Genomic DNA, 56,687 nt, shown 5'->3' on the forward strand with positions numbered 1-56,687 from the left:
ATGGGTGCCGGCCGACGATGCGCGCTTGCCGACGATGCGCGCTTGCCGACGATGCGCGCTTGCTGACGATGCGCGCGTGTTGATCCGAGGCCCAATGAACAATGCGGGGCCAGGCCCCGCATTGTTGTTTCAGACCCGGTCTGAGTCGTCGCCCCGGGTCGTCAGTCCGCGATCCCCGGCGTCGGCGTGAAGCCGCCCGCGCCGGTCAGGCCACGGGACGCGTCGGCCGCCCCCGCACCGCCAGAGCGCTCACCCTGCGCCGCATGGAAGGTCTTCGCGCCCCGCACCAGGTAGGAGTAGATCACCGGCACCACCACCAGCGTCAGCAGCGTCGAGGTGATCACCCCGCCGATGATGGCGCGGCCCATGGGTGCCTGGATCTCACCCCCGTCGTTCAGGGCGATCGCCATCGGCAGCATGCCGAACACCATCGCCGCCGTCGTCATGATGATGGGCCGCATCCGCACCAGCCCGGCCTGCAGCAGCGCCTCCGGAATGGACAGGCCCTCCTTGCGAGCATGGTTGGCAAAGTCCACCAGCAGAATCGCGTTCTTCGTCACCAGGCCCATCAGCATCACCAGGCCAATCATCGAGAACACATTCAGCGTCGTGTTCCAGAACAGCAGCGCCAGCATCACCCCGATCAGCGACAGCGGCAGGGACGCCATGATCGCAATCGGCTGCAGGAAGCTGGCGAACTGGCTGGCCAGCACGATGTAGATGAACACCAGCGCCAGGCCCATCGCCATCACCAGGCCGAGCATGAAGTCCGCCTGCTGCTTGCCGTCGCCGTCCACCATGAAGCTGATGCCCGGGGGCAGCTCGGTCTCCTTGATCAGCTTCTGCACATCGGCATTCACATCGCCGGACGGACGACCCTGCACGCCGGCATACACCGCTTCACGGCGTTGCAGGTTCTGGCGGCGGATCACCTCGGGGTTGAACACCTCTTCCAGTGTGGCGACCTGCTCCAGCGACACCGGCGAGCCGTCCTTCGCAAAGGCGACCGGCAGGCGGCGCATCTGCTCCAGGTTCTGACGTTGGTCCTTGGGCAGGCGCAGCAGCACCTCCACCTGGTTGCCGTCCGGTGTGGTCCAGTAGGTGGCCACCTCGCCGTTGACGTACGCATGCAGGGACGAGGCCACCATTGGCGCATTCAGGCCCAGCTCACGCACGGCCGAGTCTTTCAGACGCACGGCATAGGTCGGCACGCCGGGCTTGACGGTGGTGTCCACATCCACCGCGCCCTTGATCTTCTTGACCTTCTCGGCGAAGTCCTTGGCTACCTGGGTCAGCACCTGCGGGTCGCTGCCCAGGATGGTGATCCACACCGGGCGGTTGAAACCGACGCTCACTTCCACGCCCGGAATGCGTGAGATTTCGGCGCGGATGGCGTTTTCCACCTCGTTCTGGCTGCGCTTGCGCTCCCGACGGTCCACCAGCGCGATGTTGAGCGACGCCTGGTTGCGCCCGGTGGACATGCCCTCCCCGCTGGCACCGACCACCGTCGACACCGTCTTGACCTCCGGCATGCGGGCCAGGATCTCTTCCACCTGACGCACCTTGTTGTCGCCACGGTCGAGGCTGGTGGCCACCGGCATGCGCAGGCTCAACTGGGTGAAGCCCTGGTCGGTTTGCGGCACGAATTCACCGCCGACCAGCGGCACCAGCATCAGCGCGCCGACAAAGCTGGCCACGCCGCCCAGGGTCACCAGGCCCCGCGGGGTGATGGTGGCCAGGCGCAGGCGCCGGGGCAATTGCCGCTGGCGTTCGCCATGGGCATCAAAAGGACGCGCCCACACCGGCACCGGCGGCACGAACAGCCGATACCGACGCCCCGAGAAGATCCAGCGGATGCTGACCTCATACCAGCGGTGCAGCACATCCATGCCGGCGTCGGTGGCGCGGATGAGATGGCCCACGCCCGGCACGCGCTTCAGGTGGGTCGAGGGCGGGTCATGCCACACCGAGGACATCATCGGATCGAGGGTGAAGCTGACGAACAGCGACACCAGCACCGCCACCGCGACGGTGATGCCGAAGGGATAAAAGAACTTGCCGATCACGCCGCCCATGAAGGCGACCGGCACGAACACCGCGCAGATGGCGAAGGTGGTGGCCATCACCGCCAGGCCGATCTCGTTGGTGCCGTCCTCGGCGGCGCGGCGGTGGTCCTTGCCCATGCCCACATGCCGCACGATGTTCTCCCGCACCACGATGGCGTCGTCGATCAGCAGGCCGATGCACAGGCTCAGCGCCATCATCGTCATGAAGTTCAGGGTGAAGCCGAAGGCATAGACCGCGATGAAGCTGGAGATCACCGAGATCGGCAGCGTCAGCCCGGTGATCACCGTGGAGCGCCAGCTGTGCAGGAACAGGAAGACGATGGCCACCGTCAGCAAGGCGCCCTCCACCAGCGTGTGGCGCAGGCCCTTGAGCGAGTTCTTCACGAAGTCGCTGTTGGCATAGATCAGGCGCAGCTCCATGTCCTTGGGCAGCGTCTTGCGAAGCTCGTCCAGGGCCGACTGGATGGCTTCGCCGGTGGCGACGATGTTGGCGTCCTGCTGCTTGAAGATGTTGAAGTTGACCGCCGGCTGGCCGTTGATGCGGGCGATGGAGTCTTTTTCGCGCTCGCGCTCGACCAGCGTGCCGAGGTCACCAAGGGTCAGGTTCAGATCGCCGCGGCGGGCCACCACCACATTGACGAATTCCTTGGGGTCCTTCACCTTGCCTTCCACCCGCAGCATGGTGTCGGTGGCGGCATTGGACAGCAGGCCGACCGGCGAGTCGGTATTGGCCTGATTCAGCGCGGTGGCGATCTGCGCCGGGGTGACGCTGTAGGCGCGTAGCCGCTGCGGGTCGAGGTCGATGCGCACTTCACGCAGCGCCAGACCGCCCACGTCCACCCGGGCCACGCCTTCGACGCGGGACAGACGCTTGGAGACGACCAGGTCCGCCGTCATCGACAGCTCGCGCGGCGTGCGGGTCTTGCTGAGCAGCGCGGCCACGACCACCGGCTGGGCGTTGTCGCCTTGGAAACGGGAGACGGTGGGCGGCTTGGCGTCCTTCGGGAAGTTCGCCTGGGCCAGGGCCACCTGATCCCGCACCTCCTGCATGGCGCGGTTCATGTCCACATTGAGACTGAACTCCACGCTGGCCTGCACCCGGCCTTCGAAGCTGCGAGACTGGATGCGGTCCACACCGGCGACGGTGTTCAGCGCTTCTTCCAGCGGCTTGGCAATCTCACGTTCGACGGCTTCCGGCGAGGCGCCGGGATAACGCACGTCGATCCAGGCGCCGGGCAGCGAGATGTCGGGCATCTGCTCGACGCCGAGCTTGGAGTAGGAGAACAGACCCAGCACACACAGGGCCACCATCACCATGGTGGCGAAGACCGGGTTCTGGATCGAGATACGGGTCATCCACATGGGGAATCCCTTCTTGTTTTGGTCGAGTCTTCAGGGATCACTGGGTGGTGGCGCTGGCCGATGCACTGGCCACGCTCGCCTTGGGCGCCACCACGGTGGCGGCCTGACCTTCCTTGAGGTTGTCGAAGCGGGCGCCAAGCACCTGCGAGTCCGGCGACAGGCCGGCGACGACTTCCACCCGGCCCTCCCGCGGGTCGCGGCGGCCGGTGGTGACGATGCGGCGCACGAGGTTGCCCTTGTCGATCACCCAGACATGCTCCTGGCCGGAGACGCTGCCCAGGGCCGTCAGCGGGACGGTCATGCGCTGCTTGTCGTCCGGCATTTCGACGCGGGCCACGGCGTACTGACCGGCGCGAAAACGCTCACCGGGGTTGTCCAGCGTCAGGGTGACGCCGATGGAGCGGGTCCCCGGCTCCGCCGCGGGCGCGATGCGGGCGATGCGGGCCTCGACGGGCTTGTCGAAGCCTTCCACCTGCATCTGGACGACCATGCCGGGCTTGAGGCGGCTCACCTCATGGGTGCCGACCAAGCCGGCGAGTTCCAGCCGGGAGAGGTCGACAATGGTCAGCACCTGCTGTTCTGCGGCCACCTTCTCGCCGGGCACCACATGGCGTTTGGACACAATGCCGTCGATGGGGGACAGCAAGGCGGCCTGGTTCAGCAGCACCCGGCTGGTGGCCAGCTGAGCCTGGGCGGACAGCATCTGGGCACGGGCGGTCTCCAGGGCGGAGCGGGAGTTGTCCAGGGCGGTGGGGGCGATAAAGTTCTGCGTGGCCAGGCCCTGGTTGGCTTTGTACTGGCGCTCGTACTGTTCATACTGGGCACGGGCGGATTCGACGCCTGCGTTGCGCTCGTCCACCTTGTGGCGCAGTTCCTCCAGGTCGAGTTGACCGAGGCTCTGGCCCGCCTTGACGCGGCTGCCCTCGCCCACCGACAGCGCCACCAGACTGCCCGACGCCTTGGCGCGGACGATGACGGTGTTCGGCGCCACCAGCGGGCCGGAGAACTCGATCACCCCCGGCATGCTGGCTGGTGTCGGGCGCACCACTTCGCTGGCCTGGAACTCCAGGGGCGGCTTGCCAGCGTCCTTCTTGGGCTCCGGGGCGGCCTGGCGGCTGGTGGCAAAAACGGCGGCACCGCCCGCCAGAACGACCACGGCCAATCCGCCGACCCATACCTTCTTGCGCATGTTCTCCCCCAATCTCATGAACCGCTTCGTCGGACCCTGGGATCTGGTGCGACCCCACAACGAAGCTCGAATGCGGCGGAGTGTAGGAACCGGTTCCCCTCGTAGGGGGTGAACTGCGACGAATTGCAGATTGCGGAGCATGAACTGCTGAGGCGCTCCACGAGACGGCTTCAGCGGGACGCTTCAAAAACGTGGGGGGCGTGGTGGACTGCGGAGGAAGGAGCACGCCCAGGCACCTTTTGCTCCATGTCCCTTCTGTCCGGCTGCGCCGGCCATTCATTCCTTGACTTCCGCAAAAGGCACCTGGGCGCACTCCTTCCCGATCGCGGTCTGCGGGAGAGGGCGGAGCACAGTGCGGAGCGCGCTGCTCCCTCCCCCGGGGATCGCCGTCCGTTCAGGCTGCAGGTGGCCGCTGGGCGGCAATCGCGGCCATCGGCAGCTCGACATCCCCGCACTGCGCGCGGTCCATCAGCACATGGTCCATGACCACCAGCGCCAGCATCGCCTCGGCGATCGGCGTGGCGCGAATGCCGACACAAGGGTCGTGACGGCCGAAGGTCTCCACCGAGGTCGGTTCACCGGCCCGGTTGATCGAGGCCTTGGGCGTGCGGATGGAACTGGTCGGCTTGATGGCGATCGACACCCGCAGGTCCTGGCCGCTGGAGATGCCGCCCAGCACCCCGCCCGCGTTGTTGCTGGCAAAACCTTCCGGCGTGAGCTCGTCGCCGTGCACGCTGCCGCGCTGGCGTACGCTCTCGAAGCCGGCGCCAATCTCCACACCCTTGACCGCATTGATGCCCATCATCGCGTAGGCAATGTCAGCGTCCAGCTTGTCGAACAACGGCTGGCCCAGGCCCGCCGGCATGCCGGTGGCTTCCACCATCAGCCGGGCGCCCACCGAATCACCGTCCTTGCGCAGCTGGTCCATGTAGGCCTCCAGCGCGTCGATCTGGCTCGTGTTGGCGGCAAAGAACGGGTTCTGGCCGACGTGCTGCCAGCCCTCGAAAGCGATGTCGATCTCCCCCAGCGCGGTCATGCAGCCGCGGAATGCCACCCCCAGCTCCTGCGCCAGCCACTTGCGGGCCACCGCACCGGCCGCCACCATCGGGGCGGTCAGGCGGGCCGACGACCGGCCGCCCCCCCGGGGGTCGCGCAGGCCGTACTTGCGCCAGTAGGTGTAGTCCGCATGCCCCGGGCGGAAGGTGTCCAGGATGTTGCCGTAGTCCTTGCTGCGCTGGTCGACGTTGCGGATCAGCAGGCAGATCGGCGTACCGGTGGTCTGGCCCTCGTAGACGCCGGACAGGATCTCGACCTGGTCCGGCTCCTGCCGCTGCGTCACATGGCGGGAGGTGCCAGGGCGCCGACGGTCCAGCTCCGGCTGGATGTCTTCCACCGACAGCGACAGCCCCGGCGGGCAGCCATCAATGACGCAGCCGATCGCCGGGCCATGGCTCTCGCCGAAATTGGTGACGCGAAACAAGCTGCCGAAGGTACTGCCGGACATCGAGGAACCTGCCAGGGCTGAAAAGGGAAGCATCGATTCTACGAGCGCCACCCGGGCGCCAGGCGCCCCAGCCCACCGTGCGGACGTAAAAACGGCCCCTCAAAGGGGCCGATTCAGGCAGCGATTGGGAAACCCAGGCTTCGCCGCGCGCCGTCAGGACGCCTGCGCCTGGCCGCCCTCTTCCGCCGGCCAGTCCCGGATGTAGGCCTTGAGCATGCGGTTTTCGAAGTCCTGGGCATCGACGACCGTCTTGGCTACGTCATAGAACGAGATGACGCCCATCAGCTGGCGCCCGTTCAGCACCGGCATGTAGCGGGCATGACGGCCCAGCATCATGCGGCGGACTTCATCGATTTCAGTGGCGGGGGTGCAGGTCAGCGGTGCGTCGTCCATGACGCTGCGAACCAGCGAGGTGCCCACGCTGCCCCCATTGCGGGTGATGGCCTGGATGACTTCGCGGAAGGTCAGCATGCCCACCAGATCGTCGAACTCGATCACCACCAGCGAGCCGATGTCGCGCTCGGCCATGGTGGTCACGGCGTCGGCCAAAGGCTGGTCGGGAGAGACGGTGAAGAGCGTGTTGCCCTTGACGCGCAGGATGTCGGAGACTTTCATGCCCCTCAACATAGCACACAATGCCCGCTGCAAGCGCGCCGCGCGGCAGGGACTGATCAAGATCATCGCCCGATGCAGCGGATGCCCCACGAACAAGCGATGACGGCCGACCACGGCCGCAACGACAGGAGACATTTCATGGCAGGTCCCGCCGACCCAGGCTTTGACACCCTTGCGCTGCATGCCGGCGCCAGCCCCGACCCGACCACCGGCGCCCGCGCCGTCCCGCTGCACCTGACGACCTCCTTTGTCTTCGAGAGCACCGAGCAGGCGGCCGGCCTCTTCAACATGGAGCGCAGCGGGCACGTCTATTCGCGCCTGTCCAATCCGACAACGGCCGTGCTCGAAGAACGCATCGCGGCACTGGACGGCGGCGCCGGCGCGGTGGCCACGGCCAGCGGCCAGGCGGCGCTGCACCTGGCGGTGGCAACGCTGGCAGGCGCCGGCCATCACATCGTGGCTTCGTCTGCGCTGTACGGCGGCTCGCACAACCTGCTGCACTACACCCTGCGCCGCTTCGGCATCCACACCACCTTCGTCCCGCCCGGAGACCTGGACGCCTGGCGCAACGCCATTCGCCCCGAGACACGCCTGCTGTTGGGCGAAAGCCTCGGCAACCCAGGGCTGGATGTCCTGGACATCCCCGCCGTCGCCCAGATCGCCCACGACGCCGGCCTCCCGCTGCTGGTCGACGCCACCTTCGTGACGCCCTACCTCCAGCAGCCGCTCGCGCTGGGTGCGGACCTGGTCTATCACTCCGCCACGAAGTTCCTGTGCGGACACGGCACGGTGGTCGGCGGCCTGCTGGTCGATGGCGGCCGGTTCGACTGGGACGCTGCCCATGCAGCCAGCGGTGCCGAGCGCCGCTTTGCGGAGCTGTGCGAGCCGTATGACGGCTTCCACGGCATGGTGTTCAGCGAAGAGAGTTCCGTCGGCGCCTTCCTGCTGCGCGCCCGCCGCGAGGGCCTGCGCGACTTCGGCGCCTGCATGAGCCCGCACACCGCCTGGCTGATCCTGCAGGGCATCGAGACCCTGCCCCTGCGCATGCAGCGGCATGTGAGCAATGCCCAGAAGGTGGCGGAGTTCCTCTCCACCCACCCCCTGGTCGCGCGGGTGGCTTATCCGGGCCTGTCCGATCATCGGGACCACGCGCTGGCCCAGCGCCTGCTGCCGCGCGGCAGTGGCGCCGTCTTCAGCTTCGACCTGAAGGGCGGCCGGGACCACGGCCGCAAGTTCATCGAATCGCTGCGGCTGTTCTCCCATCTGGCGAATGTGGGCGACGCCCGCTCGCTGGTCATTCATCCGGCGTCGACCACCCACTTCCGCATGGACGATGCAGCCCTCGCGGCATCCGGCATCGGCCCGGGCACCTTGCGCCTGTCGATCGGCCTGGAAGATCCGGACGATCTCATCGCAGACCTGACCGCAGCATTGAAGGGGGCCGCCAAATGAAGATCAGCCTGGGCTCCCAGACCGCCTATGCCTACACCGGCGGAAAACCCTTCGACCCGGCGCTACCCTGCGTCGTGTTCACCCACGGTGCCTTGCACGATCACAGCGTGTGGACGCTGCTGGCGCGGTATCTGGCCCATCACGGCCATTCGGTCCTGGCGGTGGACCTGCCCGGCCATGGCCGCAGCGACGGCCCGCCCCTGCCCGATGTGGAGTCCCTGGGCGGCTGGGTGCTGGGGGTGATGTCCGCCGCCGGCGTCGAACGCGCCGCGCTGGTTGGCCATTCGATGGGCTCGCTGATTGCGCTGGAAGCGGCCGCGCAGGCGCCGGACCGTTGCTCGCGGCTGGTGATGGTGGGCACCGCCTGGCCGATGAAGGTGAGCGACGCGCTACTGAACACGGCACAGGAACAACCGGAACAGGCGATGGCGATGGTGAATGCGTTCTCGCATTCGACGCTGGCCGCCAAGCCGTCCTATCCGGGACCGGGGGTGTGGCTGCATGGCGCCAATCTGGCGCTGATGCAGCGGACGCAGGCGCGTGCTGCGGCGCACACCAACCTGTTTCTGCATGACTTCCAGGTGTGTGACCGCTACAGCGGCGCGCCGGCGGCTGCCGAACGGGTGAAGGCGCCGACACACCTGATCCTGGGCGCCAGGGATGTGATGACGCCGCCCAAGGCGGCGCGTCAGTTGTCCGAGATGCTGCGGGCGCAGGTACAGACGCTGCCGGCGGGTCATGCGCTGATGACCGAGGCGCCGGAAGCACTGCTGGCGGCGGTGCGGTCCGCGCTGGCATAAGGTCGCGCGCAGCGGGAAGCGCCGGGCGCAGCGGGATGGTCCCACGCGAGAGGCGTCGCGCGCAGCGGGATACGGCAACGCGGGAGGCGCCCGTGGCTCACGCCTGCGGATGAGGCCTGCGGATAACGTCCCTGGGGGGTGCCCGTCGTTGGCGACGGCCCGCCTCACGCGGGCCGACCGATCACCCTCGGTTCAGACCTGCTGTGCTGATTCCGCCTTCTGCGCGGCAGCCGCCATCTGGTCCTTCAGCGACTTCAGCATGTCATCGACCATCTTGTCGAGGTCGTACTGGAGCTTCCAGCCCCAGTCACGCTGGGCGACGGTGTCGTCGATGGCCTGCGGCCAGCTGGCGGCGATCTGCTGGCGGAAGTCCGGCACGTACTCAATGGTGAAGTCGGGGATGTGGCGGCGGATCGACGCTGCGATCTGCGCCGGGGTGAAGCTCACGCCCGCCAGGTTGTAGCTGCCCCATTCGGTGATGCGATCGGCCGGCGCTTCCATCAGCTCCAGCGTGGCCCGCAGTGCATCCGGCATGTACATCATCGGCAACGCCTGGTCTTCCCGCAGGAAGCAGGTGTAGCGGCCATGCTTGAGCGCCTCATGGAAGATCTCGACCGCATAGTCGGTGGTGCCACCGCCCGGCGGCGTCTTCCAGCTGATGAGGCCGGGATAACGCAGGCTGCGCACGTCCACGCCGTGGTTGGCGTGATACCAGCGGCACCAGCCCTCCCCGGCCAGCTTGGAGACGCCATAGACCGTCGTCGGATCCATCACCGTGGTCTGCGGCGTGCCCACCTTGGGCGTCTGCGGACCAAAAGCAGCGATCGAGCTGGGCCAGAACACGCGTTCGAACTTCACCGTGCGGGCCAGTTCCAGCACGTTGAGCAGGCCCTTCATGTTGAGGTCCCAGGCCCACATCGGATGCTTTTCACCGGTGGCCGACAGCGCCGCGGCCAGGTGATAGACCTGGGTGATGCCGTGGCGCTTGACCACGGCGGCAAGCGCCGCTGCGTCCGTCACGTCCAGCATCTCATGCGTCAGGAAGGGCACGCGGCCTTGCGGGGCCACGTCGCTGGTGATCACGCTTGCGTTGCCGTGACGCTGCGCCAGCGCCACCGCCAGTTCGGAACCGATCTGGCCGTTGGCCCCGATCAACAAAATCTTGGTCATTGCGTTGTCTTGTCTGTCGCTTACTTCACCAGCCCCAGTTCACGGCCGGCCTGGGCGAAGGCGGCCACAGCCTTCTCCAGATGCTCGCGTTCGTGAACGGCGGAAATCTGCACCCGCACCCGCGCCTGTTCCTTCGGCACCACCGGATAGAAGAAGCCGACCGCATACACGCCCAGTTCCAGCAGACGGGCGCTGAGCTGCTGCGCCTTGACCGCATCAAACACCATGATGGGCACGATCGGATGAGTGCCCGGCTTGATCTGGAAACCGGCCTGCTGGATGGCTTCGCGGAAATAGGTGGTGTTGGCTTCCAGCTTGTCGCGCAGCGCGGTGCTGGCTTCCAGCAGGTCCAGCACGGCCAGCGAGGCACCGACAATGCTCGGGGCGACGGTGTTGGAGAAGAGATAAGGACGCGAGCGCTGGCGCAGCAGCTCGATCACTTCCTTGCGGCCGGTGGTGAAGCCGCCGGACGCACCGCCCAGGGCCTTGCCCAGGGTGCCGGTGATGATGTCCACCTGACCATAGACACCGCGATGCTCATGCGTGCCGCGGCCGGTCTTGCCCATGAAGCCGCTGGCGTGGCATTCGTCGATGCCCAGCAGCGCGCCGTGGCGGTGGGTGATCTCGCGGATCTTGTCCAGCTGGGCGATGGTGCCGTCCATCGAGAACACGCCGTCGGTGAAGACCATCACATGGCGGGCGCCGGCCTGACGGGCTTCGACCAGCTGACGCTCCAGGTCGGCCATGTCGTTGTGCTTGTAGCGGTAGCGCTTGGCCTTGCACAGACGGATGCCGTCGATGATGGAGGCGTGGTTCAGCTCGTCGCTGATGATGGCGTCCTGCTCGCCGAGCAGCGGCTCGAAGAGGCCGCCGTTGGCGTCGAAGGCCGCGGCGTAAAGGATGGTGTCCTCGGTGCCCAGGAAACGGGCCAGGCGCTGTTCCAGTTTCTTGTGGATGTCCTGCGTGCCGCAGATGAAGCGCACCGACGACAGGCCGTAGCCGTGGGTGCGCAGCGCCTCATGAGCGGCTTCCAGCACTTGCGGATGCGCCGACAGGCCCAGGTAGTTGTTGGCGCACAGGTTGATGACCTCGCGACCGTCGCGGGTCGTCACCACCGCGCCCTGCGGGCTGGTGATGATGCGTTCGTTCTTGAAGAGGCCGGCCTCGCGGATGCCCTGCAGCTCGGTCTGCAGATGGCGGTAGAAGTCCTCGGTGGAGGGAGTCTGGGGGGCCTGGGTGGTCATGCGGGGAGCTCCTGCGGCACAATCCGTTAAATCGAACACGTTCGTTATATCGAACAGTCGTGCAGTATCAAGGAATCAAAGAAGCGGGTCAAGGCGGCGCGTCCAGCGGGCACGCTGGCGGGGCGCGCCTGATCTGAGTGAGCCATGTCCGCCAATCCGTCTGAAAAACTCGAACCTCCGCGCGTCGGCGCCACCTTGCAGGCGCTGCGCCAGGCGCAGGGCCTGTCGCTGGACGAACTGTCGCGGCGGGCGGGGGTGTCGAAGTCGATGCTCTCTCAAATCGAGCGGAATCAGGCCAATCCCACGGTGGCAGTGGTGTGGCGATTGGCCAATGCGCTGCGAGTGGAGCTGTCCGAGCTGCTGGGCGGGGAGCGGCCGGCGGCGCCGCCGATCGAGGTGGTGGCCGCGCATTCGACGCCGGGGCTGTCCAGCCCGGACGGGTTGTGTCGGCTGCGGATCCTGGGGCCGATCGACCTCGCGGGGCAGTTCGAGTGGTATGAACTGACGGTGCAGCCGGGCGGCGCGCTGGAATCCGAAGCGCATGAGCCGGGCTCGCGGGAGCACCTGAGTGTGCTGAGCGGCGAACTGGAAGTGACTGCCGGGGGCAGCCGCCAGATCGTCAAGGCCGGGGAGACCGCTCGCTACGCCGTTGATGGCGCCCATGCCATCCGCAATGTCGGCAAAAAAGCGGCGACGGCCATGCTGGCGGTGATTCACGCCTGAGCGTCAGGCCATCGACTTCCATGGGTTGATCAGTTCAACGCCCGCGCGGTCGAAGTCTTTGACATTGCGCGTGGCCACGGACATGCCGCGTGCGGCGGCGATGGCCGCAATGGCGGCGTCCGCAAAGTTCATTTTGCGCCCCGCCGCGGTCGTGCTCGCATGAATGCTTGCGAACGCGTTGGCGGCGTCCAGATCGAAATCAAGGACCTGCCCTTCAAACAGCGCGATCACGTCGTCCACGGCGCGCTGGAGTTCATTTCGACGCCGCCCCCGCGGCAGCAACTGCACACCGGCCAAGAGCTCCGCGACAGAGATGCTGGTGAGAAACAGCGACTGGGGATGCTGAGCGTCCAGCCAAGTCAGCACCTCGGTGTTGGGCTGCGCCCGAAGCGGCTCGGACACCACGTTCGTATCGAGAATGATCATTCGAACTCCGCGGGTCGAATGGCAGACTTTCTTGCAGGCAGGTCGAGTTCGACACCGCCCGCCCGTCGACCGATCGCTGCGAGCGCCGAACCGAGCCCCGGCTGGGGCTGGCGCACGGCGTCTTCCAGAATCTGCCGGACCTCGGCCTCAGTGCTTCGGCCATGGCGTGCGGCACGAAGCTTGAGCGCTTCATGAGTGGCATCGGGCAGGTTGCGGACAGTCAAGGCGGCCATTGATATCACTCCAGTTGACTTTGATATCAATTCTAAATCACAACGCTCTGTTACCGACTTCCCGGTACGATCCCTTCAAAATTGTCGAGAAGAGAGAGGGAGCGTTTCAGGTAGTTCCATTGATGCAACAACGCTCATTGAAGTCCGTCCCCGTTTCCGCTCCGGTTTTTGCTCCGGGTTCCGAACCCGTCGAGGATCAACCCGCCGCGCCCACCAGCATCCGGCCGGCGCCTGAGGACCAGTTGCAAAAACTGGCCATGCTGGAAGGGTCCGCCCGCTTGCGGGTGGCCGAGCAGCGCGTGCGCCACGGTCTGGAAGACCCGGCCATTCGCGTCCAGCCGTCCGCCTCCACGCCCCTGCACACGGCGCGGCACACCCGCACGTCCGGCAACACCTACGCGCCCACCGCCCAGGGCGCCAGCAAGACTTCGCGCTGGCGGATCGGGCTGCTGGTGCTGGCGATGCTCCTGCTCGGCGGGGCCGCTGCCGTGCACTGGCTGCGTTGATCAACATTCGACGTGATCACGGGCGTTCAAGCGGTTCATGGAGTGCATGGAACGCAGCGAGTTCATGAGCCGTATCCACGCCCCGCTGATCGACGCGAAGGTGCTTTCGGACGGTTGCTACATGACATCCATCAAATTCCAAGGTTGTCATTTGATCCCAGCGCCAACTGAAAACCTGCTCATTCGCACCCATGAGTCTCTGCATTTTTCCGAGATGACTCATGAAGATTTCTTCGCTGGTCCGATTTTTCAGCCCGCAGACGTCGCAGCAGCGGGCAAATCAGGCACCTCACCGCCCCACGCTCAATCTCTCGGCGCCCTTGGGCAACCGGCAGGACGTGCAGCTCTGGAGCGCCCAGTTGCCAGCCGCCCTGGCGTTGGTCAATGAACTCGATGCGGCCCTGCCGCCCTCGCACCTGACGAAGTTGGGCGGTGTTGGTCGCACATCCACCAGGGCCACAACGGGCGATGCCTCCTTCAGCCTGGGTGGTGGAACCAGCAGCCACCCGGTCCAGATCAAGCCCGGCATGGGGAATCAGACGGGCGTCGCGCTCAACGCCTACGAACTGAGCCGTGACAGCATCGTCATGGGCCGCCCCGACAATGCGGCTTCCGCTGCCTTCGGCGCCATGTGCCTGCAGAAGGGCGTGCGCGCTGTCTTCGACCTGACCAGTCCCGACGCCCCCGGACGCCATTGCATGAAGAGCAATGCACCCTGGGTGAAAGGCGACACGCGGGTTGAGTTCCGATGCCCCCTGCACAACGGTTTTCCCGTGGAGCACCGTGCTCAATTCGGCGACCTGCAGGCCACGCGTCGGGATGTTGGGGTCCGAATGGAAGTGGGCGGCAAGGGTTTGCCGCCCCTGCGTCCGCAGCAGCCGCAGCCCAAGTGGAACAACGGTGCCCAACCAGCCTCTTCGGTCTTGGAATGGTTCCAACTGCCGCTCGAGCCCGGACGAGCCATCCCACCACGGACGCTCCTGGCGCTCAGCCAACACGCTGAAGTACTGGGTGAGGGCGGCGATGCAGCCTGTGTCTTCCAAAGTGCAGACGGCGGCCGCACCGCTGCCATGGCCGCGGCGGCCCATGATCTCTATCGCCTGCTGAAGAATCCAACACGCCGTGACCGCCCGGTCATGGACTCGGTCACCGAGGTCTGCCTGCGCGGACGCGCCCGCTTCAGCCCCGATCTCTTTACCGCGCCGGAAGAAGTGGCCTCACTGATCGGCATGGCGCGGTTGATGGAACAAGAGGGTCTCCTGCCGCGGGCAATCCGCGCCCACGCCTGAGCGCCCCTTCCGCCAGCACTGCAGCCAGCCTCTTCAGGCCAGGCTGCAACGCCTGTGGCTGCGCTCGTTGAGGACCACCAGGTCCCTCAACGCTGCAGCAAGGTGCGCAGCGACAGCTGATCCCACTGCGCGCCGGCCCACAACGCACCGAGCCCTTCGGTGCGCGGCAGCAGCAGACTCTGGATCAAGGGCTCGGCCCGGGTGGCTGCGGGGTCACACAGCAGCACCAGCCGCTGGGCGCCCTCCTCCTCCAGCCGGCCGACCCAGTCCAGGTCGAGCAATTGATCCACCACCGGCTCCAGTTGCAGCGGGTCCACGCACAGGCGCTGGGACAAGGCCAGCATCGTCAAGCCCGTCTCCCCGGACCCCCGTGCCGTCTCCAGCTCCCGCAGGATGTCCAGGGCCAGCTCCAGTTGCATGCCCGGCGCCTGCCGGCGCACGCTCACACCGCCCGCCAGTGCCGGCGCATTGGCCGCCAGGATGGCGCCCAGCAGCACGATCGACCAGCCGACATAGATCCAGATCAGGAAGATCGGCACCGTCGCAAACGCGCCATACAGGGTCGAATAGGTCGGGACCTGCTTCACATACCAGGCCAGGGCCTGCTTCGCCAGGTGGAAGGCCACCGCCACAAAGCCCGCCCCCACCAGCGCATGGCGCCAGCGCACATCGGTGTTGGGAACGTAATGGAACAGGGCCGCCATCGCCGCCCACAGCACCATCAAATCCACACTGGACAGCAACACCACCATCGCCCGTGGCAGGTTGTCCACCAGATCCTTGCCGCTGGTGATCAGGTAGCTGGTCAGTGTGAGGCTGCCGCCCAGCAGCAAGGGCCCGAGCGTCATCGCCGCCCAGTACACCAGCACCCGCTGCGCAATCGGCCGCGGCCGCTGCACCCGCCAGATCTGGTTGAGGGTGCGGTCGATGGTCAGCATCAGCGACAGCGCCGTCACCGCCAGCACCACCAGGCCCACCGCGCCCAGCCGGTTGGCCTTGGCCGCAAACTGCGTCAGCGAGCCCAGCACCGGACGGGCGATGGTGTCCGGCACCAGGGACTTCAGGAAGTATTTCTCCAGCGCCACCTGGAAGGCGGAGAACATCGGAAAGGCGGTGAACAAAGCCAGCGCCACCGTCAGCAGCGGCACCAGCGAAATCAGCGTCGTGAACGTGAGACTGCCAGCGGTCAGGCCGAGGCGCTCCTCCCGGTAGCGCTGCACGAAGATCCGGAACGTCTCCAGCCATGGCCAGCGGAGCAGGCCCTGGCCCAGCTCTCGCAATCCCTCCCGCCAGCCCTGCTCTGGCCCACGCAACCTGATGTTCATGGTGGCTATGATGCCAGCCATGTCAAGTTCGCATGCTCAGCCGCCGATGATCGACCGCACCCACGCACGGCCGAATCCCGCGCAGCGGCTCAGTCGGAATGTGGCGCTGGGCGCCACCATCGCCCTGGCCTTGCTGTGCCTGGCCTGGGAAGCGTGGCTGCTGCCGGTGGGGCGCGGCACGCTGGCGCTGAAGGCGCTGCCGCTGCTGCTCCCGCTGGCCGGGCTGTGGCGCTACCGGCTCTACACCTTCCGTGCGCTCAGCCTCTTCGTCTGGCTGTATGCGATGGAAGGACTGGTGCGCGCCACCTCGGAGCCGGGTCTGGGGGCTACGCTCGCGGCGGCGGAAGTGGTGCTGTCGGTGGTGATCTTCGTGGCCTGTGCGATGCATGTGCGGCAGCGCCTGGCTGCGGGCCGCGCAGAGGCGTCGCCGTCGCAATCACTGTCGCCGTCACCATCACCGTCAGGAGCCGACGCCACGCCTGGCGCGCCGACCTGAATTGCACGCGACCGGCCGGCGTCGCCACCCGAAGGAATCGAGCATGACCCATCCCCTGATCGACGCCCTGCGCCCGTTGCTGGGCGATGCCCATGTGCTCGTGCCCGGCGCCCTGCCGGACACCGAACTCACGCCCTACCAGCAAGACTGGCGCAAGCGCTACAACGGTCGTGCGCTGGCCGTGGTGCGACCCGGGACGACCGGCGAGGTGGCCGCCGTGGTGAAGCTGGCGCGGGCGCACGGGGTGTCGGTCGTGCCTCAGGGCGGCAATACGGGCTTGGTCGGCGGCGGCGTGCCGGATGACTCCGGGACGCAATTGCTGCTGAGCCTGCGGCGGATGCAAAAGGTGCGGCACCTGGACGCGGCCAACCTGACCCTGACCGTCGAGGCCGGCTGCGTGTTGCAGCAGGTGCAGGACACCGCGCGCCAGGCCGGATTGCTGTTCCCCCTGAGCCTGGCGGCGGAAGGCAGTTGCACCATCGGCGGCAATCTCTCCACCAATGCGGGCGGCACCCAGGTGCTGCGCTACGGCAATGCCCGCGAGTTGTGCCTGGGGCTGGAGGTGGTGACGGCGGAAGGTGAGATCTGGGATGGGCTGTCGGGGCTGCGCAAGGACAACACCGGCTATGACCTGCGAGACCTGTTCATTGGCGCCGAAGGCACACTGGGCATCATCACGGCGGCCACGCTGAAGCTGTTCCCTCAGCCGCGCGCGCGGATGACGGCACTCGCGGCTTGCGCGTCGCTGTCCGCCACGGTGGCCTTGCTGGGCATGGCGCAGTCGCGATGCGGGGCGTCGCTGACCGGATTCGAAGTGATGAATGCCCAGTCGCTGGCGTTGGTGGCCAAGCATTTCCCGCAACTGGCGCAGCCGCTGGGCGCGCGTCCGTGGACGGTGCTGTTGGAGCTCTCCGACAACGAAGGCGAATCGCATGCTCGGGAGCAATTCGAGGGCGTCCTCTCCCAAGCGCTGGAAGACGGCGTGATCGACGATGCAGCGGTCGCGGAGAGCCTCTCCCAAAGTCAGGCGATGTGGCATCTGCGTGAATCGATTCCGCTGGCGCAGAGTGAGGAAGGGCTCAACATCAAACACGACATCGCACTGCCGGTGTCACGGATTCCGGACTTCGTGGCGGCGTGTGATGGACTGTTGGCCGAGCGGTTTCCCGGATCACGGCTGGTGAACTTTGGGCACCTGGGCGATGGCAACCTGCACTACAACGTGCAGTCGCCGGCGGGTGTCTCGGCGGCGGAGTTCCTGAAGACCCATGAAGCGGCGGTGAATGCCGTGGTGTATGACCAGGTGATGGCCCACGGCGGCTCGATCTCGGCCGAACACGGCATTGGTCAGCTCAAGCGGGAGGAACTGGCACAGCGCAAGAGCCCGGTGGCCCTGGCGCTGATGCGGCAGATCAAGCAGGCGCTGGATCCGAGGGGGTTGCTGAATCCGAATCGGGTGGTGTGAACCCGGCAGCCGTCAGCGGTGAAGTTCGAGGCGAAATCCGAGACGCAATCAGCGGTGAATGGCGACCGGGGCGTCGCGACGGGTCCGGCGCGCTCGTTGCGACGTCTTGCTGTCGCGACTGGCGGTATATCGCATAGCCCTCACCCGTCTCCGTTCGCTGTCCGCGCTCCCGCATTCGCAAGAGCTGCTCCATGTCTTGCGCCCCCGCCTCCCAGCGCTCCCGGAGTGATCGCCCGGAAAAGTCCAGGGCCTTCAGACCGGTCGCCGCAGACGGCGCTCGGTAATTTGCCAGCAGCAACTCAAGATGCTCGTCGTCGGACCGGCGCGGCGCCGCATCGCGCGGCCCCTTCCCGTCGGTGGCCCGGCCTGTCGCCGGACGTGGCTGGCGGTCATTCAGCTGCGCCCTGAGTCGCTGCTCCCGTCGCAGCGCCTCCAGCGTGCGCTCGGTCTGGGCGCTGAATGCCAGGTCCTGCGCCCGTTGGGCACTCTCGTCCAACGTCGTGGGCGTAACACCGCCCAGGCAGAAGGGGTCCACTGCATAGACGGTTCGGCGACCGGAGGCTTCAAACAGTGCAAGGTCCAGCGGCACATTCGCGACCAATCCGGCATCCACCAGTGACCGTTGTCCGAGACGGACGGGCGGAAACGCCGGCGGCAGACTGGCGGCCGCGACCAGATGTTCCGGCGTGATGCGGTCCCTGCGACTGTCAAACCGCACCGTCTCGCCGGTCTCGACGTCGACGGCATCGATCACCAATCGGGGGCCCTCGCGATGGAGCCATTCGAAGTCGATGAATGCGGGCAGTGTCTTCAGCAGTGGATGTGGATCGAACATGCCGGGGTCGGGCGGCATGAACGGCAACAGCGAGAGCACGCCAGGCCACCGGGGACGGAAGAAGCCCGGGCGCCCCGTGATCAGGCTGGACATCGCATGCAGGGCGTTGCTGCCAGCTCTCCACGCTGCCGGGGTTCCTGCATGCCAGGCCGAAAGGGCTGGGAGGGACGAGGCGCTGTCCGCCCCGGTGGCCGACAAGGCCATACCGGTCATGGGCAGGTCACCGGACTGCGCGGCATGCCAGTACTGCTGCAGCCGGGGCACTCGATCCTCGGGCCGGTTGCCCGCCACGATGGCGGCCACCGTCGCGCCGACCGATACACCGCACAACACATCCGGTGCAATGCCGCGCTCCAGCAAGGTCGCGGCGGCGCCTGCGCCATACGCGCCTAACGCGCTGCCACCGCCCAGGCAGAAGTACACCTGTGCGTCCGCACTCATGCTGCACCCCTCAGGTGCACCGCAATGCCGGCACTCGCGGGGCTCGCGGGGGAGGCGGGGGACGTGCGGAGACGTCGTCGAGGACGAACCAATGCGTTCATGGCGATTCTCCTGGCGACCATGTCCGGACCCGGAGCCGCGCAAGGCCAGAACCGGCAGGACAGGACAGCGTCTGAGTGGAAGGAAGGCATGGGCTGGCCAGCACATGGCGCGCCTGAGCGCATCCGGCCGTGGCACAGGCAATGATGGGCGACTTCGCTCGGGAATCGGGCTTGCCGCGACCGCCCATTCCCTTCTGGAGATCGCATGCGCTTCCGGACACCTGCCGTTCTGTCGTTCCCGTGGATCCTGCTCGGCGTCGCCACACTCTCAGCGTGCGGAGACCGGGGAAGCCCGTCGCAGGTTGAATCTCCAGGCCAGCCGGCCAGCGCCTCCACACGGGTGCTGGAGGCAGGTGCAGTTGTCCTGCAGGACAAGCCGCCCATCGATGCCCTGAATGTCTATCTGGACGGCTTTCACTTCTACAACGGCCGTCCGAGAGAGCAGATGGAGGCGCATCACTTCTGTTCAGTGCTCAATGCCGATGTCATTCAATGCGTCATCTATGACGGCAGCCGCAAGGACGCCAAACTGATGGGCGTCGAATACGTCATCAGTGCTGCACTCTTTGCCGGCTTGCCGCCCAGCGAAAAACCGCTGTGGCACAGCCATGTTCACGAAGTGAAATCCGGACAACTGGTGGCCCCGGGCATCCCGGCTGCGGCCGAGGTCCAGCTGATGAAGCAGCTGGTGGGGACCTACGGGAAGACCTGGCACACCTGGCACACGGATCGCGAGAAGTCGCTGCCGCTGGGCATGCCGCAATTGATGATGGGCTTCACGGCCGACGGTCAGGTGGATGCCGCGCTGGTGGAGCAGCGTGACCAGCGTCTGCAGATCCGCAGCGCCAAGAAGCGGGAGGAACGGGACGGCATTGCGGCGCCGCCCATCGATCCCGGGGCGGATGCGTGGCAGCGCGGCCAGGTGATTCAGCTGCCGGACGGCGGCGGCATGTCGCATGGGGCTTCAGGGGCTGGGCACTGAATGTGGGGGCAACGCTAGCCCACTCACTCAGGGCTGGTACGCCGAGGGTTGCGCGCATGCAGAGACGGGCCGTGTCGTCGCCCGAGTGATGGAGACCGGTCAGCCAGCCGGCAAGACTAAGATATGGGTTTACTGACTGATCGCCTTGCTGGCTCGTCCAAGAAGCAGTCCTTTGATGGGCCAAGCGGGACGCCCTCACAACTCCTCGACTCAACGCATGACTGATATTCGCGTTGGCGACCGCGTCCGACTGCTGGGTCTTCCGGATTGGCTGATCCATGACCTGCCCGTCACGGAGCAGCAAGAGATGCTCAGCTTTGTCGGTCACTGTGCTGTTGTCACCGAAGTGGACTGCCATCAGAACTTCTGGCTTGGCTTTGGCACCCTGGCTGAGACCGGCAGCGACGCCTTCTACAGCGGGCATTCCTTTGGCGTGCCTCACGAGTTCATCGAGCACGTCCCTTCGGGCGACTGACACCCACGCAACCGCGACGAACCGTCCCAGAGCGGCCTGTTGCGCAAATCGATTCCACGGACCGTTTCAGGGCGATCGAGAACTGCGGCTGACCTGCTGAATCGGCACCTGACGAATACACACCCCGAGAAGGCTGATCCACGGAAGAGGCAGTCGGTGAATTGCACATCCACAAACTTCGTTGTGTTGAACAGTCCCCAATACCAGGAGGAGTTCTCGATGCGGCAGTCGCTCAAGATGCCTTCAAAGGCAGCACCCTCAATCTCCAGATGGGAGAAGGTGCAACATTGAAAAACATCCTGCGCCCAACCTCTTGGAAGATCGGACCGGCCGGCGAAATCGGCACCCTCATGCAGTGCAGCCATGGCTCCACGCCTTCAGCGAAAAAGCGCCATCAATCGTCCCCCAACCCCGGCTGCTCTCGCAGCGCAGCGGTCGCGGTGGGCTGCACCGGCGCCTTCGGCTTGCGCTTGCTCAGCGCCGCCTCCACCACCCACCAGACAAACAGCAGTCCGGTGATCAGCGCCAGGAACACCAGCACCGTCTGCACCGCATTGAGGGCCCAGGCCACCGGCGCCTTGCCCCGTTCGCTCCAGCGCGCCGTGCGGGCTTTCTGCCGATCAAAGAACAGTTCAATGCTGTCGTAGAAGCACGGCACCATCAGCAGCGTCAACACCGTGGAGGTGATCGTCCCGCCGATGATGGCCACCGCCATCGGCCGATAGAACTCACCGCCCTCCCCGACGCCAATGGCCACCGGCAACATGCCGGCGATCAGGGCGAAGGTCGTCATCAGAATCGGGCGGAAGCGCTTGCGACCCGCATGCATCAGCGCCTCTTCACGCGGCACGCCTTCCGATTCTTCATGGCGCGCAGCATCCAGCAGCAGGATCGCATTCTTGGCCACCAGCCCCGCCAGCATGATCACGCCGATCAGGCTCATCAGGTTCAGCCCGCCATTGCTCACCAGCAGCGCCACCACCACGCCAATGAGGGACAGCGGCAAGGACAACATCACCCCGGCCGGCGCGGTAAAGCTGCCGAACTGCATCACCAGGATCAGATACATCAGCCCGATGCCCGAACCCAGCGCGACGATCATCGCGCCAAACACTTCCTGCTGGCTCTTGGCGTCCCCGGCCAGGGCGATGCCGTAGCCCGGAGGGAAATTGATTGACTGGGCCAGTGCCTTCGCATCCGCCGTCACCTCGCCGGACGATCGCCCGTGCGCATTCGCAGACACCGCAATCATCCGCTTGCCGTCCGCGTGCTGGATCTTGGCGGGGCCCTTGCCCATCGTCACCGTCGCGATCTGCTCCAGCGGCACCATCACGCCGGTACCCGTGACCGAAATCGGCAGCCGCTCGATGTTGGACGCATCCACACGGTCCTGCGGCGCCAGCCGCACCGCCACATCGCGCGTTTCACCGCTCGGGTCGACCCAGTCGCCGACTTCCACGCCGGCAAAGGCCACCCGCAGCGCATTGGCTGCGTCCCCCACCGAAATGCCCAGCGAGTTGGCCAGCCCACGATTCAGCTCGATCTGCAATTCATCCTGCGGATCCTGTTCCGACAAGCCCACATCCACTGCGCCCGGCACCTTGCGCAGTTTCTCCATGAACTCAGTCGTCAGCTCCATCAGCTTGCGTGAATCGGTACCCGAGAAGCGAATCTGCACCGGCTTCTGCGCGCCATTGTTCAAATCGTCCAGCACGGTGTATTCCGCGCCGACCAGACGAGACACCCGCGTGCGCAGGTCCGCCGCAATCTCCGCCGCACTGCGCTTGCGCTGCGTGCTCTTGCCCAGGTCCACATAGATGCGGCCGCCGCTGACGTTGACCGTCTCATTGGTCGCTTTGGTTTCCGGAATCTCGCGGGCCAGCGCCGCCGCGGCGCCCACCTTCAGCCGCGAATATTCCAGGCTGGAACTCGCAGGCGTGCGCACATCCACCGCGATGTTGCCCGAGTCCGTCTTCGGCAGGAAACTGCTGCCCCCGAACTTGGACTGCAACACGATGGCCAGGATGAAACTCAGCACCGCAAAGAAGGCCATCCAGCGGCGGTGATGGAGTGCCCAGGCGATGACTCGGCCATACCGGTCCGCCTGATGGTCGAACCAGTGGTTGAAGCGTTCCAGCAGGCGCGAAATGCCCGTCTTCTTCTGCTCGTGATACCCGGGTGGGTCGCCCCAATAGGCCGACAGCATCGGGTCAAGGGTGAAGGAGATGAAGAGCGACACCAGCACCGACGCCACCACGGTCAGGCCGAACGGCCGGAACCATTCGCCGGACACGCCCGGCATGAAGGCCACCGGCACAAACACCGCCACGATGGAGAAGGTGGTGGCGGCCACGGCCAGTCCGATCTCGGCCGTACCCTTGAGCGCCGCCGTGCGGCGATCCGCCCCCCGTTCCATGTGCCGGACGATGTTCTCACGCACCACGATGGCATCGTCGATCAGCACCCCGATAGCGAGCGACAGACCGAGCAGGCTCATGAAGTTCAGGGTGAAGCCGCACAGCCACACGGCGATGAAGGCCGCCACCACCGACGTCGGCAGCGACAGCGCCGTGATCAGGGTGGAGCGCCAGGAGTTCAGGAACACGTACACCACGAAGACGGTCAGCCCGGCGCCGAAGACCAGCGCATGAATGACGTTGTTCAGGCTGTCCTGCGCATCCTTGCCACCGTCCTGCGTCACCTCCAGCTTGGTGCCCGGCTTGAGCGTCTTGTTGATCTCGTCGACCAGCTGCCGGGTTTCATTGGCTACCGAGACGGTGGATGCATCCCGCGAGCGGGTGACCGCCAGACCGACGTTGGGATTGCCGTTGCGCACCGACAGACCGGTCTGCTCGGCGAAACCGTCCTGCACCGTGGCCACCTGACCCAGCCGCACCAGCTCATTGCCGGAGCGCTTGACCACGATCTGGGTGAAGTCCTCCGGCGATTCGAGCCGTCCCAGCAGCCGGATGCTCTGGTCTTCCATGGTGCCGCGCACCTTGCCCACCGGCGCCGTCGTGTTCTGCATGCGCAGGGCCTGCACCACTTCGGTCACCGAGACATTGAACTCCCGCAGTTTCTGCGCATTCAGCAGCACCGACAGCTCGCGCTTGAGCGCGCCGTTGACGGTGACGGTGGCCACACCGGACAGGGCCCGGAACCGGTCTGCCAGTTGGTCCTCCGCCAGGCGGGAAATCTCCGCATGGCTTTCGGCGCTGGACGACAGCGCCAGCTGCATCACCGGCTCGGAGGACGGGTCATAGCGCTGCAGCACCGGCTCGCGCATTTCCGTCGGCAGCTTGTGACGAACCGCGCCAATGGCATTGCGGATCTCATCGGCCGCCTCGGCCATGTTCTTGTTGAACTCGTAGATGAGGATGAACTGGGCCGTGCCTTCATTGGCGGTGGCCCGCACCTCGGTCACGCCCGGGATGCTCTGCATCGATTTCTCGATGCGGTTGATCACCTCGCGCTCCACCGTCTCCGGAGACGCACCCGGATAGGTGATGGCGACCACCATCACCGGTTCCTGGACGTCCGGAATCTGGTTGACCCGCAACTTGGACAAGGCCAGCAGCCCCATGCACATCAGCATGATGATCACCACGATCATGGCGACCGGCTTCTTGACCGAGAAATTGGAAAGGAACATGGTCGTCTCCGTGCGGATCAGGCGGCCCGCGAACGCAGCAGGGGCTCACAGCCCTGCGCGGAGGAGGTCATGGTGGACGGCTTGGGGGCCGAGGGCGCGGCAGGCGGTGGCAAGGCCTTGGTGAAGGTGACCGCCTGGCCATCCTGCAACGTGATGTTGGGATGGCGCAGCAGCCGGTCGCCGCTCTTGAGGCCCCCGGCCACCACATACAGGCCCTGCCGCTCGTCGCGGGCGCCGAGCTTCACTTCCACCTTGTGCAGCTTGGCTCCGTCGATGCGCCAGACGTAACTGCGGTCGCCCTCACGCACCAGCGCGTTGTCGGCCACCATCAGCGCGGAGACGCTGGTGGCCTGCACCCGGCCTTCGGCATACAGACCCGCCACGCCGGGCTGCTGCGCGCCGCTGAAGTCCACCAGCACTTCCACCTGGCGGGTGTTGGTGTTGGCCGCCTGCGCAATGCGGCGGATCTTGCCCTGGAAGTCCACCTGCGGATACCCGTTGACCTTGAAGTAGACCACCTGGCCCAGCTTGAGTTCGGCCATGCGGTCCGCCGACACCAGCCCTTCGAAGCGCATGCTGGCGGGGTCCATGACCTTGATCAGTTCCTTGCCCAGTTGGGCGGAGTCGCCGGGCGACACCTTGCGGTCGCTCACCACGCCGTCAAACGGCGCGCGGATTTCGGTGCGCTGCTGCTGCTGGCGGGCGGTGGCCTGACGGGCCTTGGCGGCCACCAGGTCACTCTGGGCGTTGTTGCGGCGAACCTCGGCGTCTTCCATCGCCTGGATGGAGCTCATGCCCTGCGCCTGCAGCGTCTTGAGCCGCTGGTACTGGCGTTCGGCCTGCTCGAAACTCTGGCCGGAAGCCCGCACCGCTTCATCGGCGGACTGCACGCTGTCGCGGATGGCGGTGTCGTCCAGGCGGACCAGCAGGTCCCCCCGTTTCACGCTCTCGCCGTTTTCCTTGTAGACGGCCAACACCACGGCCTGCAGCTCGGCCCGCAGATCCGCACGGCGCTCGGGCTGGATGGAACCGGTGATGACCGGGCCGCTGGCGTACTGGCTCTCGCCCAGCGTCTGCACGTCTTCCGGCGCGACGATCAGGCTGACAGCACCAGCCTCGGCCACGGCCTTGGCGTCCTTCTTCGCGTCCCCGCCCGCCTTGGCATCGGGACGGCTGCAGGCAGTGAGGACGGCCAGCGAGGCCAGGGCAATCAGCGACAGGCGCGACAGAGGCGGCATGAATCGAGCTCCGAAGAATCAGGCGGGTGAACAGACAGTCTGAGGTGTTCGCACGCCTGCGCGCACGCCTGGAACTACAGCGTGCACACGTCGGTCTTGGAGGTCGGCGTGGAGCCAGACCCATGCCGGGTTCGTGCGAAAAGCGCGCTAGCTTAACGCCTAAGCCGACCCGTGATGATGGTCACACCCGCCAGGGGGTGCCGTTCGCCTATTGAAGGGGATCTTTCAGCGCTTCGGGGACCGCCAGCGCCACCACATCAATGCCCTCTTCCACCAGCGCCTGGGCCTCGTCGGGCGTGGCCTGGCCGCGGATTCCACGCGCTTCGGTCTCGCCATAATGGATGCGGCGAGCCTCTTCAGCGAACCGCTCGCCGACGTCTTCGGTGTTGGCCATGATCTGGCGCACCGCCTGCATGACCTGACGTTGCAGGTCGGCTGGGGTCAGGCCGGTGTGGGGGCCAGTGGCCGGGACGATGGGGCCATCGCCGGCGCGCCCATCACTGCGGACGGCCGGAAGGTCCCTGTGCCGGCCCGACGGTCGGCCGTCATGCGGGCCCGGGTATTGACTCATGGGATGGCCGGAAGGACTGCGAGGGCCGCTCGCGTCGCCACCGTTGCCCGAAGACGAGCGCCCGGCAGCGGCCGCCGGTTCCGGCGCGGACGACAGATTCAGCCGCGGCGCGCTTGGCATGCGCCGCACCTGCGCGCTGCTGCACAGGGGGCAACTCAGCAAACCGCGCTGCTGCTGCGATTCAAAGTCAGTGGCGGAGCCGAACCAGCCCTCAAAGCCGTGGCCCGCCTCACACGCCAGATTCAGTACCAACATGAGCGCAATGCTAGCCGTTCCAGGGCCAGTCTGCCGGGCTCAGGCCGCGGCGGTCCAGTTCAGCGGCCAGGCGCCGTCGCGCCAGCGGGCCAGCCACAGCAGGCAGGTCAGCGATTTGGCATCGGTCAGCTCGCCGCGGATGGCCATCTGCTCCAGCGTCGCCTGGTCGTAGGCGACGACATCCAGGAACTCCCCGACGTCCAGCTTGCGCTCTCCGGCCACCAGCCCGCGCGCAAAGAAGATCTCGATGCGTTCGGTGGAATAGGCAATCGCGTTGTGCATCACCCCGGCATAGGCCCATTCGGTGGCCCGATAACCGGTTTCTTCCAGCAGTTCCCGCTGGGCGCAGACCATCGGCGCCTCGTCCGGGTCCAGCTTGCCAGCGGGGAACTCCAGCATCACCCGGCCCATCGGATACCGATATTGCCGCTCGAGCAGCAGCCGGCCGTCGTCCAGGATGGGGACGATCACCGCCGCACCGGGATGGTGGATGTATTCGCGGGTGGTTTCCCGGCCGTCGGGCAGTTGTACCCGGTCGCGGGAGACCTGAAGAAAATTGCCGCGCAACACCCACTGGGCACTGAGCGGCAATTCACGGAGGTGAGGGTCGGCGTCCGCGGCGGGCGGGATGCCGTCGAAGGGAGTGTCAGCGGTCGTCGTCATCGAACTCTCGAACACGGGTCCGGGACCGGCGCAGGTAGCGCCAGACGAAACCCGGAAAACCCAGGGTGATGAACAGCGCCAGGGCGGCAGCGTAGAACTCCCAGCCCTGGGAATACCGCTGGCCGAGGCGGGCCTCCAGGCCCACCCCGATGGCCAGCGTCAGGAGGGCCAGCAAGAACAGTTCCAGCAGACGCCAGCCGGCGGCCTTGGGCTCACGACGTGGGCCGACCAGCAGCACCCGGGAACTGAGGTAAGGCAGGTTGGCGGCCACCAGGGCCACCACCAGCACGGTCCAGACCGACGCGCTTTGCTCCATGCGGAAACGTCCCTGCCCTCTTTCGGTGCTACTTCAGTGCTTCAGTGCGTCAGCGCGCGGGTCAGCGCCTGGCTGCACAGGGTCAGCAGGCCGCCCGGCAGGATGCCCAGGACCAGCACCGCCAGGCCGTTGATCGACATCACAAAGCGCGCATCGGCAGGCGCCGTCAACCCGGCACGGTCGGTCGGTTCGTCAAAGAACATGACCTTGACCACACGCAGGTAGTAGAACGCGCCAATCAGCGACAGCATCACCGCGATCACGGCCAGCCAGATGTACAGCTCGGACCCGGTGGTGACCATCGCCTGCAGCACCGCCAGCTTGCCGTAGAAGCCCGCCGTCGGCGGGATGCCGGTCAGCGAGAACATGTAGATGGCCATGACCAGCGCATACCACGGGCTGCGCTTGTAGAGACCGGCCAGATCGCTGATCTGCTCGGACTCGAAGCCCTGGCGCGACAGCAGCATCACCAGACCGAAGCTGCCCAGCGTGGTCAGCACGTAGGTGATGGCGTAGAACATGGCGGAGCTGTAGGCATTCAGCGCGAAGTCGCTGGAGCCGTTGATCACGCCCGAGGCCAGACCCAGCACCACGAAGCCCATCTGGGCGATCGTGGAATAGGCCAGCATGCGCTTGAGGTTGGTCTGCGCAATGGCGGCGAGGTTGCCCACCACCAGCGAGGCCACCGCCATCACCAGCAGCATCTGCTGCCAGTCATTGGCCAGGCCCAGCATGCCGTCCACCAGCAGGCGCAGCGTGATGCCAAAGGCGGCCAGCTTGGGCGCGCCGCCAATCAGCAGCGTGGCGGCGGTCGGAGCGCCTTGATAGACGTCCGGCACCCACATGTGGAAGGGAGCGGCACCGAGCTTGAAGCCCAGGCCAGCCACCACGAACACCACACCCAGCACCAGCACCGCCTTGTTGGGGGCGCCGGCGGCGACCACTTCGAAGACACGCGGAATGGACAGCGAACCGGTGGCGCCGTACATCATCGACAGGCCATACAGCAGGAAGCCCGAGGCCAGTGCGCCCAGCACGAAGTACTTCATCGCCGCTTCGGTCGAGACCGTATGGTCGCGGCGCAGTGCGGTCAGGGCATACAGCGACAGGCTCATCAACTCCAGACCCAGATAGATCATCAGGAAGTTGTTGGCCGCCACCATCACGCCCACGCCCAGCAGCGACAGCATGCTCAGCGTGAACAGCTCGCCCTTGAGCATGTCGCGGGATTCGGCGTACGGACGGGCATACACCAGGGTGACGATCAGCGCGATGGCCGAGACGCCGGAGAGCAGATGGCTCATCGGGTCCACGATCATCATGCCCTGCATCGCCACCGCGGGCGCATCGCCCAGGGCCGCGAAGTGCATGGCCGCCACCACCGCCAGGCTGAGCTGGCTCAGCCAATAGGTGGGCGTGCGACGCGGATCGGTGACGAACAGGTCCACCAGCGCGACCACACAGGCCATCACCAGCAGCGCAATTTCAGGGTAGGCAGCGACCCAGTTCATTTCAGTCATTGTGGTGGGCCCTTATTGAATCTTGGACACCGCGACGTGCTTGAGCAGCTCGGTGACCGATTGGTGCATCACGTCGGTGAAAGGCTTGGGATACACGCCCATCCACAACACGGCAACCGCCAGGATGGCCAGCATCAGGAACTCACGTGCGTTGATGTCGGTCAGGGCCTTGACGTTGTCATTGGCCACCGGACCGAAGTAGACGCGCTTGATCATCCACAGCGTGTAGGCAGCACCGAAGATCAGCGCCGTCGCAGCCAGCAGGCCGATCCAGAAGTTGAACTGCACCGCACCCAGGATCACCATCCATTCGCCGACGAAACCGGCGGTGGCGGGCAGACCGCAGTTGGCCATGCCGAACAGCACCGCGAAGGCCGCGAACTTGGGCATGGTGTTGACCACACCGCCGTAGTCGGCGATCTCACGCGAGTGAACGCGGTCGTACAGCACGCCGATGCACAGGAACATGGCGCCGGACACAAAGCCGTGGGCAATCATCTGCACGATGGCGCCGGAGACCCCCAGCTCATTGAACAGGAAGAAGCCCAGCGTCACGAAGCCCATGTGGGCCACCGACGAATACGCCACCAGCTTCTTCATGTCGCGCTGGACCATGGCCACCAGGCCGATGTAGATCACCGCGACCAGCGACAGCGCCACGATCACCCAGGCGTACTCACGGGCCGCATCGGGGGCGATGGGCATCGAGAAACGCAGGAAGCCGTAAGCGCCCAGCTTCAGCATGATGGCGGCCAGCACCACCGAACCGGCGGTCGGCGCTTCCACGTGAGCGTCCGGCAGCCAGGTGTGGACCGGCCACATCGGCACCTTCACCGCGAAGGCCGCGAAGAAGGCGAAGAACAGCAGCGTCTGGGCCGACAGCGGCAGCGGCAGCTGATGCCAGGTGAGGATGTCGAAGCTGCCCGACTTGTTGTACAGGTAGAGCAGCGCAATCAGCATCAGCAGCGAGCCGGCCAGCGTGTAGAGGAAGAACTTGAACGCGGCGTAGACCCGACGCGGACCGCCCCACACGCCGATGATGATGTACATCGGGATCAGCGTGGCCTCGAAGAACACGTAGAACAGCATGCCGTCCAGGGCGGAGAACACCCCGACCATCAGACCCGACAGGATCAGGAAGGCGCCGTAGTACTGGTGCACCCGGGTTTCGATCACTTCCCAGGCCGACAGCACCACGATGATGGTGATGAAGGCGGTCAGTGGCACAAACCACATCGAGATGCCATCCACGCCCAGGTGGTAGTGGATGTTGAAGCGTTCGATCCAGTTCGCCTTCTCGACGAACTGCATCGCCGCAGTGGCGTCATTGAAGCCCGTGATCACGGGCAGCGTGACGAGGAAGCTGATCACGGCGGCGCCGAGCGCGAGCCAGCGCATTGCGCCCGCGTTCTCGTCGCGACCCAGCACCAGCAACAGGGCGCCGAAAACGACCGGCAGCCAAATGGCAAGACTTAGCAACATTCTTATTCTCCGCCGATCAACGCCCGAACAGGTTCATCAGCTGGTTGACCATGTGGGGCCACAGCTGCCAGGTCATCAGACCGACCACACCCAGGATCATGACCAGCGCATACCAGTAGAGGTGGCCGGTTTGCACCAGTCGCACCAGGCCGGCGATGCCGCCCACGGTGCGTGCACCGCCGTTGATCACGATGCCGTCGATGATGCCCTGGTCGCCCACCTTCCACAGGCCGGTCCCGAGCATGCGTGCGGCGCGGGCCAGCACGTTCTCGTTGAACCAGTCCATGTAGTACTTGTTCTCCAGGATCGTCACGATCGGGCGGAAGACCCGCGCGAGGGTGGCCGGGATCTGCGGCGCGACCATGTAGAAGATATAAGCCGTCACCACGCCCGCGAAGGCCAGCCACAGCGGCAGGGTCTTGAGCGAGTGGACCGCCATGGCGGCAGCACCGTGGAACTCTTCCGCCAGTTCGGTCATGGCGTGGTGCACGTCATGGTTCACGAAGATGGCGTCCTTGAAGAAGTCACCGTGGAGCATCGGCTGGATGGTCAGGTAACCGATCACGACCGACGGGATGGCCAGCAGGATCAGCGGAATGGTCACCACCCACGGCGATTCATGCGGCGTGTGGTCGTGGCCATGGCCGTGGTCGTCGTGATGGTCGTGCTCGCCCGGGAACGGCTTGTGGTGGAAGTGTTCCTTGCCATGGAAGACCAGGAAGTACATCCGGAAGCTGTAGAAGGCGGTCACGAAGACACCGGCCAGCACGGCGAACGAAGCGAATCCGGCCGCCGGCAGATGGCTGGCGTGCACCGCTTCAATGATGCTGTCCTTCGAATAGAAGCCCGAGAACAGCGGCGTGCCGATCAGCGCCAGCGAACCCAGCAGCGAGGTGATCCAGGTGATGGGCATGTACTTGCGCAGGCCGCCCATGTTGCGGATGTCCTGGTCATGGTGCATGCCGATGATCACCGAGCCCGCACCCAGGAACAGCAGCGCCTTGAAGAACGCGTGCGTCATCAGGTGGAACACCGCGACCGAGTAGGCCGAAGCGCCCAGGGCGACCGTCATGTAACCCAGCTGCGACAGCGTGGAGTAGGCCACCACGCGCTTGATGTCGTTCTGGATGATGCCCAGGAAGCCCATGAACAGCGCCGTGATGGCACCGATCACCATGATGAAGTTCAGCGCGGTGTCGCTCAGCTCGAACAGCGGGCTGAAGCGCGACACCATGAAGATGCCGGCGGTCACCATGGTGGCCGCGTGGATCAGTGCGGAGATGGGGGTCGGGCCTTCCATCGAATCCGGCAGCCAGACGTGCAGCGGGAACTGCGCGCTCTTGCCCATCGCACCGATGAACAGGCAGATGCAGGCCACGGTCAGCATCATCCAGTCCTGGCCGGGGAACTTGATCGCGGCCAGTTCATTCGCCTTGGCGAAGGTCTCGGTGTAGTTCAGCGAGCCGCCATAAGCCACCAGCAGGCCGATGCCCAGGATGAAACCGAAGTCACCCACCCGGTTGACCAGGAAGGCCTTCATGTTGGCGAAGATGGCCGTCGGCTTGGTGTACCAGAAACCGATCAGCAGGTAGGACACAAGACCCACCGCTTCCCAGCCGAAGAACAGCTGCAGCATGTTGTTGCTCATCACCAGCATCAGCATGCTGAATGTGAACAGCGAGATGTAGCTGAAGAAGCGCTGGTAGCCGGGGTCTTCCTCCATGTAGCCGATGGTGTAGATGTGCACCATCAGCGAGACGAAGGTCACCACGCACATCATCATCGCGGACAGGCCGTCGATCATGAAGCCGACTTCCATCTTCAGGCCGCCCAGGCTCATCCATTCATAGAGGGTCTGGTTGAAGCGTGCGCCGTCCTGGATGACGGACTTCAGCGTCATCACCGAGATGATCAGCGAGATGAGCACGCCCAGGATGGTGACGGTGTGAGCGCCGCGGCGCCCCACCTGCTTGCCGAAAAGGCCAGCCACCACCGCGCCGACCAGCGGTGCCAGCGGCACCGCCAGCAGCATGTTCTGTGAAAGTGTTGCAGACATTGTTTTTCTCTCTTCCTGCCGCCCGTCAGCCCTTCAGGGCGTCCAGCTCTTCCACGTTGATGCTGCTGCGATTGCGGAACAACACCACCAGGATGGCGAGGCCGATGGCGGACTCCGCCGCCGCGACCGTGAGGATGAAGAACACGAACACCTGACCCGCCATGTCGCCCAGGTAGTGGGAGAAGGCCACGAAGTTCAGGTTGACCGCCAGCAGCATCAGCTCGATGGCCATCAGCAGCACGATCAGGTTCTTGCGGTTCAGGAAGATGCCGATCACCGACAGGGCGAACAGGATGGCGCCCAGGGTGAGGAAATGGCCCAGCGTCAGAACGCCCATCATGCGGCTCCTTCGTTCTTCTCGGCCGGCACGGCCGGTTGTTCCACGGTCGGGGCCACCTTGATGATGCGCAGGCGGTCGCCCTTCTTGACGCGGACCTGTTCGGACGGGTCCTGATGACGCGAGTCCTTGCGGCCGCGCAGGGTCAGTGCGATGGCGGCAATGATGGCCACCAGCAGCAGCACGGCAGCGATCTGCAGCGGCGCCAGATAGTGGGTGTAGATGTTGATGCCCAGCAGCTTGGCATTGCCCAGCTTGGCCACCTCAGCCGGCATGGCCTGGGCTTCGCTGACGCGGAAACCCGGCATCAGGATCAGCGCCATTTCCAGGGCGATGAAGGCACCGATCAGACCGGCGGCGGGCACATGCTTCCAGAAGCCCTTGCGCACCGTGTCTGAATCGAAATCCAGCATCATCACGACGAACAGGAACAGCACCATGACGGCGCCGATGTACACCAGCACCAGCGTGATGGCCAGGAACTCCGCCTTGAGCATCATCCAGATGCAGGAGGCGTTGAAGAAGGCCAGGATCAGGAACAGGGCCGAATAGACCGTGCTGCGAGCCGTGATCACAAGGACCGACGACCCGAGCAGGACGACCGAGAAGAAGTAGAACAGCAGGGTTGTGATGTTCATGGGGTTTCCTGCAAGCAGGCTGAGGCGCAGGGCCGGCCGCCCTCCCCTCGGGGAAGGCCGCCAGACCGCCGGACTCAGCGGTACTTGGCGTCGGCCTCCTTGCTGGCTGCGATTTGCGGCTCGTAGCGGTCCCCGACAGCCAGGAGCATTTCCTTGGTGAAGTAGAGGTCGCCACGCTTTTCGCCGTGGTATTCGAAGATGTCGGTTTCGACGATCGAGTCCACCGGGCAGCTTTCTTCGCAGAAGCCGCAGAAGATGCACTTGGTCAGGTCGATGTCGTAGCGGGTGGTTCGGCGCGAGCCGTCCGCACGCACATCGGACTCGATGGTGATGGCCATGGCCGGGCACACCGCTTCGCACAGCTTGCAGGCGATGCAGCGCTCTTCACCGTTCTCGTACCGGCGCAGCGCATGCAGACCGCGGAAACGCGGCGACAGCGGCGTCTTCTCTTCCGGGAACTGCACCGTGATGTTGCGCGAGAGGAAATGCCGGCCGGTCAGGGCCATGCCCTTGAACAGCTCGGTGAGCATGAAGCTCTTGAGTAGGTCCTTGATGGAGCTCACAGCGGACACCTCGGATTACTTCCAGATATTGAAGGGGGACTGGATCCACAGACCCACCAGCACCAGCCACACCAGGGTGACGGGGATGAAGATCTTCCAGCCCAGACGCATGATCTGGTCATAGCGGAAGCGCGGGAAAGTCGCACGCACCCACAGGAAGCCGGTCACGACCACGAAGGTCTTGAAGAACAGCCAGAACCAGTTCCACAGCGGCATGGTCTTCTCGATGATCGAGGGGGTGTCCATGCCCAGCAGGCTGAAGGAGATCGGCGCGGCCCATCCGCCCAGGAACATGACCACGGCCAGGGCGGACACGAGGATCATGTTGGCGTATTCGGCCAGGAAGAACATCGCGAACGACATGCCCGAGTACTCGATCATGTGGCCGGCCACGATTTCCGATTCACCTTCCACCACGTCGAACGGGTGACGGTTGGTTTCGGCCAGGCCCGAGATGAAATACACCACGAACACCGGCAGCAGCGGCAGCCAGTTCCAGGAGAGGAAGCTCAGGCCCATCGAGGCGAACCTGCCGGTGTCCTGGCTGACGACGATGTCGGTCATGTTCATCGAGCCGGTGACCATCAGCACGATGACCAGCGCGAAGCCCATGGCGATTTCATACGACACCATCTGCGCCGAGGCCCGCAGTGCACCCAGGAAGGCGTACTTCGAGTTGGAGGCCCAGCCGGCGATGATCACGCCATAGACTTCCAGCGAGGTGATGGCCATCACGAACAGCAGGCCGGCATTGACGTCGGCCACGGCCGCGCCCGGACCAAAGGGCACCACCGCCCATGCGGCCAGGGCCGGCATGATGGTCATGATGGGGCCCAGGAAGAACAGGCTCTTGTTGGCCGCCGACGGGATGATGATCTCCTTGAAGATCAGCTTCACCGCATCGGCGATCGGGGTCAGCAGACCCATCGGGCCCACGCGGTTCGGGCCCGGGCGGATCTGCGACCAGCCGATGGCCTTGCGTTCCCACAGGGTCAGATAGGCCACGCAGAGCATCAGCGGTGCGACCACCGCGATGATCTTCAGCAGGCTCCAGATCACCATCCAGGTGCCTGCCCAGAAAGCGCCATCCATCAGCGAGGCGCCGGCGTTGTACAGGTTATCCATCGTCTCGTCCTCAGGCCTTGGTCACGCTGACGGCGCCGAACAGGGCACCCAGCGCGGCGGTTTCCGGCACACCGGCGGGCACACGCACCACGTTGGCGGCCAGGCTGGCGTCGAGCTGCGCGGCCAGCACGGCTTCGCCGGCACCGGCCTGCGTGACGCGAACCTGGGCGCCCTGCCCTTGCAGGCCGAGTTCGTTCCACAGGGCTTGCGACAGGCCGACCAGAGCGGCGTCGCGGCCATCACGGGTCAGTTGCAGCGAGCTGGCGCGTCGCACCAGGGCGTCGGTGGCGTAGATCGGCACGGCGGTCAGGCGTTCCAGACCCTGGGCAGCCGAGGACGCGGACGCAGCGGACGCCTGCACGTTGTTGCTCAGACGATCGCTCAGTTCGGTGCTGACGCCCAGGGCCGCATTGCGGACCTGTTCGGAGCTGTCGAACTCGAAGCCGGACAGGCCCAGCAAATTGCCCAGCACGCGCAGGATCTTCCAGGCCGGACGGGTTTCGCCGCGGGCCTTCACCACACCAACGAAGCTCTGCAGGCGACCTTCGGCATTGACGAAGCTGCCCGAGGTCTCGGTGAACGGCGCGGCGGGCAGCAGCACGTCGGCGTAGTCCAGACCGGTCTTGAACGGGCTCAGCACCACCACCATCTCGGCGGCAGCCACGGCCTTGGCCGCAGCGGCGGCGTTGGCACCGTCCAGCACCGGGTCGGTGTTGAGCAGCACCAGGGCCTTGGCCGGCTGGTCGTTCAGCAGTTGGGCGGCGGAGCGGCCACCCTGGCCCGGACGGGCCTTCACCAGCTGTGCGCCGACGGTGTTGGCGGCGGCACCCATCACACCGACGCTGGCGCCGGTCTGTGCACCGATCCAGTTGGCCAGGGCCAGCAGGGTCGAGGCTTGCGGATGCTGCACGGCGGCATTGCCCAGCAGGATGGCCTTGCGTTCACCCGACAGCAGAGCGTCGGCCAGGCGGCGGGAAGCGTCCGTCGCTTCACCAGCGACCGGCGCACTGCCGCCCTTGACGCTGGCGATGGCCGCAGCCACACCGGCCAGTTCCTGCACCCAGGCGCTCGGGGCGGCGGTGATGCGGGAAGCCACCGGCATCAGCCAGTTGTCTTCAGCGGCGCCCAGGGCCAGGATTTGCGCGCCTTGACGGGCGGCCTGACGCAGACGCTGCGCAAACAGCGGATGGTCCTTGCGCAGGAAGGAGCCGACCACGAAGGCGCGGTCCAGCTGCGACAGCGAGGCGATCGAGGTGCCCAGCCAGAAGGCCTTGCCGGCTTCGGCGCGGAAGGCCGGATCGGCCGCGCGCAGCGCGGTGTCGATGTTCTCGCTGCCCAGGCCGCGCACCAGCTGAGCCAGCAGATGCAGCTCTTCGACGGTGCTGTGCTCGGAACCCAGGCCGGCGATGGCGGCAGCGCCCTTCTCGGACTTGATCTGCTTCAGGCCATTGGCCACGTATTCCAGCGCGGTGGTCCAGTCGACCGGCTTCCACTGGCCGCCCTGCTTGAGCATCGGGGTGGTCAGGCGCTCGTCGCTGTTCAGCGATTCATACGAGAAGCGGTCGCGGTCGGCGATCCAGCATTCGTTGACCGCTTCGTTTTCCATCGGCACGACGCGCAGGACTTCATTGCCCTTGACCTGGACGACCAGGTTGGCGCCAGTGGAGTCATGCGGGCTGACGCTCTTGCGGCGCGACAGTTCCCAGGTGCGGGCGCTGTAGCGGAAGGGCTTGCTGGTCAGCGCGCCGACCGGGCAGATGTCGATCATGTTGCCCGACAGCTCGGAGTCCACCGTCCGACCGACGAAGGTCTGGATCTCGCTGTGCTCGCCGCGGTGGGCCATGCCCAGTTCCATCTGGCCAGCGATTTCCTGGCCGAAGCGCACGCAGCGGGTGCAATGGATGCAGCGGCTCATCTCCTCCATGGAGATCAGCGGGCCCACGTTCTTGTGGAACACCACCCGCTTCTCTTCCGAGTAGCGCGACTTGCCGGCGCCGTAACCCACGGCCAGATCCTGCAGCTGGCATTCACCGCCCTGGTCGCAGATGGGGCAATCCAGTGGGTGATTGATCAGCAGGAACTCCATCACGCCCTGCTGGGCCTTGATGGCTTTGTCGCTCTTGGTGCGCACGATCATGCCCTGCGTCACCGGCGTGGCGCAGGCAGGCAGCGGCTTGGGCGCCTTTTCCACGTCCACCAGGCACATGCGGCAGTTGGCGGCGATGGACAGCTTCTTGTGATAGCAGAAGTGCGGGATGTAGGTGCCGGCCTTTTCGGCGGCATGCATCACCATGCTGCCTTCAGCCACTTCGACCTTCCGGCCGTCGAGTTCGATTTCAACCATAGCTTGTTCTCAGCGGCTCCGGTATCAGGCCAGCGACCCGGCTAGGGCATGACGCGGTTGGGAAGGGGAAGACTGGGCCTGCTCGATCATGGCGACGAACTCATGCTTGAAGTGCTTGATCATCGCGCGCACCGGCATGGCTGCGGCGTCGCCCAGGGCGCAGATGGTGCGACCCTGGATGTTGTCGGCCACCGAATTCAGCAGGTCGATGTCTTCCATGCGGCCCTTGCCGTGGGCAATGCGTTCGATGACGCGGTGCATCCAGCCGGTGCCTTCGCGGCAGGGGGTGCACTGGCCGCAGGACTCGTGGGCGTAGAAGTAGGACAGGCGCAGCAGGCTGTTGACCATGCAGCGCGAGTCGTCCATCACGATGACGGCGCCCGAACCCAGCATCGAGCCGGCCTTGGCGATGGAGTCATAGTCCATCGTGCACTGCATCATGATGTCGGCCGGCAGCACCGGGGCGGACGAACCACCCGGGATCACCGCCTTGAGCTTGCGACCGGTGCGCACACCGCCGGCCAGCTCCAGCAGCTTCTCGAACGAGGTGCCCAGCGGCACTTCATAGTTGCCGGGACGGTTGACGTCGCCCGAGACCGAGAAGATCTTGGTGCCGCCGTTGTTCGGCTTGCCGATTTCCAGGTAGGGCTGACCGCCGTTGCGGATGATCCAGGGGACCGCCGCAAAGGTCTCGGTGTTGTTGATGGTCGTGGGCTTGCCGTACAGGCCGAAGCTGGCCGGGAACGGCGGCTTGAAGCGCGGCTGGCCCTTCTTGCCTTCCAGCGACTCCAGCAGCGCGGTTTCTTCGCCGCAGATGTAGGCGCCGAAACCATGGTGCGCATGCAGCTGGAAGCTGAAGTTGCTGCCCAGGATGTTGTCGCCGAGCAGGCCGGCCGCACGGGCTTCTTCCAGGGCGGCTTCGAAGCGCTCGTACACCTCGAAGATTTCGCCGTGGATGTAGTTGTAGCCGGTGCGGATGCCCATGGCGTAAGCCGCGATCGCCATGCCTTCGATGACGATGTGCGGGTTGAACATGAGGATGTCGCGGTCCTTGCAGGTGCCCGGTTCGCCTTCGTCCGAATTGCAGACGAGGTACTTCGGTCCCGGGAACTGGCGGGGCATGAAGCTCCACTTCAGGCCGGTGGGGAAACCGGCGCCGCCACGACCGCGCAGGCCCGAAGCCTTCACCTCGGCAATGACCTGGTCCGGCGTCAGACCTTCGCCGCCGTCCTGGCCCAGGATCTTGCGCAGGGCCTGATAACCGCCACGCGCCTGATAGTCCTGGATCGACCAGTTCTTGCCATTCAGGTCCGCATAGATCTGCGGGCCCAGGTGACGGTCATGGAAGCAGGTCTCGGCACCCGTCGATTGCCACTTGGAGAGATCGATGTTCATGCGCGTTCCCTCAGTTCTTGGCAGCGTGCGCCTTCAGCGCATCCACCAGTTCATCCAGGCGCTGATGGCTCATGAAGCTGCACATCTGGCGGTCATTGACCAGCATCACCGGCGCATCGGCGCAGGCGCCCAGGCATTCGCTCTTCTGCACGGTGAACAGGCCGTCGGCAGTGGTGCCGCCCTCTTCCACGCCCAGCTTGCCGCACAGATGGTCCAGCGCCTTCTGGCCGTCGCGCAGCTGGCACGGCAGGTTGGTACAGACGTTCAGCTTGAACTGGCCCAGCTTGCGCTGGTTGTACATGTTGTAGAAGGTCGTGACCTCGTAGACGGCAATGGCCGGCATGCCGAGGTAGGCGGCAATCGCATCTTCCGCCTCGCGGGACACAAAGCCCTGCTCCTGCTGCACGATCGACAGGCAGGCCATCACGGCCGACTGCGCCTGCTCGGCCGGGTACTTGGCCACTTCGCGGGCAAAGCGGGCCCGCGTGGCGTCGCTCAGCACAAACGGGGTGCCGGCGGTCTTCACAATTTCAGTGCTGCTCATCGCGTCACCACTCAACGGTCAATTTCACCGAACACGATGTCCATCGTGCCGATCACGGCCACCGCGTCAGCGATCATGTGGCCACGCGCCATCTCATCCAGCGCGGCCAGATGCGAATAGCCCGGAGCGCGGATCTTCAGGCGGTAGGGCTTGTTGGCTCCATCGCTGATCATGTAGATGCCGAATTCGCCCTTCGGATGCTCCACGCTGGCATACGCCTCGCCCTCGGGGACGCGGAAGCCTTCGGTGAACAGCTTGAAGTGGTGGATCAGCTCTTCCATGCTGCTCTTCATCGCCACGCGCGACGGAGGGGCCACCTTGTGGTTGTCGGTGATCACCGGACCCGGGTTGGCCTTCAGCCACTTCACGCACTGCTGCACGATGCGGTTGGACTGGCGCATTTCTTCGACGCGCACCAGATAGCGGTCGTAGGTGTCGCCGTTGGTGCCCACCGGAATGTCGAAGTCCATCTTGGAATAGACGTCGTAGGGCTGGGTCTTGCGGGTGTCCCACGCAATGCCGGAGCCGCGCAGCATCGGGCCGGTCAGGCCCAGATTCAGGGCACGCTCGGGCGACATCACACCGATGCCGACCGTCCGCTGCTTCCAGATGCGGTTGTCGGTCAGCAGGGTTTCGTAGTCGTCGACGTTGGCCGGGAACCGGTTGCAGAAGTCTTCGATGAAGTCCAGCATCGTGCCTTGACGGTTCTCATTGAGACGGTCAATGGCCTTCTGGTTCTTGATCTTGCTGACCTTGTACTGCGGCATGCTGTCCGGCAGGTCGCGGTAGACGCCGCCCGGACGGAAGTAAGCCGCATGCATCCGGGCGCCGGAGACTGCTTCGTACATGTCGAAGATGTCTTCCCGCTCGCGGAAGCAGTAGATCAGGATGTTCATCGCGCCGCAGTCGATGCCGTGCGCCCCGAGCCACAGCAGGTGGTTCAGGATGCGGGTCAGCTCGGCGAACATCACGCGGATGTACTGGGCGCGCTCGGGCACTTCCAGGCCCAGCATCTTTTCGATGGCCAGGCAGTAGGCATGCTCGTTGGCCATCATGGACACGTAGTCCAGACGGTCCATGTAGGGCAGCGACTGAATGAAGGTCTTGGTCTCGGCCAGCTTTTCGGTGGCGCGGTGCAGCAGACCGATGTGCGGGTCGGCGCGCTGGATGACTTCGCCGTCCAGCTCCAGCACCAGACGCAGCACGCCGTGGGCGGCCGGGTGCTGCGGCCCGAAGTTCAGGGTGTAGTTCTTGATTTCGGCCATGATCAGAGTCCGCCGTAGTTGTCTTCGCGGATGACGCGGGGCGTGATCTCGCGCGGCTCAATGGTCACCGGCTGGTAGACCACCCGCTTCTGTTCCGGGTCGTAGCGCATCTCGACGTGGCCGGTCACCGGGAAGTCCTTGCGCATCGGATGGCCGATGAAGCCGTAGTCCGTCAGGATGCGGCGCAGGTCTTCGTGACCTTCGAAGATGATGCCGTACAGGTCGAAGGCTTCGCGCTCGAACCAGTTGGCAGCATTCCAGATCGGGTTGACCGAGGCCACCACCGGGAAGTCGTCTTCCGGGGCGAAGACCTTCAGGCGCAGGCGCCAGTTCTTGTTGATCGACAGCAGGTGGACCACCACCGCAAAGCGCGGGCCTTCCCAGGCGCCGTCCTTGTAGGCGCTGTAGTCGACGCCGCAGAGGTCAATCAGCTGTTCAAAGCGCAGTTCGGAATGGTCACGCAGCAGTTTGGCCACGTTGGCATAGTCCTTGGCGGCCACGGTGAGGGTGATCTCACCGAGTTCGCGCTTCAGGGCCACGATCTGGCCACCCAGGACGGACTCAAGCGCCGCCTGCAAGGTATCGAGTTTGCTCATGTGCTTGGCTGGCTGAAGTGCTTAGCGCGCGATGGTGTTTTCGCGGCGGATCTTGGCCTGCAGCTGCAGGATGCCGTAGAGCAGCGCCTCGGCCGTCGGGGGACAGCCCGGGACATACACGTCCACCGGCACGATGCGGTCACAGCCGCGCACCACCGAGTAGCTGTAGTGGTAGTAGCCACCGCCATTGGCGCAGGAGCCCATGGAGAGCACCCAGCGCGGCTCGGCCATCTGGTCATACACCTTGCGCAAGGCCGGAGCCATCTTGTTGCACAGGGTGCCGGCCACGATCATCAGGTCGGACTGACGGGGGCTGGGGCGGAAGAGCATGCCAAAGCGGTCGATGTCATAACGGGCAGCACCCGCATGCATCATTTCCACCGCGCAGCAGGCCAGACCGAAGGTCATCGGCCACAGGGAGCCGGTCTTGGACCAGTTCACCAGCACGTCGATGGAAGTGGTCAGGAAGCCTTCCTTCATTACGCCTTCGTTACCCATATCGAAATCCCAATCTTTCGAAAGCATGGGGTCGGGCGCCCTGCCCTTCCCCACCGCACCACAGGCCTGCCGGTGTTGCCGGGAGGCCTGCGCACTGTTGGTGGCTCAGCAGCCGGTCATTCCCAGTCGAGGGCGCCCTTTTTCCATTCGTAGGCGAAACCCACGACCAGAATGCCCAGGAACACCATCATCGCCCAGAAGCCGGCAGACCCCACTTCGCGCAGGGACACGGCCCAGGGGAAGAGGAAGGCGATTTCCAGGTCGAACAGGATGAAGAGAATGGCGACGAGGTAGTAACGCACGTCGAATTTCATTCGCGCGTTTTCAAAGGCCTCGAAGCCGCATTCATAAGGGGAGTTTTTGGCCTCGTCAGGACGACGGGGGCCGAGCAGGAAGCCGAGAACCTGGGGTGCGATACCCACCACGGCGCCGACCAGAATGAAAAGGATGACGGGCAGGTATTGTTCCAGGCTCACGACGTTGCTCTTCGCTTGATGCCGGAAGGACAGTCAACGCAGGTCATGCACTGCAGGCCTGTAAGAACCACAGGCAATGCAGGTACCCGACAGACAGCCCCATTCCGAACAGGTTTCCAACGGGTCACCGAGCGTCATCCGGTGCGAAGAAACCTCCGCCGCCGGAACTCGGCAAACTTTCGGCAAAAACAACGGGCGCGCCGTGAGCGATAACGATGTATCGCCTACGGACCGCGCCCGCCTCGTCTTCTCAACCTTCCAAACTACACCCGTAATTCAGAAGCCTCGAAGACATCCACCTGCGTTCAGTTTCAAGAAACCCGGCTTTGGGGCTAGGTCTGGATACCTTGGCAGGCCGATTGATTCTGGTGCCGACGGCGAGACTCGAACTCGCACAGCTTTCGCCACTACCCCCTCAAGATAGCGTGTCTACCAATTTCACCACGTCGGCTTATGTCACCTCTCAGTGACTTTGTCTTGACGGCTCGCGTTTCAGACAGCCTCGCATTCTATACCGCTTTCTGAACCTCAATAGTGATCTGAAGCGATTTTGTCGAGAAGCTTACGCCAGCCGCCCACTTCGATCAGTTCGATGCGGCCGAGGCAGGTGCCACCGGAGACAGTGCAGCGCCCGGGACCACGTCAGCGGACGATGCGGCAGGGGCTGCGGCAGACGCCGGCAGCGCGGGGGCAGCCCCTTGCTCCAGCAGACGCTCGGCGGCGGTGGAACCGCCCAGACCCGACTCGCGATGGCTGCTCATATAGGCCAGGGCCAGTGTGCAGACAAAGAAGATCGTAGCTGCGATTGCGGTGCTGCGCGAGAGGAAGTTGGCACTTCCCGTGGCACCAAAGAGACTGCCCGAGGCACCGCTGCCAAAGGAAGCGCCCATGTCAGCGCCCTTGCCGTGCTGCACCAGCACCAGACCGATCATCGCCAGGGCAGCAATCAGCTGCAGCACCAGCACCAGATTCATCAACACTTGCATTTGCTTCTTTCTCCAGAACCCTTTTGGACCTTCAGCCGGTGGATTCAGCCGGCAGCACGGCAGATCGCCGCAAAATCAGCAGCCTTCAATGCGGCGCCTCCGATGAGGCCGCCGTCGATATCGGGCTGGGCAAACAGTTGGGTCGCATTGTCCGGCTTGACGCTGCCTCCGTAGAGGATCTGCATCTGGTCGGCCTTCTGCGTGGCCGCCTTGAGCTGCTGACGCAGCAGCGCATGCACATGCTGCGCCTGCTCCGGCGTGGCCGTCAGACCGGTGCCAATCGCCCAGACCGGCTCATACGCCACCACGATTTCCCCGATGCAATGCGTCAGGGTGTGGATGACCGCGGCCAGTTGGCGCTTGACGACTTCTTCGGTACGCCCCGCTTCGCGCTCGGCCAGCGTCTCGCCCACACAGACGATGGGCGTGATGCCATGCGCCAGCGCAGCCTTGGCCTTGTCGGCCACCAGCGGGTCGCTTTCCTGGTGATAGGCGCGACGCTCGGAGTGACCCACGATGACATAACGGCAGCCGATGTCCGCCAGCATGGCTGAGGACACCTCGCCGGTGTAGGCGCCCTGCTCGTGTGCCGAGCAATCCTGGGCGCCATACGCCACCCGCTGACCGGTCAAGGCCAGCGCGGTTTCAGTGATGTAGGGGAACGGCACGCACACGGCCACCTGGGCGTTCCAGGGACCGGCTTCCTTGAGGCCTGCCAGCAGCACGGCATTGGATGCACGGGTGCCATGCATCTTCCAGTTGCCCACTACCAGTTTCTTGCGCATCAATGCTTCTCCGTCTTGGTGTGCCAGCGCAGCACAATCTTGCCGACATGCTCGCCGGACTCCATCAGTGCATGGGCCTTGGCCGCTTCGGCAGCCGGCAACTGGCGGTACAGCACTGGCTGGATCTTGCGCTGCTCCAGCAGCGGCCACACCCGTTCACGCAACGCCTTGGCGATGCCGGCCTTGAAGGCCAGCGAGCGCGGACGCAGCGTGGAGCCGGTGACCGTGAGGCGCCTGCGCAGCACCTGGCCGGCGTCGAAGCCCGCCTGCACCCCGCCCTGCACCGCAATGATCACCGCACGGCCGTCATCGGCCAGGCATTCGACATTGCGAGCGACGTAGGCGCCCGCCACCATGTCCAGGATCACATCCACGCCGCGGCCCTCGGTGAAGGTCTTCACCTCCGCCACGAAGTCCTGCTCGCGGTAGTTGATCGCATGGTCGGCACCGAGCGCGACGCAGGCTTTGGCCTTGTCATCGCTGCCTACCGTCACCAGCACCTGCGAGCCCAGCGCCTTGGCCAGTTGAATGGCCGTGACACCAATGCCGCTGCTGCCGCCATGCACCAGCAGGGTTTCGCCTGGCTGCAGCTGCGCACGCTCGAAGACATTGCTCCACACCGTGAAGAAGGTCTCCGGCAGGCTGGCAGCCTCTTCCATGCTCCATCCAGCGGGTACCGGCAGGCACTGCGCCACCGGCGCCACGCACAGCTCGGCATAACCGCCACCCGCCACCAGCGCACAGACCGCGTCGCCGACCTGAAGACCCGCGGCCTTCAGGGCGTCGGCATCGCCGGCTTCGATGACACCCGCCACCTCCAGACCGGGGAGATCACTCGCTCCCGGTGGTGGTGGGTAGGCGCCCTTGCGTTGCAGGACATCCGGCCGGTTGATGCCGTAGGCCGCGACACGGATCAGCGCTTCCCCGACCCCGGCGACGGGATCAGGACGCTCGACCAGCTGCAGAACCTCCGGCCCGCCGGGCTGGCTGATGGCGATGGCTTTCATGACGACTTACTCGCCAGCGCCTTCCGAGTGGCCTTGCGCAGGCGCATCGCGGTCCAGCAGGGCCTTCATCGACAGCTTGATGCGGCCCTTCTCGTCCGTTTCCAGCACCTTGACCTTGACGATCTGGCCTTCGCTCAGGAAGTCGGTCACCTTCTCCACGCGCTGGTGGGCGATCTGGCTGATGTGCAGCAGACCGTCCTTGCCCGGGAGGATGTTGACCAGCGCGCCGAAGTCCAGGATCTTGGTGACCGGGCCTTCGTAGACCTTGCCCACTTCCGCTTCAGCGGTGATTTCCTCGATGCGCTTCTTGGCCTGTTCTGCCCTGGCGCCGTCGGTGGAAGCGATGGTGATGGTGCCGTCTTCCGCGATGTCGATCTGCGTACCGGTTTCTTCGGTCAGCGCGCGGATGGTGGCGCCGCCCTTGCCGATCACGTCACGGATCTTCTCCGGATTGATCTTCATCGAGTACAGACGCGGCGCGAACTGCGAGATCTCGGTGTTGGCCGAACCCATGGCGCCGACCATCTTGTCCAGGATGTGCAGACGGGCTTCCTTGGCCTGAGCCAGGGCGACCTGCATGATTTCCTTGGTGATGCCCTGGATCTTGATGTCCATCTGCAGGGCGGTGATGCCGGCCGTGGTACCGGCCACCTTGAAGTCCATGTCACCCAGGTGATCTTCGTCACCCAGGATGTCGGTCAGCACGGCGAAGCGGTTGGCGTCCTTGATCAGGCCCATGGCGATACCGGCCACATGCGCCTTCAGGGGCACGCCGGCATCCAGCAGCGACAGGCAGCCGCCGCAGACCGAAGCCATCGACGACGAGCCGTTCGACTCGGTGATTTCCGACACCACACGGATGGAGTACGGGAAGTCTTCCTTGGTCGGCAGCACGGCCACCAGGGCGCGCTTGGCCAGACGGCCGTGGCCGATTTCACGACGCTTGGGGCTGCCCACGCGACCGGTTTCGCCGGTGGCGAACGGGGGCATGTTGTAGTGCAGCATGAAGCGCTCGGAGTACTCACCGGCCAGGGCGTCGATCACCTGGGCATCGCGGTCGGTACCGAGGGTGGCCGCGACCAGGGCCTGGGTTTCACCGCGGGTGAACAGGGCCGAGCCGTGGGCGCGCGGCAGCACGCTGTTGCGGATCTCGATGGGACGCACGGTGCGGGTGTCGCGACCGTCGATGCGCGGCTCGCCGGCCAGGATCTGGCTGCGGACGATGCGGGCTTCGATGTCGAACAGCAGGCCGTCGACTTCGACGCCGTCGAATTCAACGTTCTCGGCGGTCAGGGCTTCCTTGACCTTGGCATAAGCCTCGCGGCAAGCCTGGGTGCGAGCCTGCTTGGAACGGATCTGGTAGGCAGCGCGCAGCGGCTCTTCCGCCAGAGCGGCAACCTTGGCGATGAACGGCTCGTTCTTGGCCGGAGCGACCCAGTTCCAGGACGGCTTGCCGGCTTCGCGCACCAGTTCGTTGATGGCGTTGATGGCAATCTTGCCTTGCTCGTGGCCATAGACCACAGCGCCCAGCATGACGTCTTCGGTCAGCTGGTCGGCTTCGGATTCCACCATCAGCACGGCGGCTTCGGTACCGGCCACCACCAGGTCCAGCTTGGACTCGGTCAGCTGGGTCTTGCCGGGGTTCAGCACATATTCGCCGTTGACATAACCCACGCGGGCAGCGCCGATCGGGCCATTGAACGGGATGCCGGACACGGCCAGGGCCGCGCTGGTGGCGATCATGGCGGCGATGTCGGCCTGCACTTCCGGATTCAGCGACAGGGTGTGGATCACCACCTGCACTTCATTGAAGAAGCCTTCCGGGAACAGCGGGCGGATCGGACGGTCGATCAGGCGGGAGGTCAGGGTCTCCAGTTCGCTGGGACGGCCTTCACGCTTGAAGAAGCTGCCGGGGATCTTGCCGGCGGCGTAGGTCTTTTCCAGGTAGTCGACCGTCAGGGGGAAGAAGTCCTGACCTGCCTTGGCTTCGGTACGGGCGACCACGGTGGCCAGCACCACGGTGTCTTCGATGTTCACCAGCACGGCACCGGTGGCTTGACGGGCGATTTCACCCGTTTCCATCGTGACCTGATGGGCACCCCATTGGAAGCTCTTGACGACTTTGTTGAACATGCTCATTGCATCTCCTCAGATAAACAACCGCACACGGCGCGGCTCAACCGGGAGTGAAACTGGGTTTGGCGGGATGCCATTCCAGCGTGACTGCGGCCAGAACCGCGAATCACCCTGGAATGACACAGCAGCGCCACGTCAGTCCCGACTCCAAAAGACCTCTCGGCAGACAACACTTTGCACGAGACGTCAGAAAGAACAAAGAGCCTGTTGGCATCGATCCAGACAGGCTCTTCATTCACAGGCGATGATTACTTACGCAGACCCAGCTTCTGGATCAGAGCGGTGTAGCGGTCAGCGTCCTTCTTCTTCAGATAGGCCAGCAGGCTCTTGCGCTGGTTGACCATCTTCAGCAGACCGCGACGGCCGTGGTGATCCTTGGCGTGCAGCTTGAAGTGGGGGGTCAGCTCGTTGATACGGGCGGTCAGCAGAGCCACTTGGACTTCGGGAGAACCCGTGTCGTTGGCGCTACGTGCGTTGGCCTTGACGATGTCGGCCTTGCTCAGATCGGCGATTGCCATGATGCGTTCCTTGTTCCGGATTGAATTCGGAAGGTCCGCCGGCGGGATGCCACACCGTGAAAAAGCCTCGCACCTGCCGCCAAAGCGATGACGCCAAGGCATACAAGCGGGACCCTGCCACACTGGCGCCAAGCACCGCCGCCTGACAAGGCTGCAGCACTGAAGCGCGCGGTTTCCGAGAGGGACTTGCGGACACAGGTGAAACCGACCCGTGCCGTGCTCGCTGTTCTGCCGCGCCAGACCATGAGCCCGGAGCAACAAAACAGGCGGAGTATAGCCTAGTCAGGCGGCGAGGTCTTCCAGGGGGCCGAAGAACTCGTAACGGACTTGGCCCGCGGGGATCTCCAGCGCCCGGGCGCTGGCCAGCACTTGCTGCATGAAGGGTTTGGGACCGAGGAAATACAGGTCCACATTCCGGTCCTGCGGCAGCAACTCGGCCAGCAGTTCGGTGCTCAGACGACCCACGCGGTGCGGCGCGCATTCGGGGCGCGGCTGATCATACAGATAGGTTGGCTGCACGTTCGGGTGGGCCTGGGCCAGCGCATCCACCCGGCTGCGGAAGGCATGCACGCCGCTGTGCTGGGCCGCGTGAATGAAGTGCACCGGGCGGCCGCTGGCCGCCACTGCCTCCAGCATACTCATCGCAGGCGTCACCCCCACCCCGGCGGTGACCAGCACCAGCGGCCGCGGAGACTCGACGTCCAGCAAGAAGTCACCGCAGGGCGGTAGCGCCCGCACGTCATCACCGACCGCCAGATGGTCGTGCAACCAGTTCGACACCCGGCCGCCGACTTCGCGTTTGACGCTGATGCGATACCAGCCGCGACCCGGGGCGTCGGACAGGGAGTAGTTGCGCCGCACATCCCTGCCGTCGATATGCAGCACCAGCGTCAAGTACTGGCCGGGCTGATAGTCCATCAGGGGGCTGCCATCAGCAGATGCGAAGTAGAACGAGGTAATGATGTCGCTTTCGGCTTCCTTGCGAATCAGGCGCAGGCGCCGCTCCCCGCGCCAGCCGCCTGAAGCCGCAGCGTTGGCGGCGTAGACCTGCTCTTCAGCGTCGATCAACAGCTGCGCCAGGGCCCCGTAGGCCTGTGCCCAGGCATCCAGCACTGCATCGGTGGCCACCTCGCCGAGCACGGTACGGATGGCCCGCAGCAGGCATTGACCGACGATCGGATAGTGCTCCGGCAACACACCCAGCGCCGCATGCTTCTGAATGATGCGCGGCAGCGCCGGCGCAATGGCGTCGAGCTGGTCGATATGGGTGGCATACGCAAGCACGGCCCCCGCCAGGGCCCGGGCCTGCGTTCCATGGGCCTGATGCGCTTCGTTGAAGAAGGCCTTGAGCTCGGGATGCTCCGCCAGCATGGAGGCGTAGAAATGACGGGTGATGTCTTCGCCTCGTTCTCGAAGAAGCGGGACAGTGGCTTTGATGAGGGCGACGGTGCTGGTCGAAAACATGCGGAACTCCTTGTGTTGACGGAGGTGGGTTCTCAACATTCGTGCCAGCGACGGCCGGGTCGCCAAGTCCTTGATCTGGCTGGTGTTTTTGAAAGTGTGGTTTGATAAACAACGCACAAAGGTTGTTTCGCATACAACACAAACACTGCCAGCAGCGTGGATGTTGTGTTTTGAACCACATTGAGCGTGGTCGCTCCGACAGCCCCTTCCCCGTCCAACGAAGCAACAATTGACCAAAACCTCCACCGGGCAGCCGGCATACGCTGCAGCACTCGACCGCATCGTTCGGCAGCTCCCCTGCGACGCGGCAGCGTTGCTGAAGCTCGACGGCGTCACCCTGCGCGCGGTGGCGGTGCACGGTCTGACGGAAGAAGCGTTGCACCGCCGGTTTCCATTGGCCGGACACCCTCGGCTCGCGACCTTGATGGCCCGCACGGGGCTCCATCGGTTCCCGCCGGACTGCGGACTGCCCGACCCTTACGACGGGCTCATTGACCATCCGCAGTCGCACGCGGACGCGTTGCTGCCCGTGCATGACTGCATGGGGGCGCCGCTGTTCGTCCGCGGGAAGGCCTGGGGGGTGGTGACCTTTGACGCCCTGACCCCAGGAGCGTTTGGTGCCGTCGATGAATCGCTGATGGCGGAAACCTTGTCTGGACTTGCCGGGCAGGTCGAAGCCTTGGCGTCGGTTCACATGGCCTCGGACGAGACTGGCCAGCCTCGGACACGCAGCAGCCCCCGGTCGGCCTCCCGACCCGTCGCCACCATCGTTCGGGAAACCCGGCAGCCTGAGGGTCGCAGCCCAGCCTGGCAGCAACTGATGCAGGAAGTGGACACCGTCGCTCCGTCGGACCTCACCGTTCTCATTCTGGGAGAGACCGGCACGGGCAAGGAATTGGTGGCCCACCGGCTGCATGAGGGGTCGCGGCGCTCGCAGCATCCCTTGGTGCAGGTGAATTGCGCCGCCCTGCCTGAGACCCTCGCGGACAGCGAGCTGTTCGGCCACCGCCGCGGCGCCTTCACCGGCGCGACCCAGGACCGCATGGGGAAGTTTGAACTTGCCGCTGGCGGCACGCTGATGCTGGATGAGGTGGGAGAGCTGCAGCTGCCGGTTCAAGCGAAGTTGCTGCGGGTGCTGCAGAGTGGCGACATACAACGCCCGGGCAGTGACGCGCCCCTGCGGGTGGATGTGCGGGTGGTTGCTGCCACCAACCGCGATCTTCGAGCCGAAGTGGCGGCAGGCCGCTTCCGGGCAGATCTGTATCACCGGCTGGCGGTCTACCCGGTGCATGTGCCGCCATTGAGGATGCGGGGACGCGATGTGCTCGCGCTGGCGGGCGTCTTCCTGGAGGAGAACCAGCACCGGCTGGGCGCGCGCAATCTGCGACTGTCTCCGGCATCGCGGGATGCCCTGCTGCATCACGACTGGCCCGGCAATGTGCGGGAGCTGGAACATCTCATCAGCCGGGCTGCGCTGCGCGCGTGGGCGGAAGCGCGCGGTCGCGCCCAGCGATGGACGCCGATCGAGCCAGAACATCTCGGACTGTGGCCGGGAGCGAGTCGCGTATCCAGCGCGTTGACCCCGGAAGTGGCGGGCGCAGTCAACGTCAGCGCCCCCGGTCCTACTGAAGACTTGATCGGGAAAGCGCTCAACGCAGATCTTTCTCCGCATGCGGAGCGCAACAGCGGTCGAGAAACGCCCCAGAGCATCACCGGCGACGCGACCCGTTCCAGCTCGCAGCCGCTCGCGCATCCCGTCGCGCATCCCGTCTGGCAGCCCGTCTCGCAGCCCTCGCAGCCCTCGCAGCCCCGTGCGCCTACCACCCTCGCGCCCACCACCCTCGCGCCCACGCTCCGTGAAGCGACCGAAGCCTTCCAGCGCCAATGGCTGGAAGCGCTGCTCCGACGCCATCCGCACTCGATGGCATCCGCCGCACGCGAAGCCGGCATGGATCGCAGCAACTTTCATCGCCTGATCAAGAAGTGGGGCCTGTCAGGCGATCGTCGCTGACGGCTGGCCCTCCCCCGTCCCACGCCGCATGCTCCTGCGATCCGCCCTCCCCATCCGGCGTCATCGCCATCCATGTTTCCGGTGAGCACAGCCGTCGATAGAGCGCGAACACTCGGGCCTCCAGCTCCTGCGGCGTGCGACACAGCCGGGCGCCGATCAGCCGCGCGCGGAAGTTGTACATCTGCTCCCGCACCGATGCCGACCACGCCCGCCCTGACTCCTGCGGGTCAAACGAGCTGTGTCGAAGTATGCGCACCCACCCCGCCAGCACCCGATAGGGCAGTCCAACCAGGGCATCCGCCAGCGTGCCACAGGATGCGCCCGCAGCTCCGCCCCCACCCGTGCCCGTGCCCGTGCCCGCGCCGAAACCCGAACCCGACCCAGCACCGCCAGCGCCAGCGCCAGCGCCGGCGCCAGCACCAGCACCAGCACCAGCACCAGCACCAGCACCAGCACCAGCACCAGCACCAGCACCAGCACCAGCACCAGCGCCAGCGCCAGCACCAGCACCAGCACCAGCAAAAGCAGGAGCGCCGCGACCAACACCGGTAATCAGAGTCGCAGCCGCATCATTGCCGGCATAGATCCGCTGCAGCATCAACAGGCGGATCACCAACGCCGGGTCCGTCGCTCCGACCATCGCCAGCGTCTCGCGGGATGCCCCCTGCTCCACCAGTCGATGGAGCTTGTGCAGCACTTGCAGGTCACAACAGGGCAGCGCACGAACGGACTCGTCCTGCCACGCCTGAATCATCGGCCCCTGGAAGAACTGCACGCCCAAGCGGCGCAGCCGAAGGTAATCCGCGGGAGCTTGCAGGCCGTCAGCGATGACCTCCAGATCAAAGCAGGCAGCCCGCCGGAGCCAGCCCGCCCATGCGGAGGATGGCAACCCCATCACCGGCAACTTCGCATACCGCGCCAGCGGGGCCCAGGCCCAGCGTGGATCCTCAGGGCCGCCCAGCTCGATCAGCGCAAATCGGTAGCCGGCGGCATGCAGCTGTGCAATGCGGCGGGTCGTCGCCTCCTCGACCGGCAGGGTCGCCGGCAACTGGATGACGAACAGCGGCGCGCACAGCGCGTCGGCCACACTGCTGAGCAGCGCCGCATGGTCCAGCGTCACAAAGAGGCAGCCCGCCGCATGGTGCTTCAGGCCCCCATCGAGCAGCGCGTGGCTCAGCGCCATACACACGGCGTAAGGGCTGGGCGGCTCGTCCGGGCGGTCTCGACCCCGATCCCAGCGGAAGCGGAGCTCCTGCCCCATCGGCTCCACCATGCCCTGCGCAATGCTCTGGCGGGCGAAGCGCACCCAGCGCAGGTCCGTGCCCTGGAAGAACCGGGGCGCCATGCGTCCTGCTGCGCCGGGGCCCCATTCGACCGAGCGGGATTGGGAGCGATTGCATCCGCTCGGGTCTGGCAGTGATTTCAGCGGTGAGTTGGAGAGTGAGTCCGACAGTGGGGCCGACAGTGAGTTCGACAATGCATGCGGAAGCGACTCTGGAACCGGTCGCGTACGGGCAAGCGGGAGGGACAGCGAGGCAGGAAGCGCACGCGGCGGGAGACGGAACGGGTCCGTCGTTGAATCATTCGCCGGATCGGTGGTGCGCCCCGGCGAGGCAAGGGAGGCAGACGGCAGCATGGTGGGCGGCGTCCCCCGGGTTGTGCACCCGCGGGCCGGCATATCTTGAAGGGACTGCCAGTATTCGCGACGAACCCATCAGCAGGCGATGACTCAACTCGTCGACGATTCAGCCAGCACCGACTGGGACCGGTAGGAATCGTCGCGGGTTTCGGTTGGGGGCGCCTGTGCGACGGAGGCATCGGCGCCGCCCTCAGGGTCAGTGAACCGCGGCCAGTGCGGCGCGCGCGGGCCCAGCGGCAAGTGCACCCGGGTATGCGCGCCATGGCGGGTGCGCACAAATCGATAGCGCGCGCCCATCTGCTGTGCCCGGCGCCGCATGCCCGCGAGCCCCTGTCCGCCCGAGAGGATGTGGGCTGCCGGCTGAAGCGCCGCCATCAGCCCTCTGGGCACGCCGTCCGGACCCAGCGGCTGCTGCGGACCCAGGCGCCCGTTGTCATCGATGCACAGCCGCAGCACATTGCGCCCATCAACCGCCATCGACAGGCGCAACCGCGTCGCGCCCGCATGCTTGACCGTGTTGGCCACGGTCTCCTCGACGATTCGCAGCAGCGAGCGGGCCTCATCCCCCAGCAGCACCACTTCGTGTCCGTCCGCGATGTCGATCTCCACATGGAATTGATCGCCGCTCAACGCCTCATCCATGCCACTGGCATACCCAAACAGGATGTCCTGAATCGGCCGAGTCTCCCGTGGCTGGGTCTCGGAAATCGTCTCGCGCAGGTCCTTCAGCGCGTCCAGCAGCCGCTGCTCCAGTTGCGGGGGTGTGATCTCGCGCTCCCTCACGCTGAACAGCGTGGTCACCAGCTTCGATCCGATGCCGTCGTGCAACTCCCGATAGATCCGGTCCCGCTCGGACTGCGCCGCCGCCTCGTTCTCCATGTCCCGCTGTCGCTGATAACTGACCTGCAGTTCCCGCTCCCGCTGCGCCAGCGTGCTGCTCAACACCTCATTGGACTGACGGATGCGCTCCACATGCGACCGCATCTGCTCCAGCAGGCTTTGCCCCATGACCAGCAGCAACAGCGGCAGCGTCAGATGACTGAGCAGCACCGGCGAGGCCAGCAGATGCGCGAGTGACCAGCCCTGACCCGGCACCGGCAAGGCGAAGAGCTGCGCCACCACGTTGTGGTCATGCAAGGCGAAGACCTGCGTCAGGATGTTCAGCGCCAGCAGCAGGAAGGCCGGACGACGCCGGGTACGCACCGCATGCAGCGCCAGCCGCCCGGTGGCATATACATAGAACAGCATCAGCAGCGGCAGCCAGTACTGGGCGATCCAGCCGCGCATCGACAGATTGGCGACCGGGTAGATCAGCGGCACCGACATCGCCGCAGCAAACAGCGCCCGCCGCGCGACCGTGGGCATGCGCTCCCCAATGAAGGCAAACACGAACAGCGTGAGCAGAATGGCCACCCCGCCGAGACAGGCATATTGCAGCCACTCCCGCACGGGTTGCCAGGCCACCGGCATGTAGGGCGTCAGGACCAGCGAGAACATCACCGCCCACACGGTGGTCAGCGCCCCGGCAAAAGCAAAGGCGCGCCCCTCTCCCCGGCTCACCCAGCCCGCCCCGAGCAAGAACAGACCTGCCAGCAGGCACAGCAGGTTGGACGCATTCGCCATGGAGCTACCGATGAAAGCGGTCATTTCGAAAGCCAGGTTCGCACTGGCCACACTACCCACGTACATCGGAGGCAGCAGGGTGCGGGCTTCGTAACTCGACAGCTCCACCACCACCGTGTTGGGTCCATCCGTCCGCAACAGCCGGCGCGCCAGGGGCACCACCAGCGGACGGTTCCAGCGATAACGCGCCGCCTGATTGGTCCGCGGCAGTCCCGCCACCCAGACGCCGTTCAGATAGACATCCATGCCCTCAATGGCCTGGCTGAACAGCAGGGCCCGGCCCGGCGGGCGCCGCTGGCCAGGCTCGACCGGCAGCGGCGCGGCCATGTAGCGGTCCAGCGGAATATCGAAGCTGATGTGGCGCAGCCCCGCCCCGGGCTCGCTGTCGACCCGGCTGGGCAGGCTGACATTCGCCTGGTCCAGCAACACCTGGGCGGTGTCTGCCGTCACCACCTGCAGTCGCCGGGCGGCGGTCACCTCCACCAGGTCGTCCGCGAGATGGTTGGTGCAGGCCATCGGCACCAGCACCAGCGCCGCGGCCAGCCAGGCGCGGGGTTGGGAGAGGAGCGTCCAGCGGGTCCATCGCGCCCAGCGGGGCACTCGGTCCGGACGGTCCGGGACGGGTCGGCCGTCAGTCATCCATGACTCCCAGCGAGCGGGTCACACTCGCGGCACGTGCCCGGGAATTGACGCCCAGCTTGCGATAGATCGAGCGCAGATGCTGGTTCACCGTGTGCGGCGAGATCTCCAGCCGACGGGCGATGTCCACAATGGGCAATCCCTCCACCAGCAGTCGCAGAACCTCCCATTCCCGTTCCCCCACCCCCAGCTCCAGCAGCACCTTCTGCCGGTCGACCTGCGGCCGGGCGTGGCTTTCCAGCTGCCGGAGCCGATCCAGCAGGGCCTGGGAGACCGACGGGCTCAGCGGCGCCTGACCGTTATGGGCACACACCAGTTTGTCCACCAGTGCGGCGTGAATCTCGTCCTTCAGCAGGTAACCGCAAGCACCTGCGCGCAAGCTGCGCATCACATGCTTGCCGTCGGCAAAAGTGCTCACGACCAGGGCCCGCGCGTCGCGGCATTTCTCGATGATCAAACGGATCAATTCCACGCCGTCCACGTCCGGCAGCCCCAGGTCCACCAGATAGAGGTCGGCCCGGTCCGCCATGATGGCGGCCACCGCTTCGGAGCGGTTCCTGCCGACGGCAACCACCTCGCACAAGGTGCTGGCGGTGATGATGTCGATCAGTCGTTTCAGGATCATGGGATCGTCTTCAATGATGGCCACAGCGATGCTCATGCTGCTTCTCCTTTGACTTGTCCTTGTTGCCTGTTCGGCAGGGGGAGCCAGTGTGTCGGGCAGCCAAAAACCAACAACTGCCCATGCATGCAGACGCACTTAGGCAGTCACCGGCGAGGCCCGCACGGAAAAGCGAACTTCCTCTCGGCAGCGGAAAGCCTTGAATCAGTCAGGACTCTCCTGAGAACAGGGGGTTTCCCATCGCATCGACAGACAAGCGAGGGCGACGACCAGCAGCAGCAGGCTGCCGCCTGCCAATAGGAGGTAGCCAATAGGTGCTAGTGCAAGGATGGAGGGCACCTCCAGCCAGCGTCCGAGGCTGATGAAAGTCAGACCAGCGGTGATCATCTGAATCGATGCGTGGAGCAGAGTTTTCATGTGAATCGCTTGCCGCGACGGCGGGGCGCGTCGGGAACTAAGCAGGTTTGATTGAATCGATAACAACCATCTGTTGTTAGGCCGGGATTTGTCAGGCGCCGAGGTCAGACGGTTCCGCGGAGGGCTGACACGTGCGACGCCACACGCATCGGCTGACGTAAGTGCGTCATGAGCACGTTTGGCGAGCCAGGAATGGACAAAGAATCGCGCGCGGGCAGCTGCTTCGAGCACAATCGCACAAGCTTTTCGACACCTCCCCGTTGTCCGCCGCCATGCCCCTGCCGTCCTTGCGTTCCCGTTCACGCCTGACCCTCGTCACCCTGTCCGCCCTGCCGGTGGGCCTGCTCGTGTGGGCCGGCGCACACTGGATGAGCGCTGGCACGCCGAAGCAGCGAATGGTCACCGAGGTGATTCCAACGCCCGGCGGCTCGGTAGCTCTGGCGCCCGGGGGTGTGGCTGCACCGTCAACGGCCACGATCGTTGCGACTGCCGCCGCCTCCACCGAGTCCCTGCAGCCGGATACGGATGACAAGCCGTGGCGGGCTTCGGGCACCGTGGGCGCGGCCCTGACCGGTGCAGAGGCCGCGACCGTCGCGGCCGCTCAGAC

At 65.4% G+C, this 56,687-nt stretch carries 51 protein-coding genes and 1 tRNA gene (1 of these 52 only partly in view); 11 read left to right on the top strand and 41 right to left on the bottom strand.

Annotation, left to right across the window (positions count from 1 at the left end; all coding sequences use genetic code 11):
* Nucleotides 1-161 precede the first annotated feature (161 nt).
* The 4 genes from FHS28_RS04530 to FHS28_RS04545 all read right to left on the bottom strand — a co-directional run bounded on the left by FHS28_RS04530 (nt 162) and on the right by FHS28_RS04545 (nt 6,736).
* Entirely contained in the window at nt 162-3,428 is a 3,267-nt protein-coding gene (locus FHS28_RS04530) for an efflux RND transporter permease subunit (RefSeq protein ID WP_088448893.1), read from the bottom strand.
* Nucleotides 3,429-3,465: 37 nt separating this feature from the next.
* Complete coding sequence (locus tag FHS28_RS04535) at nt 3,466-4,617, bottom strand: efflux RND transporter periplasmic adaptor subunit (protein ID WP_088448892.1); 1,152 nt, start codon at nt 4,615-4,617, stop codon at nt 3,466-3,468.
* A 394-nt stretch (nt 4,618-5,011) separates the two neighbouring features.
* Nucleotides 5,012-6,121 (bottom strand): chorismate synthase, encoded by a 1,110-nt coding sequence (gene aroC, locus FHS28_RS04540; protein WP_088448891.1) that lies wholly within the window; start codon nt 6,119-6,121, stop codon nt 5,012-5,014.
* A 153-nt stretch (nt 6,122-6,274) separates the two neighbouring features.
* The gene (locus FHS28_RS04545; protein ID WP_088448890.1) at nt 6,275-6,736 is read right to left on the bottom strand and encodes a CBS domain-containing protein; all 462 of its coding nucleotides are present in this window, start codon (nt 6,734-6,736) and stop codon (nt 6,275-6,277) included.
* A gap of 138 nt (nt 6,737-6,874) precedes the next feature.
* Here FHS28_RS04545 and FHS28_RS04550 point away from each other — a divergent pair, with 138 nt between their 5' ends.
* Complete coding sequence (locus FHS28_RS04550) at nt 6,875-8,188, top strand: O-acetylhomoserine aminocarboxypropyltransferase (RefSeq protein ID WP_088449692.1); 1,314 nt, start codon at nt 6,875-6,877, stop codon at nt 8,186-8,188.
* Nucleotides 8,185-8,988, top strand: a complete 804-nt coding sequence (locus FHS28_RS04555) for an alpha/beta fold hydrolase (RefSeq protein WP_088448889.1) — start codon at nt 8,185-8,187, stop codon at nt 8,986-8,988. The genes FHS28_RS04550 and FHS28_RS04555 overlap by 4 nt, the downstream gene beginning before the upstream one ends.
* A gap of 192 nt (nt 8,989-9,180) precedes the next feature.
* Here the strand turns inward: FHS28_RS04555 and FHS28_RS04560 are convergent, their stop codons facing one another.
* On the bottom strand, nt 9,181-10,158 hold the full coding sequence (locus tag FHS28_RS04560; RefSeq protein WP_088448888.1) for an NAD-dependent epimerase/dehydratase family protein: 978 nt from the start codon (nt 10,156-10,158) through the stop codon (nt 9,181-9,183).
* A gap of 20 nt (nt 10,159-10,178) precedes the next feature.
* Entirely contained in the window at nt 10,179-11,402 is a 1,224-nt protein-coding gene (gene kbl, locus FHS28_RS04565) for a glycine C-acetyltransferase (protein WP_088448887.1), read from the bottom strand.
* A gap of 144 nt (nt 11,403-11,546) precedes the next feature.
* On the opposite strand from kbl, the gene FHS28_RS04570 reads away from it, so the two are divergent.
* Nucleotides 11,547-12,125: a helix-turn-helix domain-containing protein gene (locus tag FHS28_RS04570; RefSeq protein ID WP_088448886.1), complete on the top strand. Its 579-nt coding sequence runs from the start codon at nt 11,547-11,549 to the stop codon at nt 12,123-12,125.
* Nucleotides 12,126-12,128: 3 nt separating this feature from the next.
* Here FHS28_RS04570 and FHS28_RS04575 read toward each other — a convergent pair whose 3' ends face one another.
* Together FHS28_RS04575 and FHS28_RS04580 are read right to left on the bottom strand one after the other, a co-directional pair.
* Nucleotides 12,129-12,551, bottom strand: a complete 423-nt coding sequence (locus FHS28_RS04575) for a type II toxin-antitoxin system VapC family toxin (protein WP_088448885.1) — start codon at nt 12,549-12,551, stop codon at nt 12,129-12,131.
* The gene (locus FHS28_RS04580) at nt 12,548-12,784 is read right to left on the bottom strand and encodes a FitA-like ribbon-helix-helix domain-containing protein (protein ID WP_088448884.1); all 237 of its coding nucleotides are present in this window, start codon (nt 12,782-12,784) and stop codon (nt 12,548-12,550) included. The genes FHS28_RS04575 and FHS28_RS04580 overlap by 4 nt, the downstream gene beginning before the upstream one ends.
* Before the next feature lie 242 nt (nt 12,785-13,026).
* Between FHS28_RS04580 and FHS28_RS04585 the strand changes: the two genes are divergently transcribed.
* Both FHS28_RS04585 and FHS28_RS04590 read left to right on the top strand, forming a co-directional pair.
* Nucleotides 13,027-13,290 carry a hypothetical protein gene (locus FHS28_RS04585; protein ID WP_184294143.1) on the top strand — a complete coding sequence of 88 codons (264 nt, stop codon included), beginning with the start codon at nt 13,027-13,029 and terminating at the stop codon, nt 13,288-13,290.
* Nucleotides 13,291-13,511: 221 nt separating this feature from the next.
* Nucleotides 13,512-14,579 carry a hypothetical protein gene (locus FHS28_RS04590; protein WP_088448882.1) on the top strand — a complete coding sequence of 356 codons (1,068 nt, stop codon included), beginning with the start codon at nt 13,512-13,514 and terminating at the stop codon, nt 14,577-14,579.
* An 86-nt stretch (nt 14,580-14,665) separates the two neighbouring features.
* On the opposite strand, the gene FHS28_RS04595 is transcribed toward FHS28_RS04590, so the two are convergent.
* Nucleotides 14,666-15,904 (bottom strand): YihY family inner membrane protein, encoded by a 1,239-nt coding sequence (locus FHS28_RS04595; RefSeq protein ID WP_246409482.1) that lies wholly within the window; start codon nt 15,902-15,904, stop codon nt 14,666-14,668.
* Nucleotides 15,905-15,923: 19 nt separating this feature from the next.
* Here FHS28_RS04595 and FHS28_RS04600 point away from each other — a divergent pair, with 19 nt between their 5' ends.
* Complete coding sequence (locus FHS28_RS04600) at nt 15,924-16,400, top strand: DUF2069 domain-containing protein (protein ID WP_310736735.1); 477 nt, start codon at nt 15,924-15,926, stop codon at nt 16,398-16,400.
* 43 nt (nt 16,401-16,443) lie between these two features.
* Nucleotides 16,444-17,865: an FAD-binding oxidoreductase gene (locus tag FHS28_RS04605; protein WP_088448879.1), complete on the top strand. Its 1,422-nt coding sequence runs from the start codon at nt 16,444-16,446 to the stop codon at nt 17,863-17,865.
* On the opposite strand, the gene FHS28_RS04610 is transcribed toward FHS28_RS04605, so the two are convergent.
* Entirely contained in the window at nt 17,813-19,141 is a 1,329-nt protein-coding gene (locus FHS28_RS04610) for a patatin-like phospholipase family protein (protein WP_184294145.1), read from the bottom strand. The genes FHS28_RS04605 and FHS28_RS04610 overlap by 53 nt on opposite strands.
* A gap of 306 nt (nt 19,142-19,447) precedes the next feature.
* Between FHS28_RS04610 and FHS28_RS04615 the strand changes: the two genes are divergently transcribed.
* Together FHS28_RS04615 and FHS28_RS04620 are read left to right on the top strand one after the other, a co-directional pair.
* Complete coding sequence (locus FHS28_RS04615) at nt 19,448-20,224, top strand: OBAP family protein (protein WP_088448877.1); 777 nt, start codon at nt 19,448-19,450, stop codon at nt 20,222-20,224.
* 217 nt (nt 20,225-20,441) lie between these two features.
* On the top strand, nt 20,442-20,699 hold the full coding sequence (locus tag FHS28_RS04620) for a hypothetical protein (RefSeq protein WP_088448876.1): 258 nt from the start codon (nt 20,442-20,444) through the stop codon (nt 20,697-20,699).
* On the opposite strand, the gene FHS28_RS24720 is transcribed toward FHS28_RS04620, so the two are convergent.
* The 27 genes from FHS28_RS24720 to hmpA all read right to left on the bottom strand — a co-directional run bounded on the left by FHS28_RS24720 (nt 20,663) and on the right by hmpA (nt 49,129).
* Nucleotides 20,663-21,064 (bottom strand): pentapeptide repeat-containing protein, encoded by a 402-nt coding sequence (locus tag FHS28_RS24720; RefSeq protein WP_184294148.1) that lies wholly within the window; start codon nt 21,062-21,064, stop codon nt 20,663-20,665. The genes FHS28_RS04620 and FHS28_RS24720 overlap by 37 nt on opposite strands.
* A gap of 29 nt (nt 21,065-21,093) precedes the next feature.
* Entirely contained in the window at nt 21,094-24,351 is a 3,258-nt protein-coding gene (locus FHS28_RS04630; RefSeq protein ID WP_088448875.1) for an efflux RND transporter permease subunit, read from the bottom strand.
* Nucleotides 24,352-24,368: 17 nt separating this feature from the next.
* A complete protein-coding gene (locus FHS28_RS04635; protein WP_246409484.1) occupies nt 24,369-25,589 on the bottom strand; it encodes an efflux RND transporter periplasmic adaptor subunit in 1,221 nt (406 codons plus the stop codon).
* A 208-nt stretch (nt 25,590-25,797) separates the two neighbouring features.
* Nucleotides 25,798-26,415 carry a DUF1178 family protein gene (locus FHS28_RS04640; RefSeq protein ID WP_088448874.1) on the bottom strand — a complete coding sequence of 206 codons (618 nt, stop codon included), beginning with the start codon at nt 26,413-26,415 and terminating at the stop codon, nt 25,798-25,800.
* A 39-nt stretch (nt 26,416-26,454) separates the two neighbouring features.
* The gene (locus FHS28_RS04645) at nt 26,455-27,078 is read right to left on the bottom strand and encodes an NUDIX domain-containing protein (RefSeq protein ID WP_088448873.1); all 624 of its coding nucleotides are present in this window, start codon (nt 27,076-27,078) and stop codon (nt 26,455-26,457) included.
* Complete coding sequence (locus FHS28_RS04650; RefSeq protein WP_088448872.1) at nt 27,062-27,394, bottom strand: DUF2818 family protein; 333 nt, start codon at nt 27,392-27,394, stop codon at nt 27,062-27,064. Before FHS28_RS04650 ends, FHS28_RS04645 begins: the two co-directional genes overlap by 17 nt.
* Before the next feature lie 41 nt (nt 27,395-27,435).
* Nucleotides 27,436-28,914: an NADH-quinone oxidoreductase subunit NuoN gene (gene nuoN / locus FHS28_RS04655; protein ID WP_088448871.1), complete on the bottom strand. Its 1,479-nt coding sequence runs from the start codon at nt 28,912-28,914 to the stop codon at nt 27,436-27,438.
* 12 nt (nt 28,915-28,926) lie between these two features.
* Nucleotides 28,927-30,396, bottom strand: coding sequence for an NADH-quinone oxidoreductase subunit M (locus FHS28_RS04660; RefSeq protein ID WP_088448870.1), 1,470 nt, complete (start codon nt 30,394-30,396; stop codon nt 28,927-28,929).
* A gap of 16 nt (nt 30,397-30,412) precedes the next feature.
* Nucleotides 30,413-32,452, bottom strand: coding sequence for an NADH-quinone oxidoreductase subunit L (nuoL, locus tag FHS28_RS04665; RefSeq protein ID WP_088448869.1), 2,040 nt, complete (start codon nt 32,450-32,452; stop codon nt 30,413-30,415).
* 25 nt (nt 32,453-32,477) lie between these two features.
* On the bottom strand, nt 32,478-32,789 hold the full coding sequence (nuoK, locus tag FHS28_RS04670) for an NADH-quinone oxidoreductase subunit NuoK (RefSeq protein WP_058935569.1): 312 nt from the start codon (nt 32,787-32,789) through the stop codon (nt 32,478-32,480).
* Nucleotides 32,789-33,427, bottom strand: a complete 639-nt coding sequence (locus FHS28_RS04675) for an NADH-quinone oxidoreductase subunit J (protein ID WP_088448868.1) — start codon at nt 33,425-33,427, stop codon at nt 32,789-32,791. The genes nuoK and FHS28_RS04675 overlap by 1 nt, the downstream gene beginning before the upstream one ends.
* 74 nt (nt 33,428-33,501) lie before the next feature.
* The gene (gene nuoI / locus FHS28_RS04680) at nt 33,502-33,999 is read right to left on the bottom strand and encodes an NADH-quinone oxidoreductase subunit NuoI (RefSeq protein WP_058935571.1); all 498 of its coding nucleotides are present in this window, start codon (nt 33,997-33,999) and stop codon (nt 33,502-33,504) included.
* 6 nt (nt 34,000-34,005) lie between these two features.
* A complete protein-coding gene (gene nuoH, locus FHS28_RS04685; protein ID WP_088448867.1) occupies nt 34,006-35,115 on the bottom strand; it encodes an NADH-quinone oxidoreductase subunit NuoH in 1,110 nt (369 codons plus the stop codon).
* Nucleotides 35,116-35,125: 10 nt separating this feature from the next.
* The gene (nuoG, locus tag FHS28_RS04690) at nt 35,126-37,459 is read right to left on the bottom strand and encodes an NADH-quinone oxidoreductase subunit NuoG (RefSeq protein WP_088448866.1); all 2,334 of its coding nucleotides are present in this window, start codon (nt 37,457-37,459) and stop codon (nt 35,126-35,128) included.
* Between the two features lie 24 nt (nt 37,460-37,483).
* Nucleotides 37,484-38,854 carry an NADH-quinone oxidoreductase subunit NuoF gene (gene nuoF / locus FHS28_RS04695; protein ID WP_088448865.1) on the bottom strand — a complete coding sequence of 457 codons (1,371 nt, stop codon included), beginning with the start codon at nt 38,852-38,854 and terminating at the stop codon, nt 37,484-37,486.
* Between the two features lie 10 nt (nt 38,855-38,864).
* A complete protein-coding gene (locus FHS28_RS04700) occupies nt 38,865-39,398 on the bottom strand; it encodes an NADH-quinone oxidoreductase subunit NuoE family protein (RefSeq protein WP_088448864.1) in 534 nt (177 codons plus the stop codon).
* Nucleotides 39,399-39,409: 11 nt separating this feature from the next.
* A complete protein-coding gene (locus tag FHS28_RS04705; protein WP_088448863.1) occupies nt 39,410-40,663 on the bottom strand; it encodes an NADH-quinone oxidoreductase subunit D in 1,254 nt (417 codons plus the stop codon).
* Nucleotides 40,664-40,665: 2 nt separating this feature from the next.
* Complete coding sequence (locus FHS28_RS04710) at nt 40,666-41,259, bottom strand: NADH-quinone oxidoreductase subunit C (RefSeq protein WP_088448862.1); 594 nt, start codon at nt 41,257-41,259, stop codon at nt 40,666-40,668.
* A 21-nt stretch (nt 41,260-41,280) separates the two neighbouring features.
* Nucleotides 41,281-41,757, bottom strand: coding sequence for a NuoB/complex I 20 kDa subunit family protein (locus tag FHS28_RS04715; RefSeq protein ID WP_088448861.1), 477 nt, complete (start codon nt 41,755-41,757; stop codon nt 41,281-41,283).
* A gap of 116 nt (nt 41,758-41,873) precedes the next feature.
* Nucleotides 41,874-42,233 carry an NADH-quinone oxidoreductase subunit A gene (locus tag FHS28_RS04720; protein WP_088448860.1) on the bottom strand — a complete coding sequence of 120 codons (360 nt, stop codon included), beginning with the start codon at nt 42,231-42,233 and terminating at the stop codon, nt 41,874-41,876.
* A gap of 366 nt (nt 42,234-42,599) precedes the next feature.
* A tRNA-Leu gene (locus FHS28_RS04725) sits at nt 42,600-42,684 on the bottom strand.
* 133 nt (nt 42,685-42,817) lie between these two features.
* Nucleotides 42,818-43,219 (bottom strand): preprotein translocase subunit SecG, encoded by a 402-nt coding sequence (gene secG / locus FHS28_RS04730; protein ID WP_088448859.1) that lies wholly within the window; start codon nt 43,217-43,219, stop codon nt 42,818-42,820.
* 44 nt (nt 43,220-43,263) lie between these two features.
* Nucleotides 43,264-44,004, bottom strand: a complete 741-nt coding sequence (gene tpiA / locus FHS28_RS04735; protein ID WP_088448858.1) for a triose-phosphate isomerase — start codon at nt 44,002-44,004, stop codon at nt 43,264-43,266.
* Entirely contained in the window at nt 44,004-45,011 is a 1,008-nt protein-coding gene (locus FHS28_RS04740; protein ID WP_088448857.1) for an NAD(P)H-quinone oxidoreductase, read from the bottom strand. Before FHS28_RS04740 ends, tpiA begins: the two co-directional genes overlap by 1 nt.
* A gap of 6 nt (nt 45,012-45,017) precedes the next feature.
* Entirely contained in the window at nt 45,018-47,150 is a 2,133-nt protein-coding gene (gene pnp, locus FHS28_RS04745; protein ID WP_088448856.1) for a polyribonucleotide nucleotidyltransferase, read from the bottom strand.
* 245 nt (nt 47,151-47,395) lie between these two features.
* Entirely contained in the window at nt 47,396-47,665 is a 270-nt protein-coding gene (gene rpsO / locus FHS28_RS04750; RefSeq protein ID WP_088448855.1) for a 30S ribosomal protein S15, read from the bottom strand.
* Nucleotides 47,666-47,947: 282 nt separating this feature from the next.
* A complete protein-coding gene (gene hmpA / locus FHS28_RS04755; RefSeq protein WP_088448854.1) occupies nt 47,948-49,129 on the bottom strand; it encodes an NO-inducible flavohemoprotein in 1,182 nt (393 codons plus the stop codon).
* Nucleotides 49,130-49,358: 229 nt separating this feature from the next.
* Here hmpA and norR point away from each other — a divergent pair, with 229 nt between their 5' ends.
* Complete coding sequence (gene norR / locus FHS28_RS04760; RefSeq protein WP_088448853.1) at nt 49,359-51,140, top strand: nitric oxide reductase transcriptional regulator NorR; 1,782 nt, start codon at nt 49,359-49,361, stop codon at nt 51,138-51,140.
* Here norR and FHS28_RS04765 read toward each other — a convergent pair.
* From FHS28_RS04765 to FHS28_RS04780, 4 genes are all read right to left on the bottom strand, one after another.
* On the bottom strand, nt 51,106-52,485 hold the full coding sequence (locus FHS28_RS04765) for a YuxH family protein (RefSeq protein ID WP_184294150.1): 1,380 nt from the start codon (nt 52,483-52,485) through the stop codon (nt 51,106-51,108). The two genes, norR and FHS28_RS04765, sit on opposite strands and share 35 nt — an antisense overlap.
* Before the next feature lie 384 nt (nt 52,486-52,869).
* Nucleotides 52,870-55,041, bottom strand: a complete 2,172-nt coding sequence (locus FHS28_RS04770; protein ID WP_184294152.1) for a sensor histidine kinase — start codon at nt 55,039-55,041, stop codon at nt 52,870-52,872.
* Nucleotides 55,034-55,702, bottom strand: a complete 669-nt coding sequence (locus FHS28_RS04775) for a response regulator (protein ID WP_088448851.1) — start codon at nt 55,700-55,702, stop codon at nt 55,034-55,036. Before FHS28_RS04775 ends, FHS28_RS04770 begins: the two co-directional genes overlap by 8 nt.
* A 165-nt stretch (nt 55,703-55,867) precedes the next feature.
* Nucleotides 55,868-56,080: a hypothetical protein gene (locus tag FHS28_RS04780; RefSeq protein WP_184294154.1), complete on the bottom strand. Its 213-nt coding sequence runs from the start codon at nt 56,078-56,080 to the stop codon at nt 55,868-55,870.
* 272 nt (nt 56,081-56,352) lie between these two features.
* On the opposite strand from FHS28_RS04780, the gene FHS28_RS24040 reads away from it, so the two are divergent.
* On the top strand, nt 56,353-56,687 hold the start of the coding sequence (locus tag FHS28_RS24040; RefSeq protein ID WP_246409487.1) for a serine hydrolase. It continues 907 nt past the right edge of the window; 335 of the gene's 1,242 nt are visible here — the first part of the coding sequence; it begins with the start codon at nt 56,353-56,355; its stop codon lies off the right edge, out of view.

Origin of the sequence: Roseateles terrae (assembly GCF_014192155.1) — a bacterium.
GTDB classification, from domain to species: domain Bacteria; phylum Pseudomonadota; class Gammaproteobacteria; order Burkholderiales; family Burkholderiaceae_C; genus Roseateles; species Roseateles terrae.

What these genes read in the sequence shown, in the direction of transcription:
- FHS28_RS04530 (WP_088448893.1), bottom strand. Translation starts at nt 3,428, where the DNA reads ATGTGGATGACCCGTATCTCGATCCAGAACCCGGTCTTCGCCACCATG.
- FHS28_RS04535 (WP_088448892.1), bottom strand. Translation starts at nt 4,617, where the DNA reads ATGCGCAAGAAGGTATGGGTCGGCGGATTGGCCGTGGTCGTTCTGGCG.
- aroC (WP_088448891.1), bottom strand. Translation starts at nt 6,121, where the DNA reads ATGTCCGGCAGTACCTTCGGCAGCTTGTTTCGCGTCACCAATTTCGGC.
- FHS28_RS04545 (WP_088448890.1), bottom strand. Translation starts at nt 6,736, where the DNA reads ATGAAAGTCTCCGACATCCTGCGCGTCAAGGGCAACACGCTCTTCACC.
- FHS28_RS04550 (WP_088449692.1), top strand. Translation starts at nt 6,875, where the DNA reads ATGGCAGGTCCCGCCGACCCAGGCTTTGACACCCTTGCGCTGCATGCC.
- FHS28_RS04555 (WP_088448889.1), top strand. Translation starts at nt 8,185, where the DNA reads ATGAAGATCAGCCTGGGCTCCCAGACCGCCTATGCCTACACCGGCGGA.
- FHS28_RS04560 (WP_088448888.1), bottom strand. Translation starts at nt 10,158, where the DNA reads ATGACCAAGATTTTGTTGATCGGGGCCAACGGCCAGATCGGTTCCGAA.
- kbl (WP_088448887.1), bottom strand. Translation starts at nt 11,402, where the DNA reads ATGACCACCCAGGCCCCCCAGACTCCCTCCACCGAGGACTTCTACCGC.
- FHS28_RS04570 (WP_088448886.1), top strand. Translation starts at nt 11,547, where the DNA reads ATGTCCGCCAATCCGTCTGAAAAACTCGAACCTCCGCGCGTCGGCGCC.
- FHS28_RS04575 (WP_088448885.1), bottom strand. Translation starts at nt 12,551, where the DNA reads ATGATCATTCTCGATACGAACGTGGTGTCCGAGCCGCTTCGGGCGCAG.
- FHS28_RS04580 (WP_088448884.1), bottom strand. Translation starts at nt 12,784, where the DNA reads ATGGCCGCCTTGACTGTCCGCAACCTGCCCGATGCCACTCATGAAGCG.
- FHS28_RS04590 (WP_088448882.1), top strand. Translation starts at nt 13,512, where the DNA reads ATGAAGATTTCTTCGCTGGTCCGATTTTTCAGCCCGCAGACGTCGCAG.
- FHS28_RS04595 (WP_246409482.1), bottom strand. Translation starts at nt 15,904, where the DNA reads ATGAACATCAGGTTGCGTGGGCCAGAGCAGGGCTGGCGGGAGGGATTG.
- FHS28_RS04600 (WP_310736735.1), top strand. Translation starts at nt 15,924, where the DNA reads ATGTCAAGTTCGCATGCTCAGCCGCCGATGATCGACCGCACCCACGCA.
- FHS28_RS04605 (WP_088448879.1), top strand. Translation starts at nt 16,444, where the DNA reads ATGACCCATCCCCTGATCGACGCCCTGCGCCCGTTGCTGGGCGATGCC.
- FHS28_RS04610 (WP_184294145.1), bottom strand. Translation starts at nt 19,141, where the DNA reads ATGAGTGCGGACGCACAGGTGTACTTCTGCCTGGGCGGTGGCAGCGCG.
- FHS28_RS04615 (WP_088448877.1), top strand. Translation starts at nt 19,448, where the DNA reads ATGCGCTTCCGGACACCTGCCGTTCTGTCGTTCCCGTGGATCCTGCTC.
- FHS28_RS04620 (WP_088448876.1), top strand. Translation starts at nt 20,442, where the DNA reads ATGACTGATATTCGCGTTGGCGACCGCGTCCGACTGCTGGGTCTTCCG.
- FHS28_RS24720 (WP_184294148.1), bottom strand. Translation starts at nt 21,064, where the DNA reads ATGGCTGCACTGCATGAGGGTGCCGATTTCGCCGGCCGGTCCGATCTT.
- FHS28_RS04630 (WP_088448875.1), bottom strand. Translation starts at nt 24,351, where the DNA reads ATGTTCCTTTCCAATTTCTCGGTCAAGAAGCCGGTCGCCATGATCGTG.
- FHS28_RS04635 (WP_246409484.1), bottom strand. Translation starts at nt 25,589, where the DNA reads ATGCCGCCTCTGTCGCGCCTGTCGCTGATTGCCCTGGCCTCGCTGGCC.
- FHS28_RS04640 (WP_088448874.1), bottom strand. Translation starts at nt 26,415, where the DNA reads ATGTTGGTACTGAATCTGGCGTGTGAGGCGGGCCACGGCTTTGAGGGC.
- FHS28_RS04645 (WP_088448873.1), bottom strand. Translation starts at nt 27,078, where the DNA reads ATGACGACGACCGCTGACACTCCCTTCGACGGCATCCCGCCCGCCGCG.
- FHS28_RS04650 (WP_088448872.1), bottom strand. Translation starts at nt 27,394, where the DNA reads ATGGAGCAAAGCGCGTCGGTCTGGACCGTGCTGGTGGTGGCCCTGGTG.
- nuoN (WP_088448871.1), bottom strand. Translation starts at nt 28,914, where the DNA reads ATGACTGAAATGAACTGGGTCGCTGCCTACCCTGAAATTGCGCTGCTG.
- FHS28_RS04660 (WP_088448870.1), bottom strand. Translation starts at nt 30,396, where the DNA reads ATGTTGCTAAGTCTTGCCATTTGGCTGCCGGTCGTTTTCGGCGCCCTG.
- nuoL (WP_088448869.1), bottom strand. Translation starts at nt 32,452, where the DNA reads ATGTCTGCAACACTTTCACAGAACATGCTGCTGGCGGTGCCGCTGGCA.
- nuoK (WP_058935569.1), bottom strand. Translation starts at nt 32,789, where the DNA reads ATGGGCGTTCTGACGCTGGGCCATTTCCTCACCCTGGGCGCCATCCTG.
- FHS28_RS04675 (WP_088448868.1), bottom strand. Translation starts at nt 33,427, where the DNA reads ATGAACATCACAACCCTGCTGTTCTACTTCTTCTCGGTCGTCCTGCTC.
- nuoH (WP_088448867.1), bottom strand. Translation starts at nt 35,115, where the DNA reads ATGGATAACCTGTACAACGCCGGCGCCTCGCTGATGGATGGCGCTTTC.
- nuoG (WP_088448866.1), bottom strand. Translation starts at nt 37,459, where the DNA reads ATGGTTGAAATCGAACTCGACGGCCGGAAGGTCGAAGTGGCTGAAGGC.
- nuoF (WP_088448865.1), bottom strand. Translation starts at nt 38,854, where the DNA reads ATGAACATCGATCTCTCCAAGTGGCAATCGACGGGTGCCGAGACCTGC.
- FHS28_RS04700 (WP_088448864.1), bottom strand. Translation starts at nt 39,398, where the DNA reads ATGAGCAGCACTGAAATTGTGAAGACCGCCGGCACCCCGTTTGTGCTG.
- FHS28_RS04705 (WP_088448863.1), bottom strand. Translation starts at nt 40,663, where the DNA reads ATGGCCGAAATCAAGAACTACACCCTGAACTTCGGGCCGCAGCACCCG.
- FHS28_RS04710 (WP_088448862.1), bottom strand. Translation starts at nt 41,259, where the DNA reads ATGAGCAAACTCGATACCTTGCAGGCGGCGCTTGAGTCCGTCCTGGGT.
- FHS28_RS04715 (WP_088448861.1), bottom strand. Translation starts at nt 41,757, where the DNA reads ATGGGTAACGAAGGCGTAATGAAGGAAGGCTTCCTGACCACTTCCATC.
- secG (WP_088448859.1), bottom strand. Translation starts at nt 43,219, where the DNA reads ATGCAAGTGTTGATGAATCTGGTGCTGGTGCTGCAGCTGATTGCTGCC.
- tpiA (WP_088448858.1), bottom strand. Translation starts at nt 44,004, where the DNA reads ATGCGCAAGAAACTGGTAGTGGGCAACTGGAAGATGCATGGCACCCGT.
- FHS28_RS04740 (WP_088448857.1), bottom strand. Translation starts at nt 45,011, where the DNA reads ATGAAAGCCATCGCCATCAGCCAGCCCGGCGGGCCGGAGGTTCTGCAG.
- pnp (WP_088448856.1), bottom strand. Translation starts at nt 47,150, where the DNA reads ATGAGCATGTTCAACAAAGTCGTCAAGAGCTTCCAATGGGGTGCCCAT.
- rpsO (WP_088448855.1), bottom strand. Translation starts at nt 47,665, where the DNA reads ATGGCAATCGCCGATCTGAGCAAGGCCGACATCGTCAAGGCCAACGCA.
- hmpA (WP_088448854.1), bottom strand. Translation starts at nt 49,129, where the DNA reads ATGTTTTCGACCAGCACCGTCGCCCTCATCAAAGCCACTGTCCCGCTT.
- FHS28_RS04765 (WP_184294150.1), bottom strand. Translation starts at nt 52,485, where the DNA reads ATGGCGCCCCGGTTCTTCCAGGGCACGGACCTGCGCTGGGTGCGCTTC.
- FHS28_RS04770 (WP_184294152.1), bottom strand. Translation starts at nt 55,041, where the DNA reads ATGACTGACGGCCGACCCGTCCCGGACCGTCCGGACCGAGTGCCCCGC.
- FHS28_RS04775 (WP_088448851.1), bottom strand. Translation starts at nt 55,702, where the DNA reads ATGAGCATCGCTGTGGCCATCATTGAAGACGATCCCATGATCCTGAAA.
- FHS28_RS04780 (WP_184294154.1), bottom strand. Translation starts at nt 56,080, where the DNA reads ATGAAAACTCTGCTCCACGCATCGATTCAGATGATCACCGCTGGTCTG.